54 protein-coding genes (2 of these 54 running past the window's edge) are annotated in these 57,671 nt (G+C 40.8%); 11 read left to right on the forward strand and 43 right to left on the reverse strand.

Annotation, left to right across the window (positions count from 1 at the left end):
- Together truA and AC1D0K_RS26440 are read right to left on the reverse strand one after the other, a co-directional pair.
- On the reverse strand, nt 1-619 hold the 5' portion of the coding sequence (gene truA, locus AC1D0K_RS26435; protein ID WP_477395530.1) for a tRNA pseudouridine(38-40) synthase TruA. 191 nt of this gene lie to the left of the window's left edge; the window shows 619 of its 810 coding nt (coding positions 1-619); the start codon lies at nt 617-619; the stop codon falls past the left edge of the window.
- Nucleotides 620-712: 93 nt separating this feature from the next.
- Complete coding sequence (locus AC1D0K_RS26440) at nt 713-1,240, reverse strand: DUF892 family protein (protein WP_477395532.1); 528 nt, start codon at nt 1,238-1,240, stop codon at nt 713-715.
- A 136-nt stretch (nt 1,241-1,376) separates the two neighbouring features.
- On the opposite strand from AC1D0K_RS26440, the gene AC1D0K_RS26445 reads away from it, so the two are divergent.
- Complete coding sequence (locus AC1D0K_RS26445; RefSeq protein ID WP_477395534.1) at nt 1,377-1,847, forward strand: DUF4293 domain-containing protein; 471 nt, start codon at nt 1,377-1,379, stop codon at nt 1,845-1,847.
- 113 nt (nt 1,848-1,960) lie between these two features.
- Here the strand turns inward: AC1D0K_RS26445 and AC1D0K_RS26450 are convergent, their stop codons facing one another.
- Nucleotides 1,961-2,797 (reverse strand): class I SAM-dependent methyltransferase, encoded by an 837-nt coding sequence (locus AC1D0K_RS26450; RefSeq protein ID WP_295713519.1) that lies wholly within the window; start codon nt 2,795-2,797, stop codon nt 1,961-1,963.
- A gap of 255 nt (nt 2,798-3,052) precedes the next feature.
- On the reverse strand, nt 3,053-4,168 hold the full coding sequence (locus tag AC1D0K_RS26455; protein WP_477395536.1) for an NHL repeat-containing protein: 1,116 nt from the start codon (nt 4,166-4,168) through the stop codon (nt 3,053-3,055).
- 466 nt (nt 4,169-4,634) lie between these two features.
- Between AC1D0K_RS26455 and AC1D0K_RS26460 the strand changes: the two genes are divergently transcribed.
- Nucleotides 4,635-6,488 carry a DEAD/DEAH box helicase gene (locus tag AC1D0K_RS26460; protein WP_477395538.1) on the forward strand — a complete coding sequence of 618 codons (1,854 nt, stop codon included), beginning with the start codon at nt 4,635-4,637 and terminating at the stop codon, nt 6,486-6,488.
- Nucleotides 6,489-6,695: 207 nt separating this feature from the next.
- Here the strand turns inward: AC1D0K_RS26460 and AC1D0K_RS26465 are convergent, their stop codons facing one another.
- Genes AC1D0K_RS26465 through AC1D0K_RS26475 form a run of 3 tightly spaced genes read right to left on the reverse strand, consistent with a single transcriptional unit; the run spans nt 6,696 to nt 8,422 of the window.
- Nucleotides 6,696-7,019, reverse strand: coding sequence for a hypothetical protein (locus AC1D0K_RS26465; RefSeq protein WP_477395540.1), 324 nt, complete (start codon nt 7,017-7,019; stop codon nt 6,696-6,698).
- Nucleotides 7,020-7,071: 52 nt separating this feature from the next.
- Nucleotides 7,072-7,383: a hypothetical protein gene (locus AC1D0K_RS26470; RefSeq protein ID WP_295713533.1), complete on the reverse strand. Its 312-nt coding sequence runs from the start codon at nt 7,381-7,383 to the stop codon at nt 7,072-7,074.
- A 31-nt stretch (nt 7,384-7,414) separates the two neighbouring features.
- Nucleotides 7,415-8,422 carry an NAD(P)H-dependent glycerol-3-phosphate dehydrogenase gene (locus tag AC1D0K_RS26475; RefSeq protein ID WP_295713534.1) on the reverse strand — a complete coding sequence of 336 codons (1,008 nt, stop codon included), beginning with the start codon at nt 8,420-8,422 and terminating at the stop codon, nt 7,415-7,417.
- Nucleotides 8,423-8,717: 295 nt separating this feature from the next.
- Between AC1D0K_RS26475 and AC1D0K_RS26480 the strand changes: the two genes are divergently transcribed.
- The 3 genes from AC1D0K_RS26480 (at nt 8,718) to AC1D0K_RS26490 (ending at nt 13,562) form a co-directional block, all read left to right on the forward strand.
- Nucleotides 8,718-9,911, forward strand: coding sequence for a hypothetical protein (locus AC1D0K_RS26480; protein WP_477391693.1), 1,194 nt, complete (start codon nt 8,718-8,720; stop codon nt 9,909-9,911).
- Nucleotides 9,912-9,969: 58 nt separating this feature from the next.
- On the forward strand, nt 9,970-10,131 hold the full coding sequence (locus AC1D0K_RS26485) for a FeoB-associated Cys-rich membrane protein (protein ID WP_295717533.1): 162 nt from the start codon (nt 9,970-9,972) through the stop codon (nt 10,129-10,131).
- Nucleotides 10,132-10,196: 65 nt separating this feature from the next.
- Nucleotides 10,197-13,562, forward strand: a complete 3,366-nt coding sequence (locus AC1D0K_RS26490; protein WP_477391692.1) for a trifunctional glycoside hydrolase family 18/polysaccharide deacetylase/glycosyltransferase family 2 protein — start codon at nt 10,197-10,199, stop codon at nt 13,560-13,562.
- Nucleotides 13,563-13,736: 174 nt separating this feature from the next.
- Here AC1D0K_RS26490 and ispF read toward each other — a convergent pair whose 3' ends face one another.
- Both ispF and porV read right to left on the reverse strand, forming a co-directional pair.
- Nucleotides 13,737-14,219, reverse strand: a complete 483-nt coding sequence (ispF, locus tag AC1D0K_RS26495) for a 2-C-methyl-D-erythritol 2,4-cyclodiphosphate synthase (RefSeq protein ID WP_477391691.1) — start codon at nt 14,217-14,219, stop codon at nt 13,737-13,739.
- Nucleotides 14,219-15,388: a type IX secretion system outer membrane channel protein PorV gene (gene porV / locus AC1D0K_RS26500; RefSeq protein ID WP_477391690.1), complete on the reverse strand. Its 1,170-nt coding sequence runs from the start codon at nt 15,386-15,388 to the stop codon at nt 14,219-14,221. Before porV ends, ispF begins: the two co-directional genes overlap by 1 nt.
- A gap of 239 nt (nt 15,389-15,627) precedes the next feature.
- Here porV and AC1D0K_RS26505 point away from each other — a divergent pair, with 239 nt between their 5' ends.
- Nucleotides 15,628-17,301 carry an SUMF1/EgtB/PvdO family nonheme iron enzyme gene (locus AC1D0K_RS26505; RefSeq protein WP_477442872.1) on the forward strand — a complete coding sequence of 558 codons (1,674 nt, stop codon included), beginning with the start codon at nt 15,628-15,630 and terminating at the stop codon, nt 17,299-17,301.
- Between the two features lie 435 nt (nt 17,302-17,736).
- On the opposite strand, the gene AC1D0K_RS26510 is transcribed toward AC1D0K_RS26505, so the two are convergent.
- The 31 genes from AC1D0K_RS26510 to AC1D0K_RS26660 all read right to left on the reverse strand — a co-directional run bounded on the left by AC1D0K_RS26510 (nt 17,737) and on the right by AC1D0K_RS26660 (nt 48,354).
- Nucleotides 17,737-19,131, reverse strand: coding sequence for a RagB/SusD family nutrient uptake outer membrane protein (locus AC1D0K_RS26510; protein ID WP_477442874.1), 1,395 nt, complete (start codon nt 19,129-19,131; stop codon nt 17,737-17,739).
- A 15-nt stretch (nt 19,132-19,146) separates the two neighbouring features.
- Nucleotides 19,147-22,206 carry a SusC/RagA family TonB-linked outer membrane protein gene (locus tag AC1D0K_RS26515; protein ID WP_477391687.1) on the reverse strand — a complete coding sequence of 1,020 codons (3,060 nt, stop codon included), beginning with the start codon at nt 22,204-22,206 and terminating at the stop codon, nt 19,147-19,149.
- A gap of 124 nt (nt 22,207-22,330) precedes the next feature.
- Nucleotides 22,331-22,828: an acyl-CoA carboxylase biotin carboxyl carrier protein subunit gene (locus AC1D0K_RS26520; RefSeq protein ID WP_477391686.1), complete on the reverse strand. Its 498-nt coding sequence runs from the start codon at nt 22,826-22,828 to the stop codon at nt 22,331-22,333.
- A gap of 111 nt (nt 22,829-22,939) precedes the next feature.
- The gene (locus tag AC1D0K_RS26525; RefSeq protein WP_477391685.1) at nt 22,940-23,602 is read right to left on the reverse strand and encodes a DUF4159 domain-containing protein; all 663 of its coding nucleotides are present in this window, start codon (nt 23,600-23,602) and stop codon (nt 22,940-22,942) included.
- A complete protein-coding gene (locus AC1D0K_RS26530) occupies nt 23,599-24,309 on the reverse strand; it encodes a 16S rRNA (uracil(1498)-N(3))-methyltransferase (protein ID WP_477391684.1) in 711 nt (236 codons plus the stop codon). The genes AC1D0K_RS26525 and AC1D0K_RS26530 overlap by 4 nt, the downstream gene beginning before the upstream one ends.
- Before the next feature lie 12 nt (nt 24,310-24,321).
- Entirely contained in the window at nt 24,322-25,662 is a 1,341-nt protein-coding gene (locus AC1D0K_RS26535; RefSeq protein WP_477391683.1) for a hemolysin family protein, read from the reverse strand.
- Nucleotides 25,663-25,669: 7 nt separating this feature from the next.
- Nucleotides 25,670-26,215 carry an inorganic diphosphatase gene (locus AC1D0K_RS26540; protein WP_477391682.1) on the reverse strand — a complete coding sequence of 182 codons (546 nt, stop codon included), beginning with the start codon at nt 26,213-26,215 and terminating at the stop codon, nt 25,670-25,672.
- Between the two features lie 9 nt (nt 26,216-26,224).
- Nucleotides 26,225-26,872 (reverse strand): DedA family protein, encoded by a 648-nt coding sequence (locus AC1D0K_RS26545; protein WP_477391681.1) that lies wholly within the window; start codon nt 26,870-26,872, stop codon nt 26,225-26,227.
- A 55-nt stretch (nt 26,873-26,927) separates the two neighbouring features.
- On the reverse strand, nt 26,928-28,310 hold the full coding sequence (locus AC1D0K_RS26550; protein WP_477391680.1) for an NADH-quinone oxidoreductase subunit N: 1,383 nt from the start codon (nt 28,308-28,310) through the stop codon (nt 26,928-26,930).
- Nucleotides 28,311-28,428: 118 nt separating this feature from the next.
- Nucleotides 28,429-28,806 carry a four helix bundle protein gene (locus AC1D0K_RS26555; RefSeq protein WP_477391679.1) on the reverse strand — a complete coding sequence of 126 codons (378 nt, stop codon included), beginning with the start codon at nt 28,804-28,806 and terminating at the stop codon, nt 28,429-28,431.
- Nucleotides 28,807-28,874: 68 nt separating this feature from the next.
- Nucleotides 28,875-30,350, reverse strand: a complete 1,476-nt coding sequence (locus AC1D0K_RS26560) for a complex I subunit 4 family protein (protein ID WP_477391678.1) — start codon at nt 30,348-30,350, stop codon at nt 28,875-28,877.
- Between the two features lie 22 nt (nt 30,351-30,372).
- Entirely contained in the window at nt 30,373-32,286 is a 1,914-nt protein-coding gene (nuoL, locus tag AC1D0K_RS26565; protein WP_477391677.1) for an NADH-quinone oxidoreductase subunit L, read from the reverse strand.
- A 159-nt stretch (nt 32,287-32,445) separates the two neighbouring features.
- Nucleotides 32,446-32,775: an NADH-quinone oxidoreductase subunit NuoK gene (gene nuoK / locus AC1D0K_RS26570; RefSeq protein WP_295717574.1), complete on the reverse strand. Its 330-nt coding sequence runs from the start codon at nt 32,773-32,775 to the stop codon at nt 32,446-32,448.
- Nucleotides 32,775-33,272 carry an NADH-quinone oxidoreductase subunit J family protein gene (locus tag AC1D0K_RS26575; protein ID WP_295717576.1) on the reverse strand — a complete coding sequence of 166 codons (498 nt, stop codon included), beginning with the start codon at nt 33,270-33,272 and terminating at the stop codon, nt 32,775-32,777. The genes nuoK and AC1D0K_RS26575 overlap by 1 nt, the downstream gene beginning before the upstream one ends.
- 61 nt (nt 33,273-33,333) lie before the next feature.
- Nucleotides 33,334-33,831 carry a NuoI/complex I 23 kDa subunit family protein gene (locus AC1D0K_RS26580; protein ID WP_295717578.1) on the reverse strand — a complete coding sequence of 166 codons (498 nt, stop codon included), beginning with the start codon at nt 33,829-33,831 and terminating at the stop codon, nt 33,334-33,336.
- 4 nt (nt 33,832-33,835) lie between these two features.
- Entirely contained in the window at nt 33,836-34,879 is a 1,044-nt protein-coding gene (gene nuoH / locus AC1D0K_RS26585; RefSeq protein WP_477391676.1) for an NADH-quinone oxidoreductase subunit NuoH, read from the reverse strand.
- Nucleotides 34,879-35,868 (reverse strand): NADH-quinone oxidoreductase subunit G, encoded by a 990-nt coding sequence (locus AC1D0K_RS26590; RefSeq protein WP_477391675.1) that lies wholly within the window; start codon nt 35,866-35,868, stop codon nt 34,879-34,881. Before AC1D0K_RS26590 ends, nuoH begins: the two co-directional genes overlap by 1 nt.
- A gap of 183 nt (nt 35,869-36,051) precedes the next feature.
- A complete protein-coding gene (gene nuoF / locus AC1D0K_RS26595; RefSeq protein ID WP_477391674.1) occupies nt 36,052-37,410 on the reverse strand; it encodes an NADH-quinone oxidoreductase subunit NuoF in 1,359 nt (452 codons plus the stop codon).
- Between the two features lie 8 nt (nt 37,411-37,418).
- Nucleotides 37,419-37,943 (reverse strand): NADH-quinone oxidoreductase subunit NuoE family protein, encoded by a 525-nt coding sequence (locus AC1D0K_RS26600; protein ID WP_477391673.1) that lies wholly within the window; start codon nt 37,941-37,943, stop codon nt 37,419-37,421.
- Nucleotides 37,936-39,147, reverse strand: coding sequence for an NADH-quinone oxidoreductase subunit D (locus AC1D0K_RS26605; RefSeq protein WP_295712787.1), 1,212 nt, complete (start codon nt 39,145-39,147; stop codon nt 37,936-37,938). The genes AC1D0K_RS26600 and AC1D0K_RS26605 overlap by 8 nt, the downstream gene beginning before the upstream one ends.
- A gap of 57 nt (nt 39,148-39,204) precedes the next feature.
- Nucleotides 39,205-39,708 carry an NADH-quinone oxidoreductase subunit C gene (locus AC1D0K_RS26610; protein WP_295712789.1) on the reverse strand — a complete coding sequence of 168 codons (504 nt, stop codon included), beginning with the start codon at nt 39,706-39,708 and terminating at the stop codon, nt 39,205-39,207.
- The gene (locus AC1D0K_RS26615; protein ID WP_295712790.1) at nt 39,708-40,250 is read right to left on the reverse strand and encodes an NADH-quinone oxidoreductase subunit B; all 543 of its coding nucleotides are present in this window, start codon (nt 40,248-40,250) and stop codon (nt 39,708-39,710) included. Before AC1D0K_RS26615 ends, AC1D0K_RS26610 begins: the two co-directional genes overlap by 1 nt.
- A gap of 125 nt (nt 40,251-40,375) precedes the next feature.
- Nucleotides 40,376-40,747: an NADH-quinone oxidoreductase subunit A gene (locus AC1D0K_RS26620; RefSeq protein ID WP_295712793.1), complete on the reverse strand. Its 372-nt coding sequence runs from the start codon at nt 40,745-40,747 to the stop codon at nt 40,376-40,378.
- Nucleotides 40,748-40,847: 100 nt separating this feature from the next.
- The gene (locus tag AC1D0K_RS26625; protein WP_477391672.1) at nt 40,848-42,566 is read right to left on the reverse strand and encodes a tetratricopeptide repeat protein; all 1,719 of its coding nucleotides are present in this window, start codon (nt 42,564-42,566) and stop codon (nt 40,848-40,850) included.
- 9 nt (nt 42,567-42,575) lie between these two features.
- A complete protein-coding gene (locus AC1D0K_RS26630) occupies nt 42,576-43,502 on the reverse strand; it encodes a PstS family phosphate ABC transporter substrate-binding protein (protein WP_295712800.1) in 927 nt (308 codons plus the stop codon).
- A gap of 224 nt (nt 43,503-43,726) precedes the next feature.
- On the reverse strand, nt 43,727-44,557 hold the full coding sequence (locus AC1D0K_RS26635; RefSeq protein ID WP_295712803.1) for an energy transducer TonB: 831 nt from the start codon (nt 44,555-44,557) through the stop codon (nt 43,727-43,729).
- Between the two features lie 39 nt (nt 44,558-44,596).
- Complete coding sequence (locus tag AC1D0K_RS26640; RefSeq protein WP_295712806.1) at nt 44,597-45,142, reverse strand: ExbD/TolR family protein; 546 nt, start codon at nt 45,140-45,142, stop codon at nt 44,597-44,599.
- Nucleotides 45,143-45,148: 6 nt separating this feature from the next.
- Nucleotides 45,149-45,775 (reverse strand): ExbD/TolR family protein, encoded by a 627-nt coding sequence (locus AC1D0K_RS26645; RefSeq protein WP_295712809.1) that lies wholly within the window; start codon nt 45,773-45,775, stop codon nt 45,149-45,151.
- 90 nt (nt 45,776-45,865) lie between these two features.
- Nucleotides 45,866-46,711 carry a MotA/TolQ/ExbB proton channel family protein gene (locus AC1D0K_RS26650; RefSeq protein ID WP_295712812.1) on the reverse strand — a complete coding sequence of 282 codons (846 nt, stop codon included), beginning with the start codon at nt 46,709-46,711 and terminating at the stop codon, nt 45,866-45,868.
- 411 nt (nt 46,712-47,122) lie between these two features.
- Nucleotides 47,123-47,458 (reverse strand): translation initiation factor, encoded by a 336-nt coding sequence (locus AC1D0K_RS26655; protein ID WP_477391670.1) that lies wholly within the window; start codon nt 47,456-47,458, stop codon nt 47,123-47,125.
- A 14-nt stretch (nt 47,459-47,472) separates the two neighbouring features.
- The gene (locus AC1D0K_RS26660; protein WP_477391669.1) at nt 47,473-48,354 is read right to left on the reverse strand and encodes a diacylglycerol/lipid kinase family protein; all 882 of its coding nucleotides are present in this window, start codon (nt 48,352-48,354) and stop codon (nt 47,473-47,475) included.
- Nucleotides 48,355-48,577: 223 nt separating this feature from the next.
- Between AC1D0K_RS26660 and metK the strand changes: the two genes are divergently transcribed.
- The 3 genes from metK to purD all read left to right on the forward strand — a co-directional run bounded on the left by metK (nt 48,578) and on the right by purD (nt 52,533).
- The gene (gene metK / locus AC1D0K_RS26665) at nt 48,578-49,828 is read left to right on the forward strand and encodes a methionine adenosyltransferase (RefSeq protein ID WP_295712822.1); all 1,251 of its coding nucleotides are present in this window, start codon (nt 48,578-48,580) and stop codon (nt 49,826-49,828) included.
- Nucleotides 49,829-50,018: 190 nt separating this feature from the next.
- A complete protein-coding gene (locus AC1D0K_RS26670; RefSeq protein WP_477391668.1) occupies nt 50,019-51,053 on the forward strand; it encodes a YncE family protein in 1,035 nt (344 codons plus the stop codon).
- A gap of 205 nt (nt 51,054-51,258) precedes the next feature.
- Nucleotides 51,259-52,533: a phosphoribosylamine--glycine ligase gene (gene purD / locus AC1D0K_RS26675; RefSeq protein ID WP_477391667.1), complete on the forward strand. Its 1,275-nt coding sequence runs from the start codon at nt 51,259-51,261 to the stop codon at nt 52,531-52,533.
- Between the two features lie 94 nt (nt 52,534-52,627).
- Here purD and AC1D0K_RS26680 read toward each other — a convergent pair whose 3' ends face one another.
- From AC1D0K_RS26680 to AC1D0K_RS26690, 3 genes are all read right to left on the reverse strand, one after another.
- Nucleotides 52,628-53,761 carry a redoxin domain-containing protein gene (locus tag AC1D0K_RS26680; RefSeq protein ID WP_477391666.1) on the reverse strand — a complete coding sequence of 378 codons (1,134 nt, stop codon included), beginning with the start codon at nt 53,759-53,761 and terminating at the stop codon, nt 52,628-52,630.
- Nucleotides 53,762-53,892: 131 nt separating this feature from the next.
- Entirely contained in the window at nt 53,893-55,065 is a 1,173-nt protein-coding gene (locus tag AC1D0K_RS26685) for a redoxin domain-containing protein (protein WP_477391665.1), read from the reverse strand.
- A 57-nt stretch (nt 55,066-55,122) separates the two neighbouring features.
- The gene (locus AC1D0K_RS26690; RefSeq protein WP_477391664.1) at nt 55,123-56,304 is read right to left on the reverse strand and encodes a formimidoylglutamase; all 1,182 of its coding nucleotides are present in this window, start codon (nt 56,302-56,304) and stop codon (nt 55,123-55,125) included.
- 247 nt (nt 56,305-56,551) lie between these two features.
- On the opposite strand from AC1D0K_RS26690, the gene AC1D0K_RS26695 reads away from it, so the two are divergent.
- Nucleotides 56,552-57,517: an SDR family NAD(P)-dependent oxidoreductase gene (locus tag AC1D0K_RS26695; protein WP_477391663.1), complete on the forward strand. Its 966-nt coding sequence runs from the start codon at nt 56,552-56,554 to the stop codon at nt 57,515-57,517.
- 148 nt (nt 57,518-57,665) lie between these two features.
- On the forward strand, nt 57,666-57,671 hold the 5' portion of the coding sequence (locus tag AC1D0K_RS26700; RefSeq protein ID WP_477391662.1) for an HAD-IB family phosphatase. The gene runs 1,284 nt beyond the window's last position; only the first 6 of its 1,290 coding nucleotides appear in the window; it begins with the start codon at nt 57,666-57,668; its stop codon lies off the right edge, out of view.

Here is a 57,671-nt window from a genome sequence, read left to right on the forward strand (position 1 = left end):
CTGCCGAGATATGAAACACCATACCTTGTTCCGTCTTCACCCATTCGGCCCGGCTAATTTTGCAGTTATTGGTTTTCACCTGGGTGTTTGATTTACTAAAGCAGCTAAAATCAATATAATCCATGATCATGGCAGCGGCCTCGTTCATCAATTCCATATCGGGCACATCACGTAACTGCCACGAATACCCCCTCAAAAAAGGGTCCTTATTAAAATGGATATGATACTGGTATGATCTCAGTGTAGCATCAAACCGGGCATGAGCACCCTCATGAACCGGGATAATGTTTTTTATGCTGATATCTGCGGGTAAGATAGAATTAAGGCCCCGAACTTTTAGTCCATAGGATATAGTCAATAGTCCATTGCCATCGGTTTCGCTATGATCTATGGACAATGGACTATCGTCCTCCAGGTCAAAATGTGCAAAAAACTCCTTTGCATGTACACCTGTATCTGTGCGCCCGCACCCCGTTGTTTCCACAGGCTGGCGCAGAATAATGCCCAGGGCTTTGTTCAAAGCTTCCTGAACACTGTGCGCATTTTGCTGCACCTGCCAGCCATGATAGGCTGTGCCATCATAAGCCAGTTCAATAAAATAGCGTTGTTTATCTGCCACGCGCCAAAGTTAATTATTATGCCGGGCTCGTGCGTTCATAATTTGGTCAAAGTAATTATCAGCATTCAATTGAGACACTGGCGGGCAATATATTTACTCTGCCGATGGCTCGCTAATGTATTCCTTGTAAATGGTTTCAAACATCAGTTTATCTTCCATGGCCTGGTTAAATGGCTTATCTAAAAAAGTGTTGCTGTATCCAATAGCCTTGGCCAGGTTTTTTAAAACTTTAAAATAGGTTACCTCGATACCTTCAATTATTTGCAGGTAAAAAACAATAAAAACATCACGCTCCATTGGAGTTTTACCGGCTTTAATGGCCGATATGTAAGCCTCCAGGGTCATAGCTTTCATACCCAGCACACTTATTTTTGATTGATCTTCATTGATAGACTTAAATATGCCTTCTATATGCTGCAACTGAGCCAGGGCATCGTCACAGCAATCCTGTATGGCTTTTTTCAAATATTGTAAAGACGCAAGCGCTTTTATCTCCTCAAAAAAAACAACCAGGTGTTGTTTACCACAGTAAATACTGTTTAAATGTTCAAGAAATATTTTCTTTAGATGGGCATCTTCAAATTTTACCTCCTGTGGAGATAAATCGCTAATTGAGGTCATACAATAAAACGGTTAAATAGAAAATTAGTTTAAATATACTATAATAATTATCATTAAAAGCAAAATATTGCCGCCAATAAAAATGACTTAAGGCAATAGCTAAAACAACTATATTTGCCATTATAATTTTAATATCATGCTACAACGAATACAAAGCATTTACCTCTTATTTGCCAGCCTGGTGCTGTTTTCTCTATACTTTTTCCCGCTGGCTCATAACGTTTATGTTAATGATGTACCCGTAACTATTATGGTTACCGGAATTTTCCAGGACTTAGGCGGAGTACATAAAAATATCGAGACTTTTACCGCACTTACCGCTGTAACCGCTATTGTGGCGGTTATCCCCCTGGTTATCATTTTCCTATTTAAAAACCGCAAGCAACAAATAGCACTTTGCTATAGTGCCATGCTTGTATTATTTGGTTACAGTTTCTGGATGGCGCAAACCGTTAAGAATGCTGTGGGCGAAGGTGTTCAGCTGGGAACAAAAACAATGGGGATCGGTCTTTTTCTTACTTCTATAAGCATCGTGATGTTGCTATTAGCTATAAAAAGCATTAAAAGCGATGAGAAGCTGGTAAAATCGGCAGATAGGTTAAGGTAGTTTCCTGACCTTTACTGTTATATGATGCTTGCATTGTATAATGATACAGTGCGCACCTATTAAATTAAAAAGGCATGCTATAATGGCATGCCTTTTTTAATTTTTCACTAAACTTATGAATAATCAAAGCTCCCTTTTTTAAAGGGTAATTTGAAAAACGCTGTAACAACGTTTAAAATATGCTTGATGCGGTATGTTGCGTTCTTTTTAACCAGGGCAACACCATGTGCTTCCAGGTTCATGAAAGGCGTGGTAATAGTGCCGGTTTTTGATGATGTTGGCTGCGGGGTTGGCCTTTTCTCTATCACCACTATAGAATCATAATAGTGGATAGAATTTACCGAGCGGGTAAAATCATCAACCTTTAATGATTTCTCTACAGAATGATAAGCGTTTAGTTTATCAATAAAGTTTTTAGAGTACTCAATAAAACTGCCGCGCCTTTTGTGCCCACCTCCATATTTTAACCAGTATGAGGTATGAATATCCTCGCAAAGATAAACACCATCTGGCTTAACATGATTGAACAGCTCCTCGTATGATACAATTTGCTGTAGCATGGTATGGCCTCCGTCATCAATTAAAATATCAATCGGGGGGATCTCTTCTTTAACCTGTTTCAAGAAATTGCGGTCGGTTTGTGAGCCTATTAGTATTTTAATATTCTCTTCTTCAACGGCTTTACAGTTAGGGTTTATATCGATGCCGTAAATTTTCGCCTTATCGCCAAAATAGCTTTTCCACATTTGCAGACTACCACCATGCAGTGTGCCTATCTCCAGTATTACGATGTCTTTACCCCTGTATTTACTAAAATGACGCTCATAAACATCAAAGTAATGTGCCCATTTATATATTACGCGTTCGGTATTATTTTTAAAATATATTTCCAGATCATTCATTTCTGCTTCAATTATTGGGTTTAAACCTACATAAAAAAACCTGTTCACCAAAATCAGGTCAGATTATGAGTGTCTATAAACTTCAGCTATGGGACCACAATTATCCCTGAAATACACTAAGTAAGCACGTCTCTATTTCTAAAATCATCTATCACATATTATTCAAAATTGTTACCAATGTCCAATCTAACAGGTTTTATTCGGAGATAGATAGCGTACTTGTTAGCGTCAGATTAACGATAAATTTGGAAAACTATTACCTGGTTTATTCATTTGATAAAGTAAAGATTAGTGCGCATAAGCCTATTTTGAGCTGATCTTTCTGATTAGGTTACTATAGGTATCTGCAACAAAAATTTCCCCTTTAGCCGTTAAGACAATTCCGCCCGGGCTATTAAAACTTGCGGCAGCCGCTGGTCCATTATCAGCTCCACGCCATCCTGCAATACCTGCAACGGTAGTTACGTCACCCGAAGCAGATAGTTTTCTTATATCATTGTTACCAGTTTCAGCAAAATAAATATTCCCATCCGCATCAACTGCCAACCCACCTATGTTATTAAACTGGGCGTTTAATGCTTTTCCGTTAACAGCGCCTTTACTTCCGTTACCTGCAATAGTTGTTACATTACCGTCAATTGCAATCTTTCTGATCAAATCATTGCCTGTTTCGCTCACATATAAACTACCTTTATTATCTATTGCAATATGGCGAGGTAATTTAAAACTCGCGGCCGTTCCAAGGCCGTCTGTTTTACCTTGTGTAGCATTTCCCGCCAATGTGGTAACTAATCCGGTGGGCGTTATTTTTCTGATCCTTGAATTATTTTCATCGGCAACATATATATTATCATTTGTATCTGCCGTTAATCCACTCGGAGTATTAAACCTGGCTAAAGCGCCCATGCCGTCAGTCGTTCCCACCCCATCACCACCTGCAAAAAAAGTAAGCTCGCCAGCCTTTGATATTTTTAAAATATGATTACCGATATCTGATACGTAAAGATTCTCCTTAGAGTCTATAGTAATAGCAATTGGGTGTGCAACCCCGGCAGCAGTGCCAATACCTGTAATAGTTTCTACTTTGCCGGTCCCTACAAATACACTCGAAACCCCTGCAGGAGTAATTTTCCGGATAAAATTGTTATTAAAATCTGTTACGTAAAAATTGCCCGACTTATCTGCTACAATATCCTGCGGGTAATAATAACTTGTACTGGCGGCGTCGCCATTTGCTGATCCTTGAGCCCCGCTCCCGGAGAAGGTCGAAACAAATAAACCAGTTGGTACCGGATCAACCGGCTTTACAACTAATGGAGTTGATGATGGGTTACCTTTTTTACAACTTATAGCGTTTATTGCCAAAACTGTCAAAAATAAGTATGCTAAGGTGTAGGTTGATTTATAAGCAGTGCTCATATAGAATATTATTTTACGAATGTAAAATAAATAATCAATCCAGTAAACCCAGTCCTTCATCTTATTAAAATGCCGGCCTATTAAACGCCAAGCATTGACGTAACTACTAAAAAAGAGTTTATAATTTAAGAAACTGCGAACAAAATTATTCCTGAGTAACCGCTTGATTGAAGCTCGCCAAACCAACCTATTCAAGAAAACAAAATCTCGAGAACATTACAGAATTGATTTTTTTTGCATAGCTCAATCCTGTTGATGAGCAATAAAATAGCTTTCATGCACCAAAAACTGCTTAAAAAAATTACAAACTCCATAATTAAATAGCTACTTTAAAGGCAATTAACATCAATTTGAAAATATATTACCAAAAAGCAATTTTGATTGTATATACTCATTGCTATTGCCAAATATTAACGCTATCTTTGCGGCCGATTTGGCGATGTTGCCAAATTCGTTATTTTAATTCATGAACCCATTTATTCAACTGGGAATCCGTCATGATATTGTTAATGCCATCTCTGAGTTAGGGTTTGAAAACCCAACACCAATCCAGGAACAGTCAATTCCGGTATTGTTAACAGGCAGCAACGATTTTGTCGGATTAGCCCAAACCGGGACCGGTAAGACTGCTGCCTTTGGCCTACCATTATTAGAACTGTTGGATTTTGAAGAAAATCATCCACAGGCACTTGTTTTATGCCCAACACGTGAACTGTGTTTACAGATCACGAACGACATTAAAAATTACTCCAAAAAAATGGACAACGTTCACGTTGTAGCCGTTTATGGCGGAGCAAGCATTATGGATCAGTTACGCCAGATTAAACGTGGTGTACAGATCGTAGTGGCCACACCAGGCCGTATGCTTGATATCATTAACCGTAAGGCGATAGATTTTTCGAAGGTAAAATTCGTAGTATTGGATGAAGCTGATGAAATGCTCAACATGGGCTTTCAGGAAGACATTGATAATATCTTATCTACCACTCCGGACGAGAAAAAAACCTGGCTGTTTTCGGCCACCATGCCAACTGAAGTTCGCCGTATAGCGAAAAAGTACATGAATGAGCCATTTGAGCTTACCATGGGCACAAAAAACACCGGTAATGCCAACATTGAGCATGAGTACTATATAGTACGTGCCCGTGATAAGTATGCCGCTTTTAAACGTATTGTTGATTTTAACCCCGACATTTTTGGTATTGTATTTTGCCGTACCAAAATTGAAACACAGGATATTGCAGAAGCCCTGATCAAAGACGGTTACAATGCCGATTCTTTACACGGTGACCTGTCACAACAACAACGCGATAAGGTAATGAAACGTTACCGCGAGCGCAGCCTGCAATTGTTAATTGCTACTGACGTTGCCGCACGTGGTATTGATGTTAATGATGTAACACACGTTATTAATTATTCGTTGCCAGATGAGGTTGAAAATTACACCCACCGTAGCGGCCGTACTGCCCGTGCAGGTAAAACAGGTGTATCTATCTCTATCATCAACGCTAAAGAATTAGGTAAAATACGCCAGATAGAACGCACCTTAGGTAAGCGTTTTGTTAAAGCCGAAATACCAACCGGGTTTGATGTTTGCGAAAAACAATTATTCTCAATTGTTCATAAAGTACATAACGTACAGGTTAATGAGCAGCAAATTGAGCAATACATCCCGCGTATAATGGATGAGTTTAAGGATATGAGCAAAGAAGAGTTTATTAAACGCTTTGCATCAATTGAATTTAACCGTTTCCTTGATTATTACAAAAACGCGCCAGATCTTAACGCAAGCGTTGAAGAAAGCGGCCGTCGCGATAGGGACGATCGTTCTGACCGTGGCGAACGTGGCGGTGCGCCAAGCGGCCCATCTGCATACACCCGTTTATTTATTAACCTGGGTTCTGTTGATGAGTTTAACCGCGGCGATTTGTTAGGTTACATTTGCAACACATCAAAAATTAGCGGCCGTAGCGTTGGTAAAATAGATGTTAAGGGTGTTTATTCATTCTTTGAAGTTCCTAACGAGGATGTTGAAAAAGTAACCATAGGCTTTAAAGATGCCGAATACAAAGGTCGCCCTGTAAGGATAGAAGTATCCGGCGAAGGCACCAGCGATCGTCGCGAAAGCAGCGGTGGTGGTTACCGTGGTGGCGAGCGTCGCGAAGGCGGTGGCGGTTACCGTGGTGGCGAACGTCGCGAAGGTGGCGGTGGTTCACGTGGTGGCGATAGAAACAGGAATGCCAATAGTGGGGGCGGTGGTTTCCGTGACTTCTCTGGCAAACCCCGTGAGGATCGTCCCGAGCGCAAAAGAAGATTCTAATTTAAAAGAGTCAAGAAATTAGAATCAAGAGTTAAGACCTTAGCAACACAAATGCAGCTGTCTTAATTCTTGACTCTTAATTCTTAACTCTTGATTCTGAAGAAAAAGATAGTTTTCATGAGCTTCCCTGGTAAGGAAGCATAGTTTAGTTTAGTTTTGTTAACAAAGCCTTCAACTGCCGCCAGCAGTTATGAAGGCTTTTGTTTTTTAACGGATAAATTCAACAATGTCAGAGTCGGGATAAAAAAGCGTAAGCTTATGATCGTCCAGGTTTTTGATCAGGAATTTAGTATAGGGCCGGGTCCCCTCATACGAAGTAAAAATAGTATCGTTTTTAACAAAATAATCCTCGGTAACCGGCTGCCCGTCATCGGTAGTAAAACCTTTTTCGGTTATTTCCAGTTTCGTTTCACCATCTTTTGATTTCCATTTGCCCAATAGCTTTTTATCAGCCTGGTTGGTAGTACAAGCAAAGGAAAATAGTATCAGCGCGCAAAACGAGTACGCAAAAATCATTGTGTAATTTTTCATGATAAGTTTTTTAAACCAATTGCTTTTGCAGGTACTGTTAAATTACAAAATTTTATTGAGCAGGTTTATCAATAAGCGCAGATTTTTTAACAAATACCCTGTGGCCTTTTTTGTTAATGTAGTAATAATGTGAATTTTCGTCTATGTAAACTGTTTGCCCACCCGGTGCAACTTTGCCCTCATATTTTTTATCAACTACACCTGCGGCACCTTTAGCAGCAATCTCCGAAGTTTTATGACCAACCTTTTTAGCTGTCTTGCTTATTTTGTGGCCAAGCGTACTGTCTTTGTGGGTTTGTGCAAAAGCTGGTGATATCACAAATGATCCCGCCGCAAACAGTACAATTTTGAATAGATTTTTCATGGTAATTTAATTGAGTTAATATTATTTAATATCAGCTCAATTTTTCTGCCAAAATCTTCATTTCAAGTACCGGGGAGTGTTTCTGGTACAAAATAGCGTAAACAGCATCACATATGGGCATATTTACTTTGTACTGTTTGTTAACCTGCTGTAGGCAATTTACTGCATAATATCCCTCGGCTATCATATTCATTTCCAACTGGGCCGATGTTACGGTATAGCCCTTGCCTATCATATTACCAAAAGTACGGTTGCGGCTAAACTGCGAGTATGCGGTAACCAGCAAATCGCCCAGGTAGGCCGATTCTTTGATATCCCGGTTTATGGGGTGTACTTCGGCTACAAATCTTTCCAACTCGCGTATGGCATTTGATATCAGCACAGCCTGAAAATTATCACCATAGCCCACGCCGTGGCAAATACCACCTGCTATAGCGTATATATTTTTTAAAACAGCCCCCCATTCGGTACCATAAATATCATCAGATACAATGGTTTTGATGTAACGGGTATTAATCATGCCGGCAAACTCAGCGGCTAAAGCGGCATCGCGCGATGCAATGGTGAGGTATGATAGTTTTTCCAGCGCTACCTCTTCGGCATGGCAAGGCCCGCTGATCACCATAAAATCATCAAAAGAAACCCCCATCTTCTGATTTAAAAACTCACCGATAATTAAGTTTTCATCGGGTACAATACCTTTTATTGCCGATACTACCTTTTTTCCGACAAGGTCCTCGGCGGTAATGCCGGTAAGCGCTGCTTTTAAAAAGGCGGCAGGTACGTTTAGTAAAATGATATCGGCAACAGCGATAAGCGCTTTCAGATCGCCGGAGATATTTTCTTTAGGCAGTTTAATTTCAACCGAACTTAAATAATTGGGATTATGCCCAAATTTGTGCAAGTGCTCAACTGCCTGCGTATTGCGCATCCACCAAAAAATTTCTTTCTCGGTAGTATTATCAGCCAGCATTTTAACATTAGCCGTAGCCCAGCTACCGCCGCCAATAACGGCGATCTTTTTCTTTTCCTTTAACATTAAACAGCGTTGCCAGGTTTTAATTGACAAAGCAAATTAATGAAATATTATTTAGAATGGTGAAAGGATAAAGGTAAAAGGCCAAAGGATGGATGGAACAAGGACGAAGGATTTTCGGACAAAGGACAAAAGATCAGAGACAAAGGTTAAACTAAATTAGTTAAGTTTGTTTATAACGTATTACATTTAATACCGTCATTGCGAGGCACGAAGCAATCCCTAACTTTACAGAGCCGCTCTGTAGGTCGGGGATTGCTTCGTGCCTCGCAATGACGGGTTCAGAAAAACGGAACTTATGAACCCATCAGCCAGGAAAACATTCAACACAGGTTTCACCAACGAAAAATACCAGCAGTTTTTGCATAAACTTAACAGCGGCCTGCACAGCCCGGTGGCTTTTCGCGTTGCCGAAACCCCTGTTTTGCTTACTACTGATTTCAGGGACAAGCTGATTGCTGCAGGCGATGATATTATTGCCACTATTTTACAGCCCGGCTTTAAAGAACTTACAGAGCGTGCCATTCCCGATAAATGGCGTGTAGCCAACGAAAATGACCATCCGCATTTCATCGCTTTAGATTTTGGTATCTGTAAAGATGAAAAGGGCGACATAGTACCCAAGCTGATAGAGATGCAGGGCTTTCCCTCACTGTATAGTTTCCAGGTTTTTATGGGCGATACCTACAGGGAGGTTTATGATATTGCAGATGACCAAACCATGTATTTCAACGGCCTTGATAAAGCGAGTTACCTTGATCTGCTTAAAAGAACCATCATTGGCCCCCATACGCCCCAGGATGTGGTACTGATGGATGTGAATGCGCCCGAACAAAAAACAGCTGTGGATTTTTATCTTACCCAAAAACAACTTGGCATAGCAGTAATATCATTAAGCGACCTGGTGCAGGAAGGTAATCAGCTTTTTTACCAGCTTAATGGCGAAAAGAAATTGATTAAACGCATATACAACCGCCTGATATTTGATGAAATTGATGGCGATGATACCCTTTTTGAAAAAGTAGTTGACATACGCCAACCATTGGATGTGGAGTGGATAACACACCCTAACTGGTTTTATCGCGTTAGCAAATTTACCATGCCTTTTTTAAGCGGCGATTATATCCCCAAAACACAATTCCTGCACAAACTGGCTCAAATACCGGCCGACCTGGAAAACTATGTTTTAAAACCTTTATTCTCGTTTGCCGGGCAGGGTGTTATTATTGATGTTACCAGCGATGACATCAGCAATATTACCCAGCCGGAAAATTGGATATTACAGCAAAAAGTAAATTACGAACCCGTAGTACAGGCCCCGGATGGCGGCGTAAAGGCCGAGATCAGGCTGTTATACCTTTGGCCAAATGGCGATCCAAAACCCACATTAGCCATAAACCTGGCACGGCTAAGCCGCGGAAAAATGATTGGAGTGCGTTATAATAAAGATTTTGATTGGGTAGGCGGAACAATTGCCTTTATGCCACGTTAAACTTTATACTATTAATAGCGTCTATACGTATATATTAAAAATTAAGTATTTTTGCATTATGAACATCCAGGTAATTTTAGTAATAATTCTTTTTGCCGCCGCTATTTTTTACATCGGTAAGATGATGTATAAAAGTATCGCTTCGAAAAAAAGCTGCGGTGGCAATTGTAAATGTGGTGTTGATTTTTCAGGTATTGAACCCGGAAAACCACATAAATAAAATTAAAATCATTCATCATATCTTCATTTGTTTCCTATACTTTTAATCAGAAGTAATCTCACTTAATGTCTTCAAATAAGCAAGTTTTTCAGGCAGATACTCCAGGCAGATGGAACCGCTTTAAATGGCTCAGCCGCATACTGTTCGTTTTCCTTGTAGTAGGAGTTATCGCTGTAATAGTTACCATCAAATCAACCTATTATCCAGATTTACCAAACCTTAATCCGGCTCCAAAAAAAATGTCAAAGGAGGAGCTTGAGCAGGTAAAAAGATCAACCAAGTACAAGTATTTTAAGATCCAAAAATCCGAGATCGAGGCTATGGAACGGGCAAAACGCCTGCACCAGCATAAGCATCCCAATAATAAAGATCGTATAAACGCCGCCTTTTACCGCCCTTGGGAACCACAAGCCTATTATTCCCTTTTGGATAATATAAACAGGCTGGATATGGTAGTTAGCGAAGGTTTTTCCATTCTTCCAAAAACCGATACCGTTATTACCAAAATTGATACCGGGCTTATAAACCTCAATAAAAAATACAATAAGCCTATTATAATTACCCTATCAAATTATGTTAACGTTAACAATCAGGCGGGTGGTTATGATAGCAAGGATATTGAACGCATTTTTAAAAACCCCACATTACGCACAGGGTTTATCAACAGTATTGTAAACGCGCTTACCAAATATAAATTTAAGGGGATAAACGTAGATCTGGATGATATCAAAGATCGCAACAGCAAATATTATATTGCTTTCCAAAATGAGCTTTATGCTACTTTAAGTGCTAAAAAACTGCTGGTTACCCAAAATGTGGTACCCGAGGATGAAACTTATAATCTATCGAGGTTACAGCACGTCAACGATTTCCTTTTCATTATGGCTATTGATGAGCATAATGAAGCAAGCAACGCCGGCGACCTATCAAACCAGCACTGGGTAGAACAAATATTGGATGATGTTTGCAGTAAAGTACCAAGCGAAAAAATAATTTTAACTTTTGCGGGTGGCGCCTATGACTGGCCCGAAGGCAGCGTAGGCAAATCAATAGGCTATCAGCAGGCAGTAAGTACGGCTGACGAGAACAAAAGCAAAATTACTTTTGATCCTGTATCTGCCAACTCGCACTTTAAATACATGGACAAGGATAGTCTTGAGCATACCATTTATTTTACGGATGCGGCCACCAACTTCAACGTAATCAGGATGGCCGACGACTGGGCAACTGGTGGCGTGGCGCTTTGGCGCATGGGTACCGAAGACCCGCGGCTATGGTCATACTTTCAAAAAAATCTTTCTATTGACTCCTTGCGCAAAACAGGCGTCGATTTGAAGAAGTTAACTACAGTAGGTTTAAATAACCGTAAAAACGTTGAATATGATGGTGATGGCGAGGTGCTCGATCTGATAACTTCACCAAGTATCGGCGAAATTAAAGTAAAACTTGATACCGGCGACTTTACCATAACAGATCAGCATTACATAAAATTACCTACAAAATATGTGATCCGTAAGTATGGCTATAAGCCTAAAAAAGTTGTTTTAACTTTTGATGATGGCCCCGATCCTGACTATACACCACGAATTTTGGATATCCTGAAAAAGGAAAAAGTACCGGCAGCCTTTTTTGTGGTTGGTTCCATGGCCGAAAAAAATATACAGATCCTAAGGCGCGAGTATGAAGAGGGATATGAAATTGGCAACCATACCTTTTTCCACCCGGATATTTCAACCATCAGCCTTGATCGTGTTGTATTGGAACTTAACGCCACCCGTAAGATCATCGAATCGGTAACGGGACGCAGTACAATACTGTTCCGTCCTCCGTTTAATGCCGATGCCGAGCCGGAAACACTTGCAGAGGTTATACCGGTGGCCGAAAGCCGCAGGCAAAGTTATATCACCATCGGCGAATCTATCGACCCATGGGATTGGCAGCCCGGTGTAACTGCCGATAGTATTATAGCGCGCACTATCAGGCAGGCCAATAACGGTTCAATGATATTACTGCATGATGCCGGCGGCGATACCCGCGAAGAAACCGTGAAGGCATTGCCTGCTATTATCCATTACTTTAAAACTCACGGCTACCAGTTTACTACCATTGCCGATGTATTGGATAAAACCAAAGCCGACCTCATGCCTCCTATTAAGGATGACCATAGCGGCATATTCGGCCCAATGTATGATGTGGTTGTACATGGCTACTTCTACCTTAACTGGATCCTGATCTATGTATTCTTATCAGCCATTTTCCTGGCAATTGGCCGCATAGTTTTAATAGCGATACTCGCAGTAAGGCAAAATAGCGAAAATAAAAAAACTGTAAAGTTAAGGGGCGACAACATTCCGCTGCCATCAGTAAGCATTATTGTGCCTGCTTACAATGAAGAGGTGAATGCCGTTGCTACCATACAAAGCTTGTTAAAAACCGAGTACCCGATTTTCGAGATCATTTTTATAGATGACGGATCAACGGATAAAACATTTGAGGTAGTATCAGCAGCTTATGAAAACAACCCGCTGGTCAAAATACTTACCAAACCAAATGGTGGTAAAGCATCTGCATTAAACTTTGGTATTACCCATGCCAACAGCGATTTTGTAGTTTGTATTGATGCAGATACCCAGCTTAAAACTGATGCCATTTATCACCTCATGAGTTACTTTACCGATGAGGAAATAGGCGCTGTTGCTGGTACGGTAAAAGTAGGTAACGAAACCAATATCATTACTCGTTGGCAATCAATAGAATATATTACCGCCCAAAATATGGACCGCCGTGCCTTTGATCTCATCAACAGCATTACCGTGGTGCCGGGTGCTATTGGCGCGTTCCGCAAATCGGCTATTTTCCGCGCGGGCGGCTTTACCTATGATACCCTTGCCGAGGATTGCGATTTGACTATGCGCATCCTAAAACAAGGCTATATTGTAAAAAATTGTGCCGAAGCTATTGCTTATACCGAAGCGCCTGAAAGCATCAACATGCTGTTGAAACAACGTTTCCGCTGGAGTTTTGGGGTAATCCAAAGCTTCTGGAAAAACAGGGATGCGTTATTCAACAAGAAATATAAATTCTTTGGGATGGTAGGTATGCCAAACATCCTCATCTTCCAGATCATCCTGCCGCTATTCTCGCCGCTGGCAGATTTAATGATGATATTCGCCCTGTTTGGCGAAAAGCCAGAGAAGATGCTGATTTACTACGTAGCTTTTGTTGTTATCGATTTTATAGTGGGCATTATAGCCTTCCGTATGGAAAAAGAAAGCTACAGCAAACTGATTTACATTATACCGCAACGTTTCTTATGGAGACAGCTCATGTATTACGTGCTGTTTAAATCAATACGAAAAGCACTTAAAGGCGAACTGAGCGGCTGGGGTGTATTAAAACGTACGGGAAATGTGAAGGTAAATAAAGTATAAAGTTCTAAATCCAATTTCGAGCCATAAAAAATGGTGCTGTCGCGTTAGCTAACAGCACCATTTTTATTTTATAGCATTATGTTTATCTTTTAGGAAAGCCTGCAAACTTGCCGATATCTCTTGTCTTGGCTCTTGATTCTTGATTCCTGACTCTTAATTCTTGATTCTAAAAAGCTAATCCCGCTCTATCAAACAAACAGCATAAGCCACAACTCCCTCTTCGCGGCCTATAAAACCCAATTGCTCATTAGTGGTAGCTTTAATAGATATATCATCCTCGCTAATAGAGGCGGCTTTGGCTATGTGCGTTTTCATAGCCGGGATATGCGGATTGATCTTAGGTGCTTCCAGGCATACCATGGCATCTATGTTACCGATCGAGAACCCTTTTTCTTTTATCAGCACAACCACGTGCTGCAGCAGCACAAGGCTACTGATGCCCTTCCACCGGTTATCCGTATTAGAAAAATGGAAACCTATATCGCGCAGATTGGCTGCGCCCAGCAGTGCATCGCAAATGGCATGCAATAACACATCGGCATCAGAGTGACCATAGGCCCCTGCATGATGCTCCAGGTTAACCCCGCCTAAAACAAATGGATGCTGCTCTTTTAACTGATGTACATCAAACCCAAAACCTACTTTAATTTTACCCATTACTTTGATACATTGGAAGTGCCCCCGAAATTAGCCGACAATGTAAATCGCAGTGTATTGGCCAATGGGCTATTTTGCTGGCTGGCTGCCAGGTACGAAAAATCAAACTTAAAAACATCATATTTAACACCAAAGCCCAGGGTTACATAGCGCCTGTCGCTTTTGTTGGGGTTTTCATATAAATAACCCGCCCTTATAGCAAATTGATTATTGTACCAATATTCGGCACCCGGCGAAAGGCTATATTCTTTCAATTCCTCTTTAAAACCTCCCGGCGCATCACCAAACGACTGGAAAATACCCGCAGGCACCGATACATCATCATTTTTACCACTTATGATAACACCATCCGCATCCCTAATAGGCGGCGTTGGCGTTAGCAATTTATTTACATCAAAGGCAAGGGTTATCTGGTTACTTTCATCCAGGTTCCAGGTATTGGCAACACCGAATTTCAAGTTGGCCGGTAAAAAATATTTAGGTCCGTTATCACTGTAACTGATCTTTGAGCCTATGTTTGATATGTTGGCGCCAAAAGCAAAAAGGTTATCATCACCATACGGAGCTTTGTAAAACATGGATACATCAGCAGCAAACGCATTCCCCGCCCTGCCTGTTTGGCTTGATCCAGGCGTGGCAAACGATACGCTGGATACGTTAGAATGGATGTAACGTGCTGTTAAACCCAATGAAAAATTATCGCCAAATTTGCGGGCATATGATACATCAAACGAAAACTCGTTGGGTGTATAAGTACCTTGGTCGTTAATGTTATCGTCGGTTAATTGTAATGACCCATAATTAAAATAACGAAGTGATGCCCCAAGCGTATTACGCTCATCTATTTTGTGTGCATAACTAAGATATGACAGGCTGATATCCGGAACTAAATGCCTCAACCAGGGGCTGTAAGAAAGCGAGAGCGCATCATTACTTTCAATAAAGGCAAGTTTTGAAGGATTCCAGAAACTGGCATTAACATCAGGAGATAAAGCCACACCGGCCTCGCCCATTGCCCCCGAACGTGAATCGGGTGAAATATTCAGGAAGGGCACCTCTGCACGTGATCCTCTAAAAGTGCTTCCATCAGTGCTTGTTTGCCCTATAGCAGTTAAAGGCAGTAAACACACAACTAAGAACGTAATATTGTGAAAGGTAAAAAACTTCATTGGGTGCAATTTAGCTTTAATATTTTAATTGATAAATATACATTCAAAATCCACATTGAATTTCAATGCTGTGTTTTAAATTACAACTAACCAAAAAAAACAAAATATTGCAACTAATATTACCTATAATCCGTTAAAACAACCGATAATTGTTTCATTTATTCAGAATAATGGACCACCTGCATTAGCATTATATCCATTTTTTTCTAAATTTACGTCATTAATATAATTGTAAAATTATGAAAATACTTTTTACTAAAACTGCTTTAGTGCTGGTGGCCGCAGGTGCATTGGTAAGCAGCTGTAGTAAACCACCGCAATCGCAAAAAACCGGTTTAGTTTATAATCAAAAAAGTAATGGTGGTTATGAGCGCTACAGGCAAACACACCCTTCACCAGGACCAGGTTTGGTTCCTATTGAGGGTGGTACCTTTGTAATGGGTGGCAGTGCTGATCAGGATGTAACTTATGACTATAACAACGTTCGTCGCAGGGTAACTGTTCCGTCGTTTTATATGGATGAAACCGAAGTTGCCAACCAGGACTGGCTTGATTACCTGCACTGGATTAGCATAACTTATCCCCAGGATCATGAATTGTACTACAATGCCTTACCCGATACCCTGGTTTGGCGTAAACCATTATCATACAACGATCCTTATGTAGATAACTATCTGCGTCACCCTGCCTTCCAGGATTACCCGGTTGTAGGTGTTACATGGGATCAGGCACAGGAGTATTGCTCATGGCGTACCGACCGTACCAACGAAAACATTTTGCGCGAAACAGGAAGATTAGTAGCCTGGAAGGATCAGAATGGGAAAGGTAAAAAAGCCGCCCCGGCTGCCGCAACTACCGCTGCACAACCCTTTAATACCGACATTTATCTGAACGGCCAAATGCAGGGCCCAGGCATTAACGGTAAAAAAATGATGCCTAACCTAAGCCCTAACGCGGCCACAGGTACTGGCAAAAATGCTAAACCGGTAAGACCTGTACGTATGGAAGATGGTATTTTGAAACAAGGATACCGCCTGCCATCAGAAGCTGAGTGGGAATATGCGGCATTAGCACTTGCCGGTAATACACAGTTTGAAAACATCGATGATGGTAAAATGTACCCATGGAATGGAATGGGTGTACGCTCTGCCAAAAGCAAAACACGTGGTTTAATTTTAGCCAACTTTAAACGTGGCGCCGGTGATAACGCGGGTGTTGGTGGTTACCTGAATGATAAGGCCGACATTACAGCCCCTGTACGTTCATATGCTCCAAATGATTTTGGTTTGTATAACATGGCTGGCAATGTTAATGAGTGGGTACAGGATACTTACCGCCAAACTTCATTTGAAGAGTTTGAGGACTTTAACCCTTTCCGTGGTAACCAGTATACCAATAAACGTTTAGCCGACCCAACAAAAGGACTATACGCAAAAGATAAATATGGCAGGCCTATTAAAGATGCCGCCGTATCAAACAAAAAGTTAAAATACGCCGACCTGATAGCTTTACAGCAGGCCCAACAAGGCCAGGTAGATGCAAATGGCGTAGCTGTAACACCTGCTAACGGAGCTCCAGCACCTGCAATACCAAACTCAACAGATCCTTTATCACCAAAAAATTCGGGCAAGAAATACAATCCTGACTTTAGGGGCGAAAGAGATACCGTGAACACAGCTTTATATGGCACAACCACACTGGTTAATGACCATTCAAAAGTGTACAAAGGTGGTTCATGGAACGATATGGCATTCTGGTTAAACCCATCAACCCGCCGCTTTATGGACGAGGATGAATCAACTGCCGAAATTGGTTTCCGTTGCGCGATGACATTAGTAGGCGCACCAGAAATTTACCCTACAGGTAAACCTCATTATGGTGTTAAAAAACCAAAAGCTTTTAAAGCTAAATAATATCCAATTTTAAACGTAAACACGAAGAAGGCCGTTCAGCAATGAATGGCCTTTCTTTTTTATTGAGGGTTTATAAAAATCCGGCACATAACCTGTTATCACTTCCCAAGCTCCCCCTTTCGTTAAAACACCACCTCCGCAACGATAACATAACTGCCCCCAGATTAGTATTAATGCCTCAAAAAGCGATAGCAGAGTTTGGCATTTTACACTTACTGGCGGATGTATTAGGGAGTATGAACAGGCATGAATCAGGGTGCAATTCATTTTCAGCTTCCCGGCCTTTTATGATTTCCGGTTAGCTAAAATTTTTGCAAAATAAAAGCCTTGCAAAAGGGTAGCAAATGTCTCTTATCAGTTACGAAATCATAATAATAACAAAAAACCCCGGAAGCATTAAGCAACCGGGGTTCATAAAACAATGCTTTATTTATTTTATTGATAACCTTCGTTTTGTGTCAAATTAGGATTTGCATCACGCTCACGTTTTGGTATCGGAAATATAAGCTTAGGCGAGTTCCAGTCAAAAGAGTCAACAGCATTACCATCACCATCAATTGAATGCGTAGGTTCCATGAAACGCTTTAAATCACCCAACCGCTGGCCCTCAAAAGCCAATTCAACCCGGCGCTCCTTCTTTAAAGCAGTAAGCAAGGTTGGAACTGTTGTAGCCGTTGTATTAGCCAATTTAGCTCTGTTTCTTATAACGTTGATATCAGCAGCTGCTCCAGCCAAATTTGGAGTGGTTTTCAATATCCTTGCTTCGGCCCTGATCAGATAAATTTCTGCTAAACGAATGGTAACCACGTTACCAAAGGTGTTGTTAAATTTAGATGTAAACACATCATAAAATTCATTGGCACGGTCGTCCCCATCCTCGTATCGGGCATAATGCTGATCAAAAATAATTGTCTCTCCACGACCCGCAAAATCCGAGCTTGCATAAACTTCATTTAATGCGTTAAAGCCCGATTGACTGGAAATTTGGATCGCAAATATATCTTCAGTTGAGTTAAATACACGTGTAGCTTGAGACGGATGCTGAAACTCATCGGCAAAGTTTTTTACCAGTCCAAAAAGTCCGCTACCGATTATTTTCGTGGCTTCACTTTCGGCCAGTTCATATTTTCCCTGGGTAAGGTAAATTCTTGCTAATACTGCAGATGCAGATGAAGAGTTTGCATATGAGTCATTAATACCTGCAAGATTGGCTTCGGCCGTTGTCAGATCAGCTATCGCCTGGGCATAAATTTCGGCTACAGTATTTCTCTTAACCTTTTGTACCCCTGCTATTGTTGTGGTTGGCGTTAACACCAATGGCACAGCCAGGTTTGTTGTTGGCGAACCATCATTCCAGGCCCTGCCAAACGCACGGGCAAGATCAAAATAAGTCATTCCCCGCAAAAATTTGGCCTCACCCTCAACTTTTGCTTTTTTGGCCGCTAACACGAGGTTTAAATTAGCCAAAACAGTATTACAAACGCCAATGGTGTTGTAACCCGCATCCCATACTCCTTCAACAAAAAAGTTATCGACAGTTATTTTTTTATTGTCAAGTTCGGTATACTCAGAGAAAGTACCCTGGTATTGAAAATCGCCATCATCCGCTAAAAAATCTGTGGTTGCCTGTAACCTGCCACCATAAAGGCCCCTTAATCCAGCTGCTGTATATGCGCCGATAAGTACACCTTCTACATCCTTAGATGTTTTTAAAGCCTCGCTTGATTCTACAGTATCGTGAGGCTTAATATCTAACTGTTTTTGACAGCCGGAGTTATATAGCATTACTAATGTACTTAATGCTATAATTGAATATTTTGTTTTTTTCATCTTCTTCAGCTTAAATTAAAATCCCACGTTAATTCCAAAAGTTATTGTCTTAGCCTGCGGAGCTGCATAAAAATCATAGTTCTGGGTAATGTTGCCAGAAAATGCATCCGAGTTCAGCTCAGGATCCCAACCTTTATATTTGGTCCAGGTGGCTAAGTTTGTGGCTTGCGCATAAATTCTTAAGCTACGCAGCTTTATCTTCTCCAATACGCCTTTTGGGAAATTATAACCTAAAACAATATTCTTTAAACGGAGGTATGATCCATCACTCAAATACCTTGAACTTGGCGATACACCGTTACCACCAAACAAACGAGCTTCTGGCACCCTGGTTATATCACCCGCTTTTTTCCATGATTGCAATTGGTCTATGGTTTGGTTATCAGCTCCGTTATTAAAACCAACAGACATATACTGGCCACCACCGTTATAGATCTTATCGCCATTTACTTCCTGTAATAGAAAGCTAAAATCAAATCCTTTATAACTTACCGTGTTATTTAAACCCGCAATAAATTTAGGGTTAGGATCACCAACAACAACCGGGGTTGCTTCATTGTAATCATTAGTAGTAGCCCTATCGCGTTTGCCGCCGCCAAGATCGGTGTTTTTGTAATAAAGCGCATCTCCATTAGCTGGATCAGCCCCTGCAAACTCAACCGTGTAAAATATACCCAATGGCTGGCCTTCAACAGCGCGGTTAACACCATCGCCGCTACCTTTAATAACCTGACCTTTCAGGTCGGTAATTTTATTGCGGTTAACAGAGAAGTTAAAGCTTGTTGACCAGGTAATTCCGTTGCCAACAATATTCTTTGAGTCAATCTGCATTTCAAACCCCTTGTTTTGGAGTTTACCCAGGTTTTGAGTAATAGTTGTAAAACCGGATGTGCCAGGAATCTGCACATTCAATAAAAGGTCCTTTGTTTTCTTTAAATACACATCAAACTGGCCGGTAAGTCGTCCATTGAAAAAACCTATATCTAAACCAACATCTGTTTGCGCAGTTGTTTCCCACTTTAAATCAGGATTAGGCAATTGAGTTTGCCTTGCGCCTGCAACACCGGCGTACCCAAATTCTGTAAATAATCCTCGGGATGGAAAGTTGCCAATCTCGGAGTTACCTGTAATACCATAACTGGCCCTTAATTTCAATTCAGAAACCAGCTGTTGTTTTTTCATGAAGCTCTCTTCTGATACAATCCAGCCTACTGAACCTGCAGGGAAAAATCCGTAGCGATGATTGGCGCCAAACCTGGAAGAACCATCAATACGACCACTTAATGATAAAAGGTATTTTTCATCATATTTATAATTTGCCCTTGCAAAATATGACAATAATGAATAGGCTGCTGTTTTTGATATACCATTTGTAATATCTGCAGAACTGAAAAGTTTTTTATATGCATCGCTCGGGAACTGATTACCAGTAATTGAGTTAAGATCGTTTTGCTGGCGCTGATAAGACATACCACCCACGGCATTAATATTACTCTTACCTATATCTTTAATAAATTGTAAAAAATTGTTTGTATTAAAGTTTACAGCGGTAACGGATGAGTTAAAACCAGAGCCATTGGGCGTACCGGAGTTTCGGGACGTTAACGAGCCTGAATAACTATCCTCACTTGAATTTAATATATCCACACCGACTTCCGATCTAAAGTTTAACGAAGGAAGCAGTTTTACCTGAGCATACAAGTTACCCAAATTCCGATAATCCACTGTGTTAAAATAGCTGTTTTGAGCATTTAACAATGGGTTAAAATAGATAGGAAAACTGGCGTTTGGAAGACTGGTAGCGGGATCAAGTGCACCACTGGTTAATCCTGTACGAGGATCGATAGCCGGGGTAATTGGCGATAAGGCCACAACTTGCTCTGGCGTTGAAAAAGCATCGTCATTATCCAGGCGATAGTTTTTTGTACGTGATAGACTTAAATTAGCCCCTACTTCTAACCATTTGGTAGCCTGGTTACTAATGTTGGTTCTTAAGCTGTACTGGTTAATAGCATTACCAATCAGGAAACCTTTTTGATTATTATAAGTACCAGATATATAAAACTTGGTTTTATCGGTACCGCCAGATAATACCAGGTTATAATTTTGCACCGGGGCATGTTGTGTAATTTCTTTCTGCCAGTCGGTATTTACCTTATAGGTTTTATAATCATCGTTACCTGCGGCATATCTTTTTAACCTTGCTTCAACCGAAGTTGTGGAATATCCGCCCGCTGCACCCGCTAATCTTAACAGGGTAACATATTGTTCTGAATTTAAAAATTCACGTTCGCGTGTAGGTTTACTAAATCCATAATATTGATTGTAGGTTACCTTGGTGTCTCCGGCTTTACCTTTTTTGGTAGTTACCAAAACCACGCCGTTTGATGCCCTTGAACCATAAATTGCAGCTGCCGAGGCATCTTTCAATATATCAATTGATTCAATATCATTCTGATTTAAATCCACCAGTGGGTTGGTTGATGCACCGTTGGTTGAAAAGTCATCAACGGTAATAGGCAAACCATCCACAACATATAATGGCTGGTTTCCGGCAGATACAGATGACGCGCCACGGATACGCACCTGGATTCCCTGGCCCAGCTTTCCATTTTGAGCCTGTATATATACACCAGGTGTGCGGCCCTGTATGGCAGATTCTAAACTTGGTACCGGGATATTTTCGATATCAGCCCCTTTAATTTTTGAGATAGAACCGGTTAATGAACGCCTGCTTTGGGTACCATAGCCAACTACCACAACTTCGGTAAGCTGCTTGGCATCAACCAGCAAACTGGCATTGATAACCACTTTATTGATAGCAATTTCGGCAGGTGTGTAACCTATAAATGTAAAAATTAAAATTTTTGCTGTAGCAGGAACCGACAAGCTGTATGATCCACTGATATCGGTTTGAGTGCCTATACTGGCAACTCCTTTCACGGACACGCTTACCCCAGGTAAGGGTGACCCATCTTTTTGATCTGTTACCTTACCAGTTATCACACGGTTTTGCCCAAAAACCAATGAGATGCAGGAAAATAACAACAAAATTGTTAGTAGATTTTTCTTCATAAAGTTAAAATGTTAATTAAAAAAGTAAGTTATTAACAAAACGGCAATAAAACAACAGAAACAGCAATAAATAGCTCAATCTTTTACGTAATTGTAATAAAAGTGGAAGCCAAAAAATTAATTTTTAAAATTCGATCAGAATTTGTCCCTTTTCCACTTTATCGCCAGCCTTAATTTTTATTTTTTTGATAGATGCATCAGCCGGAGATTTTATGATATTCTCCATTTTCATGGCTTCAAGTACAAACAGGTTATCCCCTTTTTTAATTTCTTCCCCGTCAGTAACATAAACCTTCAGCACCATCCCAGGCATTGGAGCCTTTACCTCACTCAGCCGGGCGCTGCTTAAACTGCTGAGACCTAATTTATCAAGCAAAATATCAAACTGATCTTTAGCAGTAATTACATAGGTATTATTGTTGACTTTAATTTCGGCAGTTTTATCGGCGTTGTTAAATGATACTACGTCTATGTTATAGGATTGGTTGCCTTCTATGATGTGATAGATATTTCCACCAATATGTTTAATATCAGCGCCGGTTTTGGTTTGGTTTAAGAGCAAATCATCACTGTTTCTTTCGGTTTCAAAAACATATTGGCCATTTACTTTTATTTGATACATCTGTGGCGGTATTTGTGATATAAGGTTCTTGTAAGTTTAAAGGTATTAAATTTAATCTGCAATGAACGCCGGCTAAAAAAAGAAAAACGCCGGGCCGCTCCGCAAAAAAGTCTATTGAGTAAATACGTATTGTATCATATTGGCACCCATTTTCAGCGCCTTTAAGCGGCTTTCCTGTGTATCGCCGGCATAAGTACCGTAATCTTCCCATCCATTGCCCAAATCGCATTCATAGTCATAAAAACATACCAACCGGCCTTTATATATCAGGCCAAATCCCTGCGCGCGCGTGCCATCATGCTCATGGATCTTCGGCAGGCCGTTAGGGAAACTGTATTTCTGATGATAGATTGGATGATTAAGCGGAAGCTCCACAAATTCAAGTTCGGGGAAAACTTTTTTCATTTGCGGGCGAATAAACTTATCTAACCCGTAATTATCGTCGATATGTAAAAAGCCACCACCGGTAAGGTATTTACGCAGGTTACGGGCCTCCTGGTCGCTAAATATCACGTTACCATGGCCGGTCATAAAAACAAACGGATAATTAAATATTGATGAACTGCCCACTTCTACCACATCGTCATCTGTATCAAAGTTTGTCTTCAGGTTTTCATTACAAAACTTAATGAGGTTAGTTAAAGCGGTACGGTCGCCGTACCAGTCGCCCCCTCCTGCATATTTAAGGCGGGCAATTTTATATGAAGGCACATTAAAGCCGCTCATTACTATAAATGCAGCCAAAGCAATTACGATATGCCTAATGCTTTTCATACCCTATTTATAAAGTTAACTTCAAAGCAAGCCTCCAATGCGGCAGTTTCGGTACGTAACCTTGCCTCACCCAAGGTGATGGGCTTAAAATCATTTTCTAAAGCAAGTTCAATTTCGGCGGGAGAAAAATCCCCTTCAGGACCTATTAAAACCAGGTATCTGCCGTTGTTGGTTATCTCTTTACGCAGATCAAACTTTTCACCGGCTTCGCAATGGGCAATAAATTTTTGCCCATCAAATGGCTGCGTCAGCAGTTGATTCAGTTTAACCGCGTCATTTAAAACAGGGTGATATGCTTTAAGGGATTGTTTGATGGCCGCTGTAATGATCTTGTTGAGCCTATCAACCTTTACCTCTTTTCGTTCGGACCGCTGGGTTATGATCAGTGAGATCTCATCGATACCTATCTCGGTAGCTTTTTCTAAAAACCATTCCAGCCGTTCAATATTTTTGGTTGGCGCTACCGCGATGTGCAGGTAATGGTTGCGTTTGTTAAAGTTTGGAGTAACGGAAGTAATATTGAGGATAGTTCGTTTTGGATGAGCATCCTGAATTTGTGCATCATAAAAACCACCACGACCATCAATCAGCTGAACTTTGTCGCCAGCCTCTAATCTTAATACACGTATGGCATGTTTACTTTCTTCCTCGCTAAGAAAATATTGCGGGTGCGAGGGTTCAATATCGGGGGTATAAAAAAGTTGCATTGGCTAAGCAGATTAATGTAAATCTACTGCATCTTCTTCATTTATCAATAACTCAAGTTTAACAGATTCAATATTCTGGTCAGATTTTCTTAATACAGTAATGTTATAGCCGTTGGATTCCTTTTGCTCGCCCACATCAGGGATCTTACCAAATATATCGCCCAACCATCCGGATACGGTATCAAAGTCACCATCCTCGGGCAGGTCATGAGGTAAATGCTCATTTACATCGTATATAGGTGCAAGCGCATTTACAATAAACTCACGTTCGTTCACCTTTTCAACTATAGGCTTTTCTTCATCGTATTCATCCTGTATCTCGCCTACCAGTTCTTCTACAATATCCTCCAGGGTAACCATACCTGCAGTACCGCCAAATTCATCAAGTACAATAGCTATCTGTATCCGCTTTTGCTGCAATTCGGCCATCAGATCGTTGATCTTTTTGGTCTCGGGGATAAAGTAAGGCTTACGGATGATATCCCTAAGCACAATCTCCTGGTTCCGCGCCAGCAATGGCAATATATCTTTGGCGTGTACTATACCAATGATCTTATCTATTACATCATCAAAAACAGGCATCCGGGAATAACCTTCGTCTATGATCATATCCAATAGTTCCTGCGTGGTTGAATTGATATCGATACCCGATATTTTGGTACGCGGCACCATGATATTTTTTACTACCCGCTCATTAAAATCAAACACATTCTGGATCAGTTCATGCTCATTTGAATCAAGCGCTCCAGTTTCCTTACCTTGCTCAAGCAGGTATTGCAATTCCTCAGAACTGTGATGCGCCTCGCCGCCCTCCAAAGTACTAATGCCTAACAGCTTCAAAATAAAATTAGCGAAGCCGTTCAACAACCATATTAGTGGTTTAAAAAAAACAAAGAAGAATCTTAGTGGAAATGAAACCGCCAATACCGTACGTGCCGATTTTTGAATGGCTATCGATTTAGGCGCCAGTTCGCCAAATACAATATGTAGTATAGTGATAGATGAAAATGCCAGAACATGGCTTGTGGTTATAAAAACCGGTGTAAGCTTAATACCTACGGCCAAAAAAGCCCGTAGTACAATGTTGGTAACAACTCCTTCGCCAACAACACCTAAACCAAGCGAAGCAATGGTAATACCCAGCTGCGTAGCAGCCAGGTATCCATCCAAATTATGTAAAATGCCCCTTGCAACTTTAGCTACCGCGCTTCCGCCTTTAGCTTTAATCTCTATTTGTGAACCTCTTACCCTAACCATGGCAAACTCGGCGGCTACAAAAAAGCCGTTGAGCAAAACCAAAAGCATGGTAGCGATTATATAAAAGACACTTATTTCGTAAGGTGCGGGGTCCATCTATTGATTATTGGTAAACAGGAAATGTAGACTTGTACAATTCCAAACTTTCAAGTATTACTTTATGCGCGTACCGCACACCTAATAAATGCTCGATGGTTACATTTTTGCCTTCCAGCTTTTTATAATCCTTAAAGAAACGAACAATCTCGGTCATCGCGTGCGGTGGAAGCTCGTTCAAATCGTTAATGTAATTTACAGACATATCGTTCTTGGCCACAGCAATGATCTTATCGTCCTGCTCGCCATTATCAACCATGTGCATTACACCTACAACCTTTGCCTCAATAATCGACATCGGGAAAACATCAATTGAGCAAAGCACCAATATATCCAACGGATCCTTATCATCGCAATAAGTTTGCGGAATAAAGCCATAATTTGCAGGATACATTACTGACGAGAACAAAACGCGATCTAATTTTAACAAACCAGAATCTTTATCTATCTCGTATTTAGCTTTTGAACCTTTTGGTATTTCTATAATAGCGTTAACAATTTCGGGAATATTTTCACCTGGAGAAACCTGGTGCCATGGATGTTGTGTACTCATCGGTATTTATTATGTATTATGTTTTTCTTTACTCTCTACTAACTTCTTTTTGACGTAAGCTAAAATAAGCGGGATGGAGGTAATTACGATCAATCCCAGCACTATATACTGCATATAATCCTTTACCTGCGGAAACCTTCTTCCTAAGAAATATCCGCCTAACGTAAAGGTGCATACCCAGGTTACACTTCCTATCAGGTTATATAAACCAAATTTCTTGATATCAACCTTTACAACTCCTGCAAATATAGGGGCAAATGTTCTAACTATCGGGAAAAATCTCCCTAAAATCAAGGCCATCCCTCCGTATTTGTTATAAAAATCGCTGGCCAGTATCACATACCGTTTCTTAAAAAATAGCGAGTCGTTCTTATTAAATAACACAGGCCCCGTTCGGTAACCAAACCAATAACCCGTAAAATTTCCTAATATGCCTGCTGCTATGAGCGATAACACCAACGTAGATATGTTTACATCAACCTTCCCCGCAGAACACAGCAAACCTGCCATAAATAGCAGGTAATCTCCTGGTAAAAAAAAACCAAAAAACAGGCCGGTTTCAGCAAAAACAACAACAAGCAGGAAATAAAAGCCTCCCCTGCTTATGATGGATTGAGCGTCCGTTAAATTTTGAAGGTAATCCCAAAAACTTTCCATTCACTATATCTGTAAAACTACAAATATTATATCAATTTGTAGTACTCAGTTAATATTAAATGAAACGCGAGATAAAATCAGGGTAGACACCGATGATAACTGTTGCTAAAGCAGAAACTGCAAAAACAAGTTTATAATATACCGGAACAATAACTTCGGCCCTATCAGCCGACCGGAAATACATGGCAACTATAACCCTGAAATAATAGAATATGGCTATTATAGCATTTACAACGGCTATGATAACCAGCCAAACCTGGTATTTTGACAACGCGCCCGAAAACATGAAGAACTTACCAATAAACCCTGCAGTAAGCGGAATACCAGCCAGTGAAAGCATTGATATAGTTAATACAAGGGCCAGGAAAGGATTGTTTTTTGCAAGGCCGTTAAAGCTTTCAAAACTATCGCTGCCACTTTGTTGATGAACCAATATTAAACTACCAAAAGCGATAATTGAAGCTATTGAATAGGCAGTAGCATACATGAATACCGAGTTTGCAGATGCTGAACCCAAAGCAACTATAGCAAATAACAAATAACCGGCATGCGATATGCTGGAAAAAGCCAGCATACGTTTAAAGCTTTGCTGATACAGCGCTGTGATATTACCTACAAATAAAGTTGCTACGGTAATTACTAATAAAACCGGCACCCAAAAATCTGATAGCGGAGCAAAACACGCAGAAAACAAACGGAGAAATGCAGCAATACTGGCTGTTTTTACCACTGTTGACATGAAGGCCGTAATGATGGTTGGCGAACCCTCGTACACGTCAGGAGTCCAAAAATGGAACGGTGCGGCGCCAAGCTTAAAGCAAAGCCCAACAACGATTAAGCCTATTCCAGTGTAGAACATAGGATCGATATGCGGATGAGCCAAAACCCAGTCGCGGATAACTTCCAAACTAAATGATCCTGTTGAACCGTATATCAGCGTAATACCAAACAGTAAGAAACCTGTTGAGAAAGCCCCCATCAGGAAGTATTTTAAAGCAGCTTCATTAGAGGCAAAATCGCTTTTCTTTATACCTGCCAGGATGTATAAACTTACAGACATAATCTCGATACCAATAAACATCATGGTAAGGTTATAGTAAGATACCATTACAATGATACCCGCCAGCGAGAACAATATAATGGCATAGTACTCCGCCACATGGTTGCTTATCCTCTCGAAATACCCGGCAGATAACAGCAGGATGAGGATAGTACTGATGATAGTAACAGATGAAAATACAACAGAAAAATTATTGAACATCATCATACCGTGATAAATTGGCATAGTGGTATCCGGAGTTTTATATTCGGCAATAGCACAAACCAGGGCGGCAATCAAGCCGATCACAGTAACGGGTAATAATGCTTTTGTAGCCTTGTATAATCCAAGATACAGCAACACTATTGGTAAAACAGATATGATGATTAAAGTAGTCATTTTTTTTTAACTCTAAATTCTAAACCCGAAATCCTAAATACTAAACTCTAAAACTTAAATACGAAACCCTAAGATTTGAATTTAAAACTCTAAAACTGTATCTAAAACCTTGAGTAATTTATGGATTAGTATTTTTAATTTTTTCAAGCATTGCTCCAAAAATCTTTGTTAACTCAATTGTTTCCTGAATTAACGCGTCTCTTGTAGCTGATAATTGTTGTTCATTTATATCAATAAGTCTAAGCCACAACCGGCTTTCCTTAGCTTCTTTTCTACATATCTTTATCCTATGAGAAAAATCATTACGACTAAAACTCTCATTGGCCTCGATAAAATTTGCTGCTACCGAACCCGATGACCGAATGAGTTGTTTATAGTATTCAATATTATGTATATTTCTCTCAATCTTTTTTAAAAATTCTTTACAGTTATTAGCAAAATCAAATGTCCTGTCTTCTAGATTAAACTTCTTAACGTTATTCTCTCCAACATCCATTAATTTTCCCTTTTAGAATTTAGAAATTAGAGTTTCGAATTTAAACCTTTAGAGTTTCGAATTTCTTCTTAATACACCAACTTTCCATTCAGGGTGCCCAACAAATTATTAACAGCCGCCTCAGATATATGCATTATTGGCTGCGGATAAACGCCTATAACAATTATTAGTATACAGATAATAGTAAGAACCAATTGCTCAGATCCGCTTATATCTTTAAAAGTTGTTGTCAATTCATTAAGCTCGCCCTGCATTACATTTTTATACATGCGCAGCATATATACAGCTCCAAAAATGATGGTTAAGCCAGCGGCAATCACCAGGGCCAAATTCATGTAGTGATAAGCACTATATTGAAAAACTCCATCCAACAACAAAAACTCCCCCACAAATCCATTGGTTAGCGGCAAACCTACCGTACCCAATACGATAATTAAAAACGCAATAGAAAATTTGGGCGCCACCATTGCAATGCCACCAAGCTGGCCGATATCGCGGGTATTTAAACGCCTGCTGATGATATCCCATATAAAAAACATACCTACCACATTAATACCGTGGTTAAGCATTTGTATCATTGCGCCCTGTAAACCCTGCACGTTCCAGGTAAAAATTGCAGCAGCAATAAGACCTACGTGCGCTATAGATGAATAAGCTACCAACCGCTTACCATCGGTTTGCTTAAATGCGATGATAGAAGCATACACAATACCTATAACGGCGAGTATAATAGCTATGGGTTGCCAATGAGCAAGCCCAAGAGGCGCAATTGGTATCAACCATCTGATAACTCCATAGATACCCATTTTAAGCATAATACCCGATAACATCATCGTACCACCTGTCGGAGCCTCTGTATAAGTATCGGGCTGCCATGTATGGAAAGGGAATAAAGGCATTTTTATAGCAAATGCCATAAAGAATGCTAAAAACACCCATGACTGTTGTTGGGCAGTAAGCTTTAAAGCGTAAAAATTGTGGATATCAAAAGTCTTATCCGGGGATTGTAAATAAAGGTAGATGATAGCTACCAGCATAAATAACGACCCGGCAAAAGTGTAAATGAAAAACTTAAGTGTAATACGGATGCGGTTTTCGCCACCCCAAAGGGCGCATATAAAATAAATAGGAATCAATGCGGCTTCCCATCCAACGTAAAACAAAAACCCATCCAGCGCGGTAAACACTACCAGCAAGCCAGCTTGCATAAATAGTATTAAAGCATAAAATGCACCCGCATTTTTGTACTCATGCTTGTAGGTAGTTAATATAATAAGCGGCACAAGCAAGGTGGTAAGTAATACCATGATCATGCTGATCCCGTCAATACCGGCGCTAAAATAGATACCAAATTTTGCTATCCATGGCACATCAATACCAAACTGTGTTGTTGCATCGGGCACAAAACGGCTTAAAAACAGGCCGGCTATTACCAGTTGGGCAACAGAGAAAAATAATGCGGCATGCTTAGCAACTCCATTTTTTAATAAGGCTACTATAACTGCGGCAACTACCGGTAAAAAAATTAATATACTAACGGTCATTTTATATTTTAAACGCTATCGTTTATACTTTAGTTAATCCAAATACACTGTAAAGCAATATGGCTATTATACCCAGCACCATTACAAATATGTAGAAACCCACATTACCGGTCTGCAATAAACGCAGCCCTTTACTGGTTTCAATAGTTCCTTTGCCTAAGCCGTTTACCAATCCATCTATCCCCATCTTATCCACAACGTTGTAGAAAAATGTTGACAGAAAATCCAATGGTTTACGAATCACAAAATCATAAAGCTCATCAACATAAAATTTATGGTATGATAAGCTGCTCAATGCCGGGCGCTCTTCGGTATCAGCTACCGGAACGCGGCCATTTTGCACATATTTGATGTACGCATATATCAACGCGAACAATGCAACACCTACCGAAACACCCATCAGGATCCATTCGGTACTTGATGATAATTCACTTGAAGGTAATACGGCTGCTGAAGCTTTAAATACCGGAGCAAGGTAATGACCTAACTCATGATGACCGCCCAACACCTCAGGCACGCCAATTAAACCTCCCACAATAGAAAGTATTGCCAATATGATCAATGGAATGGTCATGGTTGCAGGCGACTCATGCAAATGATGCTCCTGTTCATGTGTACCACGGAATTTACCCCAGAAAGTAAGGTACATCATCCTGAACATGTAGAACGAAGTAAGCATCGCTGTAAAAACACCTACCACATAAAATGTGGTACTGTGCGCATAGGCATGAGCCAGAATTTCGTCTTTTGAAAAGAAACCAGAGAACGGTGGTATACCCGAAATAGCAATAGTACCGATAAGCATGGTAGCAAACGTAACAGGCAACTTGCTTTTTAAGCCTCCCATTTTACGCATATCCTGCTCATCGCTCATCGCATGGATAACAGAACCCGCGCCAAGGAATAATAAGGCTTTAAAGAATGCATGCGTTAATACATGGAAGAAAGAGCCGGTGTAAGCACCCACGCCCAAGCCTAAAAACATATATCCCAGTTGCGATACGGTTGAATAAGCCAATACCTTTTTTATATCAGTTTGCGTAAGGGCGATAAGCGCGGCAAATAACGCGGTTGCTAAACCTACTATAGCTACAACTTCCATTGTAAATGGCGCCATGCTATACAAAATGTTTGAGCGGGCAATCATATAAATACCTGCTGTAACCATGGTTGCAGCGTGGATCAATGCAGATACAGGGGTTGGCCCTGCCATCGCATCCGGTAACCAGGTAAATAAGGGTAACTGTGCCGATTTACCTATAGCACCCACAAACAGCAACATGGTAATAGCTGTAAGTGGTGCAGCACCTACTTTCAAGGCCGCAACTTTAGGAAATAATGTAGCGAATTCAAGGGTGCCAAATGCGTAGATCATTAAGAACACGCCTAACAAAAAGCCCAAATCACCAATACGGTTCATGATGAAAGCTTTCTTGGCAGCATCGGCATAACTTGGGTTTGTATACCAGAAACCGATGAGTAGGTATGAGCATAAACCTACACCCTCCCATCCTATAAACATAATGATGTAGTTTGATCCCAATACCAATAAAAGCATGAAGAAAACAAACAGGTTTAAGTAAGCGAAAAACTTACCGAAGCCTTTATCGTGATGCATATAACCTATAGAATACAGGTGGATAAGGAAACCAACACCCGTAATAATGAGCAGCATAATAGAACTTAATTGATCTATCAAAAATGCGAAAGGCACATGAACAGGGCCCGCATTAATCCAGTCAAAATAAGCAACATTTACAGGGTTTCCGGTTGATTTGATCTGAAAGAAAACCGCAAGGCTTAAGCCAAAAGATACCAGCACCAGCAGGCTTCCAATAAAGCCTATTATTCCTTTTGATAATGAATTACGACCAAGTCCGTTAATAATAAAACCGGCCAACGGTAATATGGGAATAAGCCAGATGTATTGATTCATGTTTTGAGTTATACGTTTTACGTACTACGTTATACGTTTCTATTTATTTAATCGTCATTGCGAGGAACGAAGCAATCTCTTCACTTGCGATGACGGTCTGTTACTATATTTATTCTATTTCTTAAATCCGAAATCGAAATTCCGAAATCCGAAATCAGCCTACCATTTAAGCCTGTTCAACACGTTGATATCTATCGAATTGGTATTCCGGTAGATCATCACAATGATAGCCAAGCCCACAGCTACTTCGGCAGCAGCAAGCGCCATAATGAAGAATACGAAAACCTGGCCCGAAGCATCACCCCTGTAAACAGAGAATGCCGTTAGCAAAAGGTTCACCGCGTTCAGCATCAATTCAACCGACATAAATATTACGATAGCATTGCGGCGTATCAACACACCCATTACACCAATCGAAAAAATAATGCTGCTTAATAAAATGTAATGATTAAGCGGTACCGCATGTATTGTATTTGTTAAACTTTCCATTATGCAGTTTTTGTGTCTTTTGTAGCCAGTAAAACAGCGCCCACCATTGCCGATAGCAGCAATACAGACGATATTTCAAATGGCAGTAAAAATTCGTTAAACAATACTTTACCCAGGTTTTTTACCAGGCCCAGATCGGGGTTCTGCAATATTACAGGGTTAGATGCGCCGATAGATTTTAAAGAAGCCGCTAAAGCCACCATCAGTATACCACCACCAAACACACCCGCAAATTTCACCATAAATGGCTTAACAGGCTCACTATCCTTATTAAGGTTGATAAGCATCAATGTGTAAAGGAATAATACCAGGATAGCACCCATGTACACTATAAAATTAACTATCGCCAAAAACTGGGCGTTCATTAAAATATAATGAATAGTGAACGTAAAAAAGGTAAGTATAAGATAAAGGATACTATGTACCGGATTTTTGGCCGTAATAACCAATATCGAAAAGAATATGGACAAAAATGCGATGAAGTAAAATGTACTCATGTTTATATTTACAAAATACCCTTGCCCCATTAAAAGAGTTGGGCAAAGGTATAAAACTTCTTTATTGATTTAGGGGTGCCTCTACTAATTTGTCTTTACCGTAAATAAAATCCTTCCGTAAATAGTCGGCAGGTACAATATCTCCGTCAAGATATATAGCCTCCTTAGGGCAGGCTTCTTCACAAAGGCCGCAAAAAATGCAGCGAAGCATGTTTATTTCATAAACAGCGGCGTATTTTTCTTCACGGTATAGGTGCTCCTCGCCTTTCTGGCGTTCTGCAGCCGTCATGGTTATAGCTTCTGCCGGGCATGATAATGCGCATAACCCACAGGCTGTGCAGCGTTCCTTGCCATCCTCGTCGCGTTTAAGCGAGTGCATACCTCTAAAGTTTTCAGAAAACTCACGTTTCTCTTCAGGATAACTGATCGTTACCGGTTTCCTGAAAAAGTGCTTCATGGTAGTAATAAGTCCACCCGCGATAGCCGGCAGGTAAGCACGCTCTAAAAAATTGAGCGGCTTTACTTCCAATACTTTTCGTTTATTGCTTAATGATTCCATTTAATTAATATCCAAAGTGAGTAAGTGTTGCACTAACTATACCCGTTAGTACAATATTGGCAATGGCCAATGGTATCAATATCTTCCAGCCCAGGTCCATCAACTGATCGTAACGGAAACGTGGAATTGTCCAGCGTACCCACATAAAAAAGAAGATGAACAAGAAAGTTTTAGCAAACAAAACCACCACACCAATAATTGGCGCAATAGTTGGACCGGTATGCGCAAGCATCCAATCCATACCCGGATAGTTATAACCACCCCAATATAAGGTAGCCATTACTGCCGATGAAATAAACATGTTAATGTATTCGGCAAACAGGTAAAAGCCCAGTTTCATTGACGAATACTCGGTATGATAACCACCAACCAGCTCTGTTTCGCACTCAGGTAAATCGAATGGTGTACGGTTGGTTTCTGCAAAAGCACATACAATAAATATCAAAAACCCAAGTGGCTGGCGTAATATATTCCAGTTCCAGCCGTGCTGTTGCTCGGCAATTTCACGTAAGCTTAAGGTACCTGTCAGCATCAATAAAGCGATGATTGACAAGCCCATTGAAATTTCGTAACTGATGTTCTGTGATGCTGCACGGATAGCGCCTAATAAAGAGTATTTATTGTTTGATGCCCAGCCGCCAATCATTACGCCATAAACGCCTAATGATACCACACCGAAGATGTATAAAACACCTACGTTAATATCTGTAACCTGCAAATCAACTATATGCCCGCCGATGGTGATCTGTTGCCCCCATGGGATAACTGCCGAACCTATACAGGCTGTTAATATGGCCAGTGAGGGGCCAACTATAAACAGGAATGGTGTTGCGTTGGTTGGAATGATCTCTTCTTTCAGGAACATTTTAGCTCCATCAGCCAGTGGCTGCAAAAGTCCGAACGGACCGGCACGGTTAGGGCCTATCCTATCCTGGAAAAACGCGGCTATCTTGCGCTCGGCATAAGTTGAGTACATGGCCACAACCAAACTGATAAGGAAAATAATCAATATCAGGCCAAATTTAAGTGCTATATCTACTAATCCCATTATAAGCGTGTGTCTCTTTCAAATTGTTCTTTATTCGCTTCCATCAATACCGGGTTGGTTTTAACAACCGGCAGCGGTGTAAACTCGTAGTGATTTGAGCTGATAACCGATTTATGCGATATTTTGCGTGGGCCTTCAATTACCCAATCAGCTGTTTTCTTTTTATCAAAGCGGCAGGTATTGCAAATAAACTCTTCAACCTCACCATAAACATCCTTGCGGCCTGTTACCCTTATCACATCCTCGCCTTTATACCACAAAGTTACTTTACCACAGCATTTATCGCAATCGCGGTGTGCATCTACAGGTTTAGTGAACCATACACGGTTTTTAAAGCGGAAGGTTCTATCTGTTAATGCACCTACAGGGCATACATCTATCATATTTCCAGAAAAATCGTTATCAACAGCTTTGCTGATATAAGTGGAGATTTCTGAATGATCGCCCCTATTCAGTATGCCATGCAAACGGGTATTGGTGATCTGATCGGCAGTAAACACACAACGGTAGCACAGGATGCAACGCGTCATATGCAGCTGAATTTTATCGCCAATATCAATTTTCTCAAATGTACGGCGATCAAACTCGTAGCGTGTTTTAGCAGCGCCATGCTCAAAGCCTAAATCCTGCAGGTGGCACTCACCGGCCTGGTCGCAAACAGGGCAATCCAACGGGTGATTGATCAATAACATTTCAACCACACCTTTACGGGCCTCCACAACTTCGGGCGAGGTAATGTTTTGTACTTCCATGCCATCCATAACGCCGGTACGGCAAGATGCAACCAGTTTAGGCATAGGGCGTGGATCCTTTTCAGATCCTTTAGTCACCTTTACCAAACAGGTACGGCATTTACCACCACTGCCCTCCAGCTTGGAGTAATAGCACATAGCAGGCGGAACGATGTCGCCACCTATCTGCCTCGCGGCATTTAGGATGCTTGTTCCTGGTTCTACTTCAACGGGTATTCCGTCTATTGTTACTTTCATTGACATTTATATAACGTCCTTGTATAAACTCTAAATCCCGATTTCTAAATCTTAAAGTTTAGAAACCTCTACATTTTTCCGGTATGTCATTGCGAGCGCAGCGTGGCAATCTCGTCATACATAGTCGTCACCTGTCCTTATGAGATTGCTTCGTTCCTCGCAATGACATAGTGGTGTGTTATTTTATGCTGTCGCTGCAACCGTTAACGGATCCGCATAATGCGCTAACCCAAAATTACGGGTTGTAGCTTCTGCTCCGTTAGTTACATGCCATTCAAATTCATCCCTGAAATGGCGGATAGCACTGGCCACCGGCCATGCTGCCGCATCACCAAGCGGACAAATTGTATTTCCTTCAATTTTTTTAGATACATCAACCAGCAAGTCCATGTCGCTCATTTTGCCATGGCCATACTCCAAGCGGTGCAGTACCTTTTCCATCCAACCGGTACCTTCACGGCAAGGCGAACATTGTCCGCAGCTTTCGTGGTGATAAAACCGGGTAAAATTCCAGGTATTACGCACAATACACTGGTCTTCATCATATGCAATGAAACCGCCAGAACCCATCATGGTACCACTTACAAAACCACCATCGGCTAATGATTCATAGCTCATCAGGCGGGGCTCGTTATTAATAGTTTTCAAGAAAAGATTAGCAGGCAATATTGGCACTGATGATCCACCCGCAACAACCGCCTTTAAGCGTTTGCCATTGGCGATACCACCACAGTATTCGTCAGAGTATAAAAATTCCTCTACCGGTAAACCCAGGTCAATTTCATAAACTCCAGGGTTTTTAACATTACCACCAGCCGAGATCAGCTTGGTACCTGTACTACGGCCAATACCTAATTTAGCATATTCGTCGCCACCTTCGTTAACGATAGGCACCACTGCCGCTATTGATTCCACATTGTTTACCACGGTAGGGCAACCATACAAACCCGCGATAGCAGGAAATGGTGGTTTTATACGCGGATTACCACGTTTGCCTTCCAATGATTCTAATAAAGCAGTTTCCTCACCGCAGATGTAAGCACCGCCACCAGGTTGAACATATAATTCAAGATCGTAACCCGATCCTAATATATTTTTACCTAAAAAGCCTTTTGCTTTTGCTTCGGCAATGGCTCTTTCCAGTATACGGATCTGCGGCATCATTTCGCCGCGAACATATATGTATGATGTTTTAGCACCCAACGCAAAGCTGGATACGATCATTCCCTCAATTAATAAATGGGGAATATAAGTCATCAAATAACGATCTTTAAAAGTACCGGGTTCAGATTCATCGGCATTACAAACCAGGTATCGCTCTACGCCCTCGGGTTTAGCCAAAAAGCTCCACTTCATACCGGTAGGGAAACCCGCACCGCCACGACCGCGCAAGCCAGATTTCTTTACCTCTTCCACAATCGTTTCTGGCGACATGGTTTTTATAGCCTTTTCAACAGCCGCGTAGCCCCCTTTTGAGCGGTAAACATCAAATGTATTGATGCCTGGTACGTTTATATGTTCTAAAAGTAATTTGCGTCCCATATTAACTGTTAATTTTTTGCCTTAACTCTTAAGTCGCCGATCAATTTATCAACAGACGCTTCAGTTAAATTTTCGTAAAAAGTATATTCAGGGCCTATTTGTAAAACCGGACCGTAACCACAGGCAGCAAGGCACTCAACACCTCTCCAGCTAAATAAGCCGTCGGCAGTAACTTCACCTTCTTTAACGCCTAAGGTTTTTCCAATATGATCCATTATCTTATCGGCGCCAACTACACCGCAAGGGCCTGTACGGCACACTTCCAGTACATATTTACCACTCGGGCGCAAAAGGTACATGGTATAAAACGTAGCAACCTCATACACCTCAATAGGTAAAATATCTAAATATGCCGCTACTTTATCCATCGCCTGCGGACTAACCCAGCCAAACTCGGCCTGTACGTAATGCAGGATCGGCAACAGCCCTGATTTTTGTTTTCCTGCGGGATAGCGGGAAACCACATCAGCAAATTTATTCAGCAGTTCCGGGCTAAACTCAACCGAAACCTGAGCATCTTCAACTCTAAGCATCTAATTCTCCGGCTATAACGTTTAAACTACTCATATTAATAATCGCATCTGATAATAACATACCACGGCTCATTGGCGCATACATCTGGTAATTGATAAAACTTGGCCTGCGGAAATGCAAACGGTATGGGCTACGCCCGCCATCATTAACCAAATAAAAACCTAATTCGCCATTAGCTCCTTCTACCGAGTGATAAACTTCGGTATTAGGGGTAGGTATTTCGCCCATCACAATTTTAAAGTGATAAATAAGGGCTTCCATGTTATTATAAACTTCTTCTTTCGGCGGCAGGTAAAACTCAGGCACATCAGCATGAAATATATCCGATGGTTCTTTTTCCAGCTTTACAAGGGCCTGCTCAATAATGCGCATACTCTGCCACATTTCTTCGTTACGTACCAAAAAGCGGCTGTAAACATCACCATTGGTACCAACGGGTACTTCAAAATCAAAATCTTCGTATGATGAATATGGGTTCATGGCCCTTACATCATAATCAACACCGGTGGCGCGTAGTATCGGGCCTGTCCAGCTATAGCTTAATGCATCTTCGGCTGTAACCGCGGCAACGTCTTTTGTTCTGTCAACAAAAATACGGTTACGGTTAAACAGCGATTCAAATTCTTTAAGCGTTTTAGGAAAATCAACTAAAAACTTACGCAGTTTTGCAAAGGCAATGCTATTGAAATTACGTTCAAAACCACCTATACGGCCAATATTTGTAGTAAGGCGGCTTCCGCAAACCTCTTCGTAAATTTCATAAATGGCTTCGCGGTATTCCATCATGTACAGGAAACCGGTAAAAGCGCCTGTATCAACACCCAATACACCATTACATACAATATGGTCTGATATACGGGCCAGCTCCATCACAATTACACGCAGGTAATCAACCCTCTTAGGGGTGGTGATACCTAAAAGTTTTTCTACGGTCATGTGCCAACCCATATTATTGATTGGCGATGAACAATAGTTTAAACGATCTGTAAGTGGGGTGATCTGGTAAAATGGGCGGTGTTCGGCAATTTTTTCAAATGCCCGGTGTATGTAACCAATGGTTGATACGCCGCTTACAATCCTCTCGCCATCCAACTGCAACACGTTTTGAAACACACCGTGTGTTGCAGGGTGGGTTGGCCCTAAGTTTAAGGTTGAAAGCTCGTTTTGAGGATCGTTATCTGTATATACAGGATGATTTTGCATCAGTATAAATTATTTTCTTTATGGTGATGCCGTTGAGGTTTCCCATACGGCATAATATTATCTTCCGAAAAAGTAATCCTTTTTGTCAACACGATTCGGGTCTTCCAACGGAAATTCCTTACGCATCGGGAAAGCCGTCATGTCGTCAACATTTAAAATACGACGCAGATCCGGGTGGCCATCAAATATAACTCCGAAGAAATCATACGTTTCGCGTTCCATCCAGTTGGCGCCTTCCCATAGCACGGTAGCAGTTGGGATATGCACGTCGCCATCAACCAAAAATACTTTTATCCGGATACGGGTGTTTGTGGTAAGGCTATGCAAGTGGTAAATGATACCAATTTGCTTTTCCTGCTCAGGATAATGTATTGCTGTGATATCTGTTAAAAATATAAATCGAAGTGCGGCATCTGTCTTTAAAAAAGTCAACAGATCAATGATCTGCTCGCGGCCGGTCTCTACAGTAAGTAAACCATAAGGCTCGCCAACTAAAGTTACCTGCTCGCCAAATTTCTCACCAATTCTTTTTAAAAGCTCTTCGTTGGGTATAGTAGCCATTATTGGATTCCGTATTTAGCTAATAATTCCTGGTATTTAGGCTCATTTCTTCTGCGAAGCGATTCTGTCTGTACCAGCTTTTGAATGTTGATAAAGCCATCGATAATAGCTTCCGGACGAGGAGGGCAACCAGGCACATAAACATCAACCGGGATAACTTCATCTATACCCTGCAAAACAGAATAAGTATCAAATATACCACCACTTGAAGCACAAGCACCTACAGCCATAACCCAGCGTGGCTCGGCCATTTGCAAATAAACCTGGCGCAATACAGGAGCCATTTTTTTTGCGATGGTACCCATAACCATCAAAAGATCAGCCTGGCGTGGTGAAAAGCTTAACCGCTCGGCACCAAAACGCGAAAGATCATAATGAGAAGCCATAGTTGCCATAAACTCAATACCGCAACATGAGGTAGCAAATGGCAGGGGCCATAATGAATTTGAGCGGGCTATACCTATTACTTTATCAAGCGAGGTAGCAAAAAAACCGGCGCCTTCTACACCTGCAGGGGCATCAACTATTTGAATATCACTCATTGAACAATTTTAATAGAAAATTATTACCCTATACAAGCAAGGATAATGACGGCAAATTTACAATAATAACGATGTAAAAGATACACTATGCGTTTACAAGGGCTATATTTAGAATCGTTCTAAACTTAATCCCAGTCTAACGCGCCTTTTTTAACAACGTAGATAAAACCTAATAAAAGAGTGCCCATAAAAATGAACATTTCTATCATACCATCTTTACCCATCGCCTTGAAGTTTACTGCCCAGGGATACATAAAAATTACTTCCACATCAAACAATACAAATAGTATTGCGACCAGGAAATATTTGATAGACATAGGAGAACGGGCATTACCCACAACCTCAATACCTGATTCAAAAGGCGTAAGTTTATCCTTTGTAGCACGTTTGGGGCCAATTTTATGCGTAACAAACATGGTGGTTACCACAAACCCTAAAGCCACAAGCATTTGAAATATGATGGGCAAATAATTAACCGGTAAACTTTGTACTTCCATGCTGCAAATATACTAATGGAACAATAATAAAAAAGGCCTCTTTTTCAAGAGACCTTCTTTTATTATTAAAATATGAATTCTAAATTCCTGTTTTTCTCAATTATTTGCTTTTACCGCCTGCGGCTTTACGTGCAAAGTAATTTACTGCCTGTTTATTTGTAGGATCCAATTCTTTAGCCTTGGTGTAGTTTTCTACAGCTTTGGCTTCGTCTTTTTCCTTAAACTCATAATAACCTCCAAGGTAAGCATAAGCTTCGCCCATGAATGATTTATCAGCATCAGTTACTCCCTTTGCAGTTGTTAAAGCAATGTATTGCTCATAGTATGGCTTAGCATAGCCCTTAAACGCAGTTCTGTCTGCTGGCTCTTTCTGATCATTAGCACGCGCCTGGAATAAGGCTACAATACCTGATGGTGCTTTTGCTTTGTGCTGAATATAACTAAAAGCTGAGTCTGCTTTGGTCAATAAAGTGGTATCAGCAACCGGCTTTGGTTTGGCAGTGCTAAAATATTGATCATTATATGCTTTGTAATAGCTCATACCCATTGATAAGTAATCATTAAGTTGAACCTTGCGCGATTTTGCAATATAGTTGGCATAAGTTGCAGCAGCTTCGCCATATTTCTTTTTACCATATAGTGATTTAGCAATTTCACCATAAACATCAACCTGGGTAGTATCCAAAGAAATTGCTTTCCTTAAAGTGTTAATACCTGTTGAATCCTGTCCAGATGCAATTTGTAATCTGCCAAGGTACAAATAATCACGTGGCACAATCCTTTTTGGATCTGCTTTGGCTAACCAGGTGTTCATAGCTGTTAAGCCGGCAGGGTAATCTTTATTTTCTAACGCTGCATAAGCTAAGTAACGGTACGCTCTTAAGTTTGATTTTGCAGATTTTGACAAATCAGCAGCAACTGTTTGAAGCTCCTGAAATTGACCGGCGCTGATCAAAAAGTCGGCATAACGCATTTGGGATTCAACAGAAAGATCTGTTAAGCTCAGGTATTTTTTGTATTCCTCAACTGCTTGTTTAATTTTAACAGATGCCATTTTAGGATCGGCATTAGCCCAACGGTTATCAGTTTCAGCCCATTCGCGGTAAGCCGGCCCAAAATTAGGGTCAATGGCTAATGCATCCTGGAATTGTTTTTCTGAATCTTCAAAGTTATTTGCATATCTCCACAAAACACCGGTTGCTACTTTAGCAGCTGGATTTTTGGGATCAATTGTAGTTGCATCTGAATAAGCCTGGTAAGCTTCATTACTTTTTACCTGTGACGCATATGCATCACCTAAAGTAATCAATAACTCAACGTCTTTTGGATTAGCGGCTTTACCTTTTTGCAAAACAGCGATAGCTGCACTTGCATCATCAACAGATATTTTACCGTCTGCGGTTGTAGGTAACAAATAAGCTTTACCCACATAAACAAATGGCTTGCTATTTTTACCGGCAAGACTTACAGCCTGGTTAAAATTGGTAGTTGCACCTGCTTTGTCTTTATCCAAACGGGCAACAGCACCTAAACCAGCGTAATTTAAACCTGATTTAGGGTTTACAGCAATACCTTTATTGAATGCCGTTTTTGCAGAGTCGGTATAATCCTGTTTAAGGTATACCCAACCCAGGTAAAAGAAGTTTTCGTCCTTATCGGCCTGTGTAACCGTAAGGTTTTTAAGCATTGATTTGGCTTTTTGATATTGTTCGGCGTCAATAGCTTTTTTGGCGTCGGCTAGACTTTGCGCAAAAACTGATGATGAACCTATAAATACCAGTCCTAATGTTGCCTTAGCTATTTTACTGATCATTTTCATCTTATTTAGTTATAATTTACTTTTTAAATTTATCTCTCTTGGCGGCATAACATCAGGCAATAAACCCGATTTTAATATAATCCGCTGCCCCACATCACTGGCTAAAAATGTTGCAAACCCGGTAGCTAAACCATCTTTGCTCGACGTATTAACCAGGTATAACCCCCTGCTTAAAGGATACTGTTTTAAGACGAGTGATTCTTGAGAAGGTTTAAAGTAGTACTCTCCGTACTGCTTATTAGCCTCATCCTTAACCCCTACAATTTTAACTTTAGCCACATAAGGTATCATATCCTCATCCGGATCATTAAGCCAACTAAAACCTGTGACACCAAGTGCGTCCGGGTGTTCACTAACGTATTTAATAACCTCTTTATTTGATTTTAAGGCATAAATATTTTTCTGATTGAATTCTTTAGTACCAGAAAAGTACTTCAAATACCTTACCAAACTTGAGTTAGGGTTATCAAAAACAATTGTTTTGTTTGCATCGCCTTTTCCACGGAGCATATTTTTTAATGCAGCAACAGTAATAGTAGTATCGTTTGATGCCTGATTTACTATCAATGTAATGGCATCAGTTGCAAAACGCAGTACTGCAACGTTTAAAGAGCGTTTAATGATAATATTACGTTCAGCAGTATCCAAATCCCTTGAAAGCACTGCCATCCTGACACTATCATTTAATAGCATATTCACCGCCTGATTTTCTGTTTTGTACAAAAAAGTGGGCTGTGCCTCCGGATTTCTGCTTTTGTAAACATATTCCTCCTGCCCTACTATTGGTGCAAAAGATTCGTCGGCAACAAAGGTACTTTTACCCGAGTTGAATGTATCGTCGGCAATCGGTTTTGCAGCTTTTTGTTTACAGGCCTGTAAACCAATTGATACAATCAGCGCAAAAAAAAAGTATTTAAAATCAAACCTAATCTTCATCCTGATCTTTTTTGAACAACCTTGAGAAACGCAAAATCGCGTATCCAATAATAAAAGCTCCGAAAAGTATCCGCTGATATGGCTGTAACTGTAATGGAAGTTTATCCCAAAACATGATCATCAGGCCCAAAATTACAAAGCAAATAAATGCGGCAGTTCCTAAAATAAGCAAAAACCGCCTTTTGGGCGATTTTTGCTCTTTATTGAAATTAAATGGCATTATTCTAGTTATCGCTGGCTAATGTAAAGCTTACGGGTACGCTATACTGTACACGAACCGGCCTTCCGTTTTGAATACCTGGTTTCCATCTTGGTGAACCTTTTAGTGCACGTATTGCTTCTGCATCGGTACCTGCGCTAAGGCTTCTTGAAACCTTAATATCAGTTAATGATCCGTCACGTTCCACAACGAAAGTAAGGATTACACGTCCTTGAGTACCGTTTTCACGGTCAACTGCAGGGTACCTGATGGTCTTGCTCAAATAAGCACCAAATTTTTCAACACCACCCGGAAACTCGGGTAAGTTTTCAACAGATGCAAAGATCTTATTAGGATCTTCTTCAACAACCTGCTTAATATCTGAGTTACCTACTGGCTCATCAATCCTGATATCAGCATTCGGATCACCTTTTTGATCTTTTTGACCTGGATCCGCTACAGCGAGTTCCTTAACCGTTGGTGGATCTTTTTCCTTAACCTCATTATCTGGTTTTACAACCGGAGGTGGGAAACGAACCTGGTCAACCTTTGGTTTTGGTGGTTCTGGTGGCGGTGGAGGTGGTTTTTTGGTTTGATCCACCGGTGGCGGAGGTAACAGCACTACGTCTGTTATCTTCACTTTTTCATCAGCTTTAGGGATCAAGCCTTTCAGCTTGTTGATTATAGTAGGCAAAGAAATTATAAATACAAATAATATAATGGCTATTACAAGCGCCCTGTTAGTATTTTTTGCATTATCCTTTCTTAGTTCATAAGCACCATATGCTTTATTCCTGCTACTAAAAACAACGTCGATCCATTTCTGATCTAATATGTCTAATTTTGATCCAAACATTTTTTGTCAGGCTTTAATGTTAGTTAACGTTATTTATTATTATTTGGTATCGTTGTATAGGTTTTCCCTCTTCAACAACTCAATTTCTGGTGCGGTGATATCAACAATACCATACATTAGTATATTGGTGATGTTCATTTCATCCAATACGCTAACCATGTTTTTGTATTTTGACTTGTCACTTGGTTTTATTACAACAAAAATAGTTTTACCGGTTTTTTCCTGTACTTCTTTACTTTTTTCAACGAGTAATTTGCGTAAGCCATCCTTACCGTAGCTGATAACTTCAGGTGCCGATTTGCCCGGCTCGCCAAGGTACCACTCTAGTTTATCATCGCTACCCAATAAAAGGGTTAATGAACGCGAAGCAGCAATAGGCAACTGATCTTTGGTTTTCTCATCCTTATCCGGCATTGCAAGGTCCAACGCTTTAGGCTTGGCCAATGTGGTTGTCATGATAAAGAATGTGATCAATAAGAAAGCCAGATCCACCATCGCGGTTAAATCTATACGGGTTGATTGCTTTTTACTGCGTACCTTCCCACCTTTATGTTTCCCTCCCCCGGAGGTGTCTAATTCTGCCATGATTCCTTATTTTGATTTAGGGGCAGGTGCACCGCCACTAACTGAAGTTATTAAACTAAACTTATTAACTTTTTGCTTTTGCAAAATCCCAACAACATCCTTTATAACAGGGTACTCTTCCTTGCTATCACCTTTTATAGCGATACGCATTTGTACGTTATGCAGTGCTACGGTAGCCTTACGGGCTTCGCGGATCCAGTTAAACAACTCATTGCTTACCGAATCTCTCGGGATGCCTGGTTGTGCGAACTTTCTCTGCTGCTCTGACGACAGAGCAAGGAATTGCTTCATCTGCTGAATTGGCACACCGAATGACTCTACACCTGAAAACTTTTTCATTTCTTCTGGTGTAAACCCGATTTTATAAATCGAGCCCATTTGCTCTAAAGTTGCTTTACGAAGATCTGTTCCCTCAATACCGAAAAAAGCCTTGTTACTACCTACAGTTACTGTAGCAAAATTCTCATCAGGAACCGGCTGCTGAATAGAAGACCTTGGCACATCGATTGGAACCGGATCATCGGTTCTTGGTTTTGCAGTTAATATAAAGAAAGTTAACAACAAGAATGCCACATCGCACATGGCGGTCATGTCAATTGCTGTACTCTTTCTTGGAACTTTTATCCTTGCCATGTTTTAATTTTTTTAAAATATATAGTATTGTTAAGTATTAAAATCCCCCGCTTTTATTTTATGCGGGAAAAACTAAGCACTACTATATTTTTATGCTCTGTTGGCGTTTTTGTGAGATGAAGCAAATGTTTGTACAATGCTAAATCCTGTTTCGTCAATAGCGTAAGTCAGTTTATCAATTTTTGATGTAAATACGTTGTACATGATAATTGATATAGCTGAAGTACTGATACCTAAAGCTGTATTAATCAAAGCTTCAGAAATGTGTGCTGAAAGTTCAGAAGGGTTTGGAGCACCAGCGGCGGCTAATGTAGAGAACGCACCAATCATACCGATTACTGTACCTAATAAACCGGTTAATGTACCGATAGATACTAATGTAGCGATGATGGTTAAGTTTTGCTCTAACATTGGCATTTCTAAAGCTGTAGCTTCTTCAATGTCTTTTTGGATTGCCAAAGTTTTTTGGTCAACATCTAAATTAGGTTCAGCTTCCATTTCGCCATATTTTTTCAAGGCTGATTTGATAACGTTAGCTACAGAACCTTTTTGTTTGTCGCACTCAGCTGCTGCTGCTGCAATGTTACCTGCGTTAAGAGAGGACTGGATTTTTCTAACAAAAGAATCAACACTGCCTGTACCTGATGCTTTACCGATAACTACGAAACGCTCGATAGAGAAAACGATAACCATTAAAAGGAAACCCATGATCATTGGTACGATAACACCGCCTTTGTGTACAGTACCGAAGATATCTGCCGGGTTGCCGTGTTCAACATCTCCGCCTTTGAAGTGACTTGCATCACCTAATATGAATATGAAAATACAAGTTGACACTATTAAGCAAATAGGAATAGTTAAAGAAGCAAACATGCCCGATGCACTTGAGCTTTCTTTCTTAACAGGAGTAGTTGGTTTTGTTGGTGCGTTTGCCATTACTTTTAATTTTTAGTTTTTAGTTTTTGTTTATATTATAAGTTAGTTAAAATGTGCTCTAAAATGCGAATAACAAAAATAGAATTTTATTGAAATAAAAAAATCATTTATATTATTCTTTACAATTTTTTAATACCAAATTACATTTTGTGTGCAATTGGATATAAATAACGTAATAATGTCTGATTATTGTGTGTTGCCACTACAATTATTTGCAATGAAAACCATTTTTTTTAATATTATCAAGCAATCCTGATAAAATTTATGCTACTATTTCGTTACACTTCAAATTGACCCGGCATTTATTATGCCCGTAATGCGAAACTCTTATAGCAAGGTTTAAATTTTCCAGTGTACAAAATACGCTATTAATTGGTTTAATATTTGGTTAATGAGGCACTTATCCAGCAGTTATCCGCCGGCCTTTTTTGCTTTATAGCCATCGGTTTGCAGCAGGATTAATATTTTATCCCTGAAATCACCCTGGATCAATATTTCGCCCTCTTTTACCGAACCGCCCACCCCGCATTTTGTTTTTAGCTTTTTTCCAATCGATTCCAGATCGGCATCAGTGCCTACAAAACCGGTTATCCGGGTAACCAATTTACTTCCACCCTTCCTATCAAGATATATTTTAAAGTTTTGCTGTTGTGGTGGCAGCGTTTGAGCAGCATTACTCCCATTTTCCTGGTATTCAAAGCCGGGATCGGTTGAATAAACTACACCTGTAAAATTCTTCTTAGCCATAATAATCTATTTTTTTAATAGCCGGGGCCTACAATTACTTTTAATGAGCCGGGTATTATATTAATATGTATATCGGTATCCATTACATGTGGCTCGCCGTCAAGATGGATAGGCCCCGCCTTTTGCCGGGTAATTTTTATATTCTTTCCTCTTATAATTTCAATATACTTAGAGGATTCAATTGTTTTAAGCATCAGGCGTGCGCCAATCTCGGGCAGGCGCCATATGGGGAATTTTTGAATCACACACACATCCAATAAACCATCCTGCACCGATGCCTTTGGTGAAATGTGCACATCATTACCCCATTGTGATGAATTGGCAATACTTATAATAAAAGCTTCGCGCTCATATATATTTCCATCAATTTCAATCCGGTACTCCTGAGATTTATAGTTCATAATCTCCTGCATGGTTGATTTGATGTAGGTTAAAAAACCCCTCTTTTTACCATGCGAAAATACTTCGGCAATGTGAGCATCAAAACCCATACCTGCCATATTAAAAAATGGCAAACCGTTCATCTGTCCCGAATCAATGGTTTCTATTTTATAGGCACTTAACGCTTTTATTGATTCGGCAGTATTCATCGGAATTCCTAAAAACCGGGCCAATCCGTTTCCTGAGCCAAAGGGAACCACACCTAAAGCGGTGCTGCTACCCACAATGGCCGAAGATATCTCATTTACAGTACCATCACCACCAACAGCAACCACCACATCAAACTTATTTGCCGCTTCGCCGGCTATTATTCGGGCATGTGATACACCATCACTATAAACAATGTCGGCATTAAACACATTCTTATCAAGGTTCTGGTCTATCAACTCTGGCACACCATCCTTCTTCTTCCCCCCCGATATCGGATTTATTATAAATAACGCTTTACGTTTCAACTATCTGTATTAATATTAAATAAAGTATCAAAAGTAAATGTATTTTCGGCTTTGTAAAATTTGTTTTATTTTTGCTACCCGAAAGTGGAATGATTTAATTGATTACCGACAGGTAACTGGATTGCAACCACGTAAAAAAGTGCTAAAACCAATGCTTCTTTTTACTACGATGCCTTTAAATCTCCTCTTTTGCTGTTTTAAATTAATTGTATAAAAATTTTATATGCCATATTTATTTACTTCTGAATCCGTATCAGAAGGACACCCCGATAAAGTTGCAGACCAGATCTCAGACGCGCTGATAGATCATTTTTTAGCTTTCGACCCCAATTCAAAAGTTGCCTGCGAAACGCTGGTAACCACCGGGCAGGTATTTTTGGCCGGCGAAGTAAAATCAAAAGCTTATTTAGATGTACAAAAAATAGCCCGCGAAGTAATCAACAAAATTGGTTACACCAAAGGTGAATATATGTTTGACGGCAGCTCATGCGGTGTGCTATCAGCTATTCATGAACAATCGCCGGACATTAACCAGGGTGTTGACCGCCAGGCTAAAGAAGAGCAGGGTGCAGGCGACCAGGGTATGATGTTTGGTTATGCTACTGTAGAAACTGATAACTATATGCCTTTGGCTTTGGATATAGCTCACGCTTTACTAATTGAGCTTGCTGCTATCCGTCGCGAAAACAGCGAGATCAACTACCTTCGCCCGGATGCAAAATCGCAAGTTACGTTAGAATATAGCGATGACAACAAACCACAGCGCATTGATGCTATTGTTATCTCCACACAACACGACGATTTTGACGAAGAGAAAGCAATGCTTGCCAAAATCAGTGCAGATATCATCAGTATCCTGATTCCTCGTGTTAAAGCAAAATATCCAAAATACGCCCACTTTTTTAACGATCAGATCAAATACCATATTAACCCAACCGGCAAATTTGTTATTGGCGGGCCGCATGGCGATACTGGGTTAACCGGTCGTAAAATTATTGTGGATACTTATGGCGGTAAAGGTGCACACGGTGGTGGCGCATTTTCAGGTAAAGATCCTTCAAAGGTTGATCGTTCTGCTGCTTATGCAACACGCCATATTGCCAAAAATCTGGTTGCCGCCGGTGTTTGCGACGAAGTTTTGGTACAGGTATCATATGCTATAGGCGTGGCCCAGCCAATGGGTATTTACGTAAACACCTACGGCACTGCCAAAGTTCAATTACATGATGGAGAAATAGCCAAAATAGTAGAGGCTGTTTTCAATATGACTCCATACGCTATTGAAACCCGCTTTAAACTGCGTAACCCTATTTACAGCGAAACCGCTGCTTATGGTCACTTTGGTAAACCAAGCGAAACCGTAACTAAAACTTTTATTGCCCATGACGGCAGCGAACTAAAACGCGAAGTGGAACTTTTCACCTGGGAAAAATTAGATTATGTTGATAAAGTAAAAGCAGCTTTCGGGTTGTAAGCTATCCAATATATATTATCGCAAAAAGCGACTGGTAAAAATCAGTCGCTTTTTTTGTTACGGGAAGTTTGAACTGGCGATAGCATAATCCCATCCCTTTGGTAGCAAACTCCCCCATTTTATACTACATACAATCCATCCAAAATTTCTACAGAATTAATTAGGTAAATTGCATAAAAACCAATTACTTATGAAAAACTTAAACCTGTTACTGGCAACCTTCTCGGTGGCCCTTTTTATAGTAACCAATCCCATTTACTCCAGGGCTCAGCAAAAAACCGGGTTTCATATATTGAAGAATATTTCTGTTAACAGTAATGGCGGTTGGGATTATATAACTGTTGATGGGGCTCATAAACGCATTTACACATCACATGGCAACCAGGTTAATATTTTATCAACCGCTGGCGATTCTATAAGCTATATCCCCAACACTCCTGGTGTACATGGTATTGCACTGGTTAATGCATTAAATAAGGGCTATATCAGCGCCGGGCGTGCTAATAAGGTAATTGTGTTTGATCTTACAAGTTTCAAGGTTTTGGGCGAGATTCCTGTAGGTACAAATCCAGATGCTATATTTTATGAGCCCTTTGCAAAAAAGGTATACGCATTTAATGGCCGAAGCATGGATGCCACTGTTATTGATGTGGCTACAGATAAAGTTGTAGCCACCATTCCCTTAGGAGCAAAGCCCGAAACCGGTGTATCTGATGGAAAAGGAAAGGTATTTGTAAATGCAGAAACCACAAACGAAATAGTGGTGATAAACGCCACCACCTTAAAAGTACAGGACAGGTATAAAATTAACGGCGGCGATGAGCCATCAGGCCTGGATATCGATCGTAAAACCAACCGTTTATTTATTGGTTGCGGCGGTAATAAAACCATGGTGATCATGGATGCCACTAACGGTAAAAACCTGGCTAAATTCCCTATTGGCGGCTGCGACGGCTTGGTATTTGATCCTGAATTAAAAACAGCCTACGCTTCAAACGGCGAAGGAACAATAAGCGTGGTAAGAGAAATCAATGCTAATAAATTTGAATTTGTGGAGAATATTCCATCTGAGCCCAGCGCACGTACAATCGGTATTGATCTGTTAACACACAGGCTTTATTTACCGGCAGCTAAAACCACCCCTGTAGCCGCAACAACAGAAAACCCAAATCCACGGCCCAAACAAGTACCCGGCACGTTTCATATAATTGAAGTTGGAAAATAAAACCAACCCATCAACTTATTTTGGCTACTGTATTGCGGAATGGGCTTCGCGGGCAATCAGGTATTGATATTAATATAGTTTAGTTGCGCTCGTTTAACTTACAAACAAGCGCAACTGAACTGAAAAACGAAGGTCAAAATCCTTCATCCTTCGTCTTTTAACCTTCATCTTAAAATCTTTCGTCCAAAAACCTATCTTTGCCCACATGAATATCCTGATCCTCGGTTCGGGCGGAAGGGAAAGTGCCTTCGCCTGGAAAATTGCACAGAGTCCTAAATGCCAAAAGCTTTTTATTGCCCCCGGCAATGCCGGTACCCACCAGTACGGCACCAACGTTAACCTAAAGGTTACCGATTTTGAGGGCATTAAAACTTTTGTTATTGCAAACGCTATCAACCTGGTGCTGGTTGGTCCCGAGGAGCCGCTGGTTAAGGGAATTCATGATTTCTTTTTGGCCGATGAGCAGTTGAAAAATGTACCGGTAGTTGGCCCGCAGCAGCATGCCGCCCAGTTAGAAGGCAGCAAGGATTTTAGCAAGCAGTTTATGCAAAAGCATAACATCCCTACAGCCGCCTACAAAACGTTTACCAAAGATACCCTTCAGGAAGGCCTTACCTACCTGGTTACTGCGGGTTTGCCCGTAGTATTAAAGGCAGATGGACTTGCAGCCGGTAAAGGTGTATTAATATGCCTTAGCCTTGAAGAAGCTCAATTGGAACTCACGCAAATGCTTGCCGAAGCCAAGTTTGGCGAAGCAAGTTCGAGCGTGGTGGTTGAGCAGTTTTTACAGGGTATTGAGCTATCTGTTTTTGTAATGACCGATGGCACCAACTACAAAATACTCCCCGAAGCAAAAGATTACAAACGCATTGGCGAAGGTGATACTGGTTTAAACACAGGCGGTATGGGTTCTATTTCGCCCGTTCCATTTGCTGATGCTGCCTACATGAAAAAGGTAGAAGAACTGGTAATTATCCCTACTGTTGAGGGGCTGAAAAAAGATAATATCCCATACAAAGGCTTTATATTTATTGGCCTGATGAACAAGGATGGTGAGCCATGGGTTATTGAGTACAACTGCCGCATGGGCGATCCGGAAACAGAAAGCGTTATACGCCGTATTGAAAGCGACTTTGTAGACCTGCTTCAGGGTGTTGCCGAAGGTAACCTGGATGAAAAGGAACTCATCATATCTCCAAAAACAGCTGCCACCATAGTAATGGTTGCAGGCGGCTATCCCGGCGAATACCTCAAAAACAAAGTAATAACCGGTACCGAAAACGTGCGCGACTCCATAGTGTTTCATGCAGGCACCGGTAACGACGGTGAAAACGTAATAACTACCGGAGGCAGAGTTTTAGCTATCACTACATTGCAAGACAATATGTTTAACGCCCTGCAACAAGCCACAGCCGATGCCAGCCGTATTTATTACGATGGTATGTACTTCAGGAAAGATATTGGGTTCGATCTTCTTTAACAAGAAGTTGATTGGTTGATTAAGTGAATGGTTGATTGAGTTTTACCAGCCAAACTTAATCAACCTAATCTAACCCAATCAACCATTCTCTAAATTATATTTTCCCGAAGATCTCAGCAAGCTTATCTTCCAGATCATCGCCACGCAGATTTTTGGCAATGATTTTTCCATTGGGATCAATCAAAAAGTTTTGCGGAATACCGCGAACGGCGTATAAACCAGCCGCTTTACTATCCCAGAATTTTAAATCAGAAACATGATTCCAGGTAAGGCCATCTTTGTGAATGGCGGCTAACCATTTTTCTTTTGCGTTTGGCTTATCAAGCGATACACCCAAAATAGTAAATTTTTGACCTTTATAGTGGTTATAAGCTTTTACTACATTAGGATTTTCCCTTCGGCATGGGCCGCACCATGATGCCCAAAAATCAATCAAAACATATTGCCCGCGAAATGATGACAGGTTGACGATCTTTCCGCTGGTATCGGCTTCGGCAAATTCAGGTGCAGTTGCACCCAATGCCACAGCCTTTAATTTAGGCATCCTTTCGCCCAGGGCTTTGCCTGCTTCAGTGCTCTTTACAGCAGGTGTTAAAGCATCATATAACGGTTTAATATCTACATAATCGGCACTGTAGGCTAAGGATTCAAGAGCATTGAGGCTGATAATGGAGCCGGGATTTTCCTGGATAAACTTTTTATCTATAGCCGCGCTCATATCGTCGATGGCCTTTTCATCGGCCTTTGCTTTTTTGGCATACTCAGGCGAAGCTTTTTGCTCTTCTGTAGCTGCTTTTTGCCTTTCCTCAAGCGCAGCATAGGCATCACTTATTGGCCTTTGTCCAAGCTGGTATTTTTCGTTCTCCTGGTTTGTTTTTGGGCCTTCAACTGTTGCGTTTTCAATCTTGTCAGTAGCCGTTAGGTTGATAACACCCGGTTCCAGATAAATTACGCGGTAACCATCAGCATTACCTGTGCCGGTACCTTTACGATTAAATAACAGGTAAGCATTAAGTGGCGCAGCGCCAACTGAACCAGTAAAATGAAATTTACCGTTAACAACCATACAGGAATCATAAATAGGTTTGCCTTTAGGGAACCTGTATTCGAGGTAAACCTTGGCAGGCGCGTTAAATTCGCCTATCTTTCCTTGTATGCTATATTTAGTATCCTGTGCAAAAGCAACAGCGGGTATTACAGCTAATGCCAATAATATTATTCTTTTCATGAATGATAAAGTTTATATCGCAATATAATATGTATTAACTACATATTAGTCATAGTCAATAAAAAAGTTACATTGCTGAGCACCTGAATTAAGTTTAACTGACAGGTATTACTCAATCACCACTCACCAAATTATATCTTTCCAAACAATTCCTGCAGCTTGGCATCAAGGTCTTCGCCACGAAGGTTTTTGGCAACGATCTTTCCATCAGGGCCAATCAGGTAATTTTGAGGGATAGAGGTTACGGAGTAAAGTGCTGCTACCGCGTTGTTCCAGTATTTAAGATCAGATACCTGGGTCCAGTCAAGTCCGTCGTTTTTAATGGCGGCAAGCCAGGCCGATTTGCTTTCGGCCTTATCCAATGATACTCCTAATACTGTGAAGTTTTTTGTTTTGTATTTGTTATAGTTGCGTACCACGTTAGGGTTTTCCTGGCGACATGGACCACACCATGAGGCCCAAAAATCAAGCAATACATATTTACCTCTGAATGATGATAGTTTAACAGGCGTTCCGTTCACATCATTCTGTGTAAAATCCGGCGCTACTGAACCAACAGCAGTCGCTTTTAACATATCAAGCTGACTTTTTAAAACCCGGCCCGCCTCGGTTTCCCTTACACTTTGCGATAACGAATTGTACAATGGCTGAATTTCGCTGGGATCAGGCGATGGCCCACCTACCGAACTTAAGGCAAGTAAACTAAGATAACTATTAGGGTTATCGGTTATAAAGCTTTTTAAAGTAAAACTTTGCAGGGTTTGCAGCGCTTTGTACTTGGCCTGCATACTGCTTTGAAACGCAGGCGATTTTTGCTGTTCTGGTGTTGCAGCCTTAACCTCGGCCATTAATCTTTCGGCCTTTATATTGATCCCTTTCAGTTGCTCCTGCAGTTTTACATTGTCAATATTAAGTTGCGAACCTGTAATCTGTGCTTTTTTTATAGAATCTTTGCTGGTAATAGTTACTGTACCCTTATCAATAAAGAAACTCAGGTTATCAGCATTATTTGAAAGTGTTCTGCCATCAGAGTATTGCTGTGTAAATTTTTCAATACCCAACCCTTTATAGTCAACCACTAATGTTGCATTAACGGGATTTAGCATTTTGCCGGTGAAACTAAATGCACCATTCTCCACATTTGCAGAGTCGATAACGCTATTGGCGCCTAACTGGTATGATAGATAAACTTTAGCCGGAGCGCTGGTGCTTCCTATTTTGCCGTTAATGGTAAAGGTTTCAGGAGTTTGAGCAAATGCCATAACCGGCAGCAATGCAGTTACTAAAAAAAATATTTTCTTCATCAGAATATAAAAACTGTAAGTTTTGATAACGTTAAAATGCTGTTCTAATTGTAATTATCAGTTTAATTTTTGATACGTACGCCACCAAAGGTCGGGCAGCTCGCCGGATGTGGCTGTTTTATAGTCGGCATAGCTGCAGGGCACCAGGTGAAAACGCTCATTACGCGATCCGCCGCTTGGATAAGGTACCTGCATCCACCAACGATCTGATTTTTTACTTTTTACAAATACAACCTCCTGATCTTCATGTCTAAGACTGGTTTTGTAAATAAGGTATTGTGATTTGGGGTTGAGCGGAAAATCACTTTTCCTGCCATAAAAACCATCAACAAAGTACCATATCATTTGCGCCAGTAACATAGCTGTTTGGCCATTATTATCATAAGCGGGGTTAAATTCATAAAAGCCTATAGAGCTCAGTTTATCATTAAAACCGGCATACCGGCATAGCTGGCAGGCTTCCTGCCCGTTAAAGCCGTTGGGAGATGCATTGGCATTACCCATTGCATCTGACGACCGGATAGCCCCCACATCAAAACTGATCATACTAGCGTTGCGGATGGCGGGCTCTGTTATGGCTATATTGCCGCTTAGCTCGCCAAGGCGGTGTACATCAAAGTATAGCTTATCCATAACCCGAAGGCTTTCCTGGCTGGCAAAATAAGTTTGATAACCCAGGTTACTGAAATTGAACAGGTAGTTGGGTTCATGTAAAAATATTTTATTGAGATAAGATTGCGAGGTGGTTTCCAAACTTCCGGATGTTTCGTCTTCATCCAAATCGAACTTTGAATCAATCACCACTAGGTCTACCTTTTGCTCCAGGTCTTCATATCCCATATATTGGGCGTAGGTGAGGTCCTGCCCGCCACCTATAATAATGGGGATAATATCCTTTTTAACCAATTCTGACACTACAGTTTTAAGGGCGAAATAGGTATCGGTAACTGTAGCCCCGGCAACAATATTGCCCAGATCGGCAATTTTTAAATTATAGCCGCCCTCATTAAGCTGGTATAATTTTTCGCGAATATAATCCGGACCAAGAGCACAGCCCTGGTTATCGGTTGCGTTTCTATCGTCCATAACACCAATAATGGCGAGGTCTGTTTTTTCCTCCAGATCGGGGAAATCGACGGAATAATGCACAATTTTATCGCCAAGCTGGCTGGTATAATACCCCTTTTTAGGAGCGATCTTTTTAAGATCAATGGGTGTAAAAAAATCAGCTAAGGACATAATGTTTGATGTGCAAATATGCAGATGTGCAAATGTGCAGATTGATGTGCAGATGTGCAAATTTGAAATGTGTAGATATAAGGGTTGATATGCAGATGTGAAATTTAATATGAAAATGTAGATATGCATATCTTTTTTGTCCGATTGAGATCATCTGCACATCTGAACGGCGACGTCAACGAACTTAATTTGCACGTATGCACATCTAACTAATATCTGCATATTTGCACATCTGAAATCTGCACATATGATTCTTATTACTGGCGCAACAGGTTTTCTCGGGGCCGAACTGGCAAAGTTACTGGCTAAATCCGGTGCGCGTATTCGCTGTACCAAACGGACTACCTCAACCATACCCAATTTATTGGCTCCTTTTCAAGCGCAAATTGAATGGGTTAACGCCGATCTGTTGGATATTTTTGCATTGGAAAACGCGCTGGAAGGTGTAATACAGGTTTACCATTGCGCGGCATGGGTATCACTCAAAGCTGCTGATAAAGAGCCGATGATCAACACAAACGTAACCGGCACAGCCAACCTGGTTAATTTATGTACAGAAAAGGGCATCAGGATGGTTCATGTAAGCTCTATAGCTGCCATAGGCCTTGCCAAACCCGGCGAATTGACTACCGAGAATCATCACCTGGAACAATCAACAGAAAATGATGGTTATGCCATATCCAAGCTGGAAAGCGAGATGGAAGTATGGCGGGGAATTGCCGAAGGGTTGGATGCTGTAATTGTAAATCCGTCGCTTATTATAGGCGTGAGTGCTGGTAAAGAAGGTAGTGGCGCTTTGTTCGAGACTATACGTAAAGGGCTTAAATTTTACACCAGCGGCAGTATCGGTTTTGTTGATGTGGAAGACGTGGCTAAATGTATGACGGGCCTCATGAACAGCAATATTACAGCCGAGCGCTATATCATTACCGCCGAAAACCATACCTATGAAGCTATAACTACAGCCGCCGCACAGGGATTCGGTATAAAGCCGCCCGCCATTTTAGCCAAACCCTGGCTGATGGAAATTGGCTGGCGCGGAGCTGCTGTTTGGGCTGCACTTACAGGCGGCGATCCGGCTATCGATAAAACATCTGCCCAGGCAGCCTCTGTTACACGCGAGTTTGATAACTCAAAAATTAAAAAGGCTATTGGGATTGAGTTTAAGCCGATAAGTAAAACGGTTAAGGAGATTTGTGAGGCGTTGAAATAATTAGCAGATCATGGTAATTTGTGATCTAAATACGGCCCCCTCAGGGCAACGGTGTTTTCTATAATAAAGTAAAATAACAGCTCAGCCAATCAACTAATAAAACTCTACTTATTCTATCTACAAAATTTTTCGCACCTTTGCACCCAAGATGGAG

The sequence above is a fragment of the Mucilaginibacter sp. P1_A3 genome (assembly GCF_056406855.1).

What these genes read in the sequence shown, in the direction of transcription:
- AC1D0K_RS26440 (WP_477395532.1), bottom strand. Translation starts at nt 1,240, where the DNA reads ATGACCTCAATTAGCGATTTATCTCCACAGGAGGTAAAATTTGAAGAT.
- AC1D0K_RS26445 (WP_477395534.1), top strand. Translation starts at nt 1,377, where the DNA reads ATGCTACAACGAATACAAAGCATTTACCTCTTATTTGCCAGCCTGGTG.
- AC1D0K_RS26455 (WP_477395536.1), bottom strand. Translation starts at nt 4,168, where the DNA reads ATGAGCACTGCTTATAAATCAACCTACACCTTAGCATACTTATTTTTG.
- AC1D0K_RS26460 (WP_477395538.1), top strand. Translation starts at nt 4,635, where the DNA reads ATGAACCCATTTATTCAACTGGGAATCCGTCATGATATTGTTAATGCC.
- AC1D0K_RS26465 (WP_477395540.1), bottom strand. Translation starts at nt 7,019, where the DNA reads ATGAAAAATTACACAATGATTTTTGCGTACTCGTTTTGCGCGCTGATA.
- AC1D0K_RS26470 (WP_295713533.1), bottom strand. Translation starts at nt 7,383, where the DNA reads ATGAAAAATCTATTCAAAATTGTACTGTTTGCGGCGGGATCATTTGTG.
- AC1D0K_RS26475 (WP_295713534.1), bottom strand. Translation starts at nt 8,422, where the DNA reads ATGTTAAAGGAAAAGAAAAAGATCGCCGTTATTGGCGGCGGTAGCTGG.
- AC1D0K_RS26480 (WP_477391693.1), top strand. Translation starts at nt 8,718, where the DNA reads ATGAACCCATCAGCCAGGAAAACATTCAACACAGGTTTCACCAACGAA.
- AC1D0K_RS26485 (WP_295717533.1), top strand. Translation starts at nt 9,970, where the DNA reads ATGAACATCCAGGTAATTTTAGTAATAATTCTTTTTGCCGCCGCTATT.
- AC1D0K_RS26490 (WP_477391692.1), top strand. Translation starts at nt 10,197, where the DNA reads ATGTCTTCAAATAAGCAAGTTTTTCAGGCAGATACTCCAGGCAGATGG.
- ispF (WP_477391691.1), bottom strand. Translation starts at nt 14,219, where the DNA reads ATGGGTAAAATTAAAGTAGGTTTTGGGTTTGATGTACATCAGTTAAAA.
- porV (WP_477391690.1), bottom strand. Translation starts at nt 15,388, where the DNA reads ATGAAGTTTTTTACCTTTCACAATATTACGTTCTTAGTTGTGTGTTTA.
- AC1D0K_RS26505 (WP_477442872.1), top strand. Translation starts at nt 15,628, where the DNA reads ATGAAAATACTTTTTACTAAAACTGCTTTAGTGCTGGTGGCCGCAGGT.
- AC1D0K_RS26510 (WP_477442874.1), bottom strand. Translation starts at nt 19,131, where the DNA reads ATGAAAAAAACAAAATATTCAATTATAGCATTAAGTACATTAGTAATG.
- AC1D0K_RS26515 (WP_477391687.1), bottom strand. Translation starts at nt 22,206, where the DNA reads ATGAAGAAAAATCTACTAACAATTTTGTTGTTATTTTCCTGCATCTCA.
- AC1D0K_RS26520 (WP_477391686.1), bottom strand. Translation starts at nt 22,828, where the DNA reads ATGTATCAAATAAAAGTAAATGGCCAATATGTTTTTGAAACCGAAAGA.
- AC1D0K_RS26525 (WP_477391685.1), bottom strand. Translation starts at nt 23,602, where the DNA reads ATGAAAAGCATTAGGCATATCGTAATTGCTTTGGCTGCATTTATAGTA.
- AC1D0K_RS26530 (WP_477391684.1), bottom strand. Translation starts at nt 24,309, where the DNA reads ATGCAACTTTTTTATACCCCCGATATTGAACCCTCGCACCCGCAATAT.
- AC1D0K_RS26535 (WP_477391683.1), bottom strand. Translation starts at nt 25,662, where the DNA reads ATGGACCCCGCACCTTACGAAATAAGTGTCTTTTATATAATCGCTACC.
- AC1D0K_RS26540 (WP_477391682.1), bottom strand. Translation starts at nt 26,215, where the DNA reads ATGAGTACACAACATCCATGGCACCAGGTTTCTCCAGGTGAAAATATT.
- AC1D0K_RS26545 (WP_477391681.1), bottom strand. Translation starts at nt 26,872, where the DNA reads ATGGAAAGTTTTTGGGATTACCTTCAAAATTTAACGGACGCTCAATCC.
- AC1D0K_RS26550 (WP_477391680.1), bottom strand. Translation starts at nt 28,310, where the DNA reads ATGACTACTTTAATCATCATATCTGTTTTACCAATAGTGTTGCTGTAT.
- AC1D0K_RS26555 (WP_477391679.1), bottom strand. Translation starts at nt 28,806, where the DNA reads ATGGATGTTGGAGAGAATAACGTTAAGAAGTTTAATCTAGAAGACAGG.
- AC1D0K_RS26560 (WP_477391678.1), bottom strand. Translation starts at nt 30,350, where the DNA reads ATGACCGTTAGTATATTAATTTTTTTACCGGTAGTTGCCGCAGTTATA.
- nuoL (WP_477391677.1), bottom strand. Translation starts at nt 32,286, where the DNA reads ATGAATCAATACATCTGGCTTATTCCCATATTACCGTTGGCCGGTTTT.
- nuoK (WP_295717574.1), bottom strand. Translation starts at nt 32,775, where the DNA reads ATGGAAAGTTTAACAAATACAATACATGCGGTACCGCTTAATCATTAC.
- AC1D0K_RS26575 (WP_295717576.1), bottom strand. Translation starts at nt 33,272, where the DNA reads ATGAGTACATTTTACTTCATCGCATTTTTGTCCATATTCTTTTCGATA.
- AC1D0K_RS26580 (WP_295717578.1), bottom strand. Translation starts at nt 33,831, where the DNA reads ATGGAATCATTAAGCAATAAACGAAAAGTATTGGAAGTAAAGCCGCTC.
- nuoH (WP_477391676.1), bottom strand. Translation starts at nt 34,879, where the DNA reads ATGGGATTAGTAGATATAGCACTTAAATTTGGCCTGATATTGATTATT.
- AC1D0K_RS26590 (WP_477391675.1), bottom strand. Translation starts at nt 35,868, where the DNA reads ATGAAAGTAACAATAGACGGAATACCCGTTGAAGTAGAACCAGGAACA.
- nuoF (WP_477391674.1), bottom strand. Translation starts at nt 37,410, where the DNA reads ATGGGACGCAAATTACTTTTAGAACATATAAACGTACCAGGCATCAAT.
- AC1D0K_RS26600 (WP_477391673.1), bottom strand. Translation starts at nt 37,943, where the DNA reads ATGCTTAGAGTTGAAGATGCTCAGGTTTCGGTTGAGTTTAGCCCGGAA.
- AC1D0K_RS26605 (WP_295712787.1), bottom strand. Translation starts at nt 39,147, where the DNA reads ATGCAAAATCATCCTGTATATACAGATAACGATCCTCAAAACGAGCTT.
- AC1D0K_RS26610 (WP_295712789.1), bottom strand. Translation starts at nt 39,708, where the DNA reads ATGGCTACTATACCCAACGAAGAGCTTTTAAAAAGAATTGGTGAGAAA.
- AC1D0K_RS26615 (WP_295712790.1), bottom strand. Translation starts at nt 40,250, where the DNA reads ATGAGTGATATTCAAATAGTTGATGCCCCTGCAGGTGTAGAAGGCGCC.
- AC1D0K_RS26620 (WP_295712793.1), bottom strand. Translation starts at nt 40,747, where the DNA reads ATGGAAGTACAAAGTTTACCGGTTAATTATTTGCCCATCATATTTCAA.
- AC1D0K_RS26625 (WP_477391672.1), bottom strand. Translation starts at nt 42,566, where the DNA reads ATGAAAATGATCAGTAAAATAGCTAAGGCAACATTAGGACTGGTATTT.
- AC1D0K_RS26630 (WP_295712800.1), bottom strand. Translation starts at nt 43,502, where the DNA reads ATGAAGATTAGGTTTGATTTTAAATACTTTTTTTTTGCGCTGATTGTA.
- AC1D0K_RS26635 (WP_295712803.1), bottom strand. Translation starts at nt 44,557, where the DNA reads ATGTTTGGATCAAAATTAGACATATTAGATCAGAAATGGATCGACGTT.
- AC1D0K_RS26640 (WP_295712806.1), bottom strand. Translation starts at nt 45,142, where the DNA reads ATGGCAGAATTAGACACCTCCGGGGGAGGGAAACATAAAGGTGGGAAG.
- AC1D0K_RS26645 (WP_295712809.1), bottom strand. Translation starts at nt 45,775, where the DNA reads ATGGCAAGGATAAAAGTTCCAAGAAAGAGTACAGCAATTGACATGACC.
- AC1D0K_RS26650 (WP_295712812.1), bottom strand. Translation starts at nt 46,711, where the DNA reads ATGGCAAACGCACCAACAAAACCAACTACTCCTGTTAAGAAAGAAAGC.
- AC1D0K_RS26655 (WP_477391670.1), bottom strand. Translation starts at nt 47,458, where the DNA reads ATGGCTAAGAAGAATTTTACAGGTGTAGTTTATTCAACCGATCCCGGC.
- metK (WP_295712822.1), top strand. Translation starts at nt 48,578, where the DNA reads ATGCCATATTTATTTACTTCTGAATCCGTATCAGAAGGACACCCCGAT.
- AC1D0K_RS26670 (WP_477391668.1), top strand. Translation starts at nt 50,019, where the DNA reads ATGAAAAACTTAAACCTGTTACTGGCAACCTTCTCGGTGGCCCTTTTT.
- purD (WP_477391667.1), top strand. Translation starts at nt 51,259, where the DNA reads ATGAATATCCTGATCCTCGGTTCGGGCGGAAGGGAAAGTGCCTTCGCC.
- AC1D0K_RS26680 (WP_477391666.1), bottom strand. Translation starts at nt 53,761, where the DNA reads ATGAAAAGAATAATATTATTGGCATTAGCTGTAATACCCGCTGTTGCT.
- AC1D0K_RS26685 (WP_477391665.1), bottom strand. Translation starts at nt 55,065, where the DNA reads ATGAAGAAAATATTTTTTTTAGTAACTGCATTGCTGCCGGTTATGGCA.
- AC1D0K_RS26690 (WP_477391664.1), bottom strand. Translation starts at nt 56,304, where the DNA reads ATGTCCTTAGCTGATTTTTTTACACCCATTGATCTTAAAAAGATCGCT.
- AC1D0K_RS26695 (WP_477391663.1), top strand. Translation starts at nt 56,552, where the DNA reads ATGATTCTTATTACTGGCGCAACAGGTTTTCTCGGGGCCGAACTGGCA.